At 36.4% G+C, this 57,671-nt stretch carries 55 protein-coding genes (2 of these 55 only partly in view); 33 read left to right on the forward strand and 22 right to left on the reverse strand.

What is annotated here, in order from left to right; genetic code table 11:
• Positions 1 to 1,189, reverse strand: the 5' portion of a protein-coding gene (locus NG809_RS05725; RefSeq protein WP_262148836.1) for a M16 family metallopeptidase. Its footprint begins 125 nt before the window's first position; 1,189 of the gene's 1,314 nt are visible here — the first part of the coding sequence; its start codon is at positions 1,187 to 1,189; the stop codon falls past the left edge of the window.
• 285 nt (positions 1,190 to 1,474) lie between these two features.
• On the opposite strand from NG809_RS05725, the gene NG809_RS05730 reads away from it, so the two are divergent.
• The 3 genes from NG809_RS05730 (at position 1,475) to NG809_RS05740 (ending at position 5,487) form a co-directional block, all read left to right on the forward strand.
• Positions 1,475 to 3,811, forward strand: a complete 2,337-nt coding sequence (locus NG809_RS05730) for an ATP-dependent helicase (protein ID WP_262148837.1) — start codon at positions 1,475 to 1,477, stop codon at positions 3,809 to 3,811.
• Between the two features lie 465 nt (positions 3,812 to 4,276).
• Positions 4,277 to 5,104: an alpha/beta hydrolase gene (locus NG809_RS05735; protein ID WP_262148839.1), complete on the forward strand. Its 828-nt coding sequence runs from the start codon at positions 4,277 to 4,279 to the stop codon at positions 5,102 to 5,104.
• A complete protein-coding gene (locus NG809_RS05740) occupies positions 5,101 to 5,487 on the forward strand; it encodes a hypothetical protein (RefSeq protein ID WP_262148841.1) in 387 nt (128 codons plus the stop codon). The genes NG809_RS05735 and NG809_RS05740 overlap by 4 nt, the downstream gene beginning before the upstream one ends.
• Before the next feature lie 66 nt (positions 5,488 to 5,553).
• Here NG809_RS05740 and NG809_RS05745 read toward each other — a convergent pair whose 3' ends face one another.
• The 4 genes from NG809_RS05745 to NG809_RS05760 all read right to left on the reverse strand — a co-directional run bounded on the left by NG809_RS05745 (position 5,554) and on the right by NG809_RS05760 (position 9,802).
• Entirely contained in the window at positions 5,554 to 7,395 is a 1,842-nt protein-coding gene (locus tag NG809_RS05745) for a carbon starvation CstA family protein (protein ID WP_185113749.1), read from the reverse strand.
• A gap of 242 nt (positions 7,396 to 7,637) precedes the next feature.
• Complete coding sequence (locus tag NG809_RS05750; protein ID WP_262148844.1) at positions 7,638 to 8,636, reverse strand: alpha/beta hydrolase; 999 nt, start codon at positions 8,634 to 8,636, stop codon at positions 7,638 to 7,640.
• Between the two features lie 22 nt (positions 8,637 to 8,658).
• On the reverse strand, positions 8,659 to 9,042 hold the full coding sequence (locus NG809_RS05755; RefSeq protein ID WP_262148845.1) for a DUF3037 domain-containing protein: 384 nt from the start codon (positions 9,040 to 9,042) through the stop codon (positions 8,659 to 8,661).
• Positions 9,029 to 9,802 carry a HipA family kinase gene (locus NG809_RS05760; protein WP_262148846.1) on the reverse strand — a complete coding sequence of 258 codons (774 nt, stop codon included), beginning with the start codon at positions 9,800 to 9,802 and terminating at the stop codon, positions 9,029 to 9,031. Before NG809_RS05760 ends, NG809_RS05755 begins: the two co-directional genes overlap by 14 nt.
• A gap of 162 nt (positions 9,803 to 9,964) precedes the next feature.
• Between NG809_RS05760 and NG809_RS05765 the strand changes: the two genes are divergently transcribed.
• On the forward strand, positions 9,965 to 10,822 hold the full coding sequence (locus NG809_RS05765) for an alpha/beta hydrolase family protein (RefSeq protein ID WP_262148847.1): 858 nt from the start codon (positions 9,965 to 9,967) through the stop codon (positions 10,820 to 10,822).
• A gap of 186 nt (positions 10,823 to 11,008) precedes the next feature.
• Here NG809_RS05765 and NG809_RS05770 read toward each other — a convergent pair whose 3' ends face one another.
• Together NG809_RS05770 and NG809_RS05775 are read right to left on the reverse strand one after the other, a co-directional pair.
• On the reverse strand, positions 11,009 to 11,338 hold the full coding sequence (locus tag NG809_RS05770; protein ID WP_262148848.1) for a 2Fe-2S iron-sulfur cluster-binding family protein: 330 nt from the start codon (positions 11,336 to 11,338) through the stop codon (positions 11,009 to 11,011).
• A gap of 12 nt (positions 11,339 to 11,350) precedes the next feature.
• Complete coding sequence (locus NG809_RS05775) at positions 11,351 to 12,406, reverse strand: NAD(P)/FAD-dependent oxidoreductase (RefSeq protein ID WP_262148850.1); 1,056 nt, start codon at positions 12,404 to 12,406, stop codon at positions 11,351 to 11,353.
• A gap of 151 nt (positions 12,407 to 12,557) precedes the next feature.
• Between NG809_RS05775 and NG809_RS05780 the strand changes: the two genes are divergently transcribed.
• Complete coding sequence (locus NG809_RS05780) at positions 12,558 to 13,325, forward strand: DUF3108 domain-containing protein (protein ID WP_262148852.1); 768 nt, start codon at positions 12,558 to 12,560, stop codon at positions 13,323 to 13,325.
• A gap of 743 nt (positions 13,326 to 14,068) precedes the next feature.
• Here the strand turns inward: NG809_RS05780 and NG809_RS05785 are convergent.
• The 4 genes from NG809_RS05785 to NG809_RS05800 all read right to left on the reverse strand — a co-directional run bounded on the left by NG809_RS05785 (position 14,069) and on the right by NG809_RS05800 (position 18,454).
• The gene (locus NG809_RS05785) at positions 14,069 to 14,704 is read right to left on the reverse strand and encodes a response regulator (RefSeq protein WP_262148854.1); all 636 of its coding nucleotides are present in this window, start codon (positions 14,702 to 14,704) and stop codon (positions 14,069 to 14,071) included.
• Entirely contained in the window at positions 14,691 to 16,439 is a 1,749-nt protein-coding gene (locus NG809_RS05790) for a sensor histidine kinase (RefSeq protein ID WP_262148855.1), read from the reverse strand. The genes NG809_RS05785 and NG809_RS05790 overlap by 14 nt, the downstream gene beginning before the upstream one ends.
• Before the next feature lie 223 nt (positions 16,440 to 16,662).
• Positions 16,663 to 17,673 carry a phenylalanine--tRNA ligase subunit alpha gene (pheS, locus tag NG809_RS05795; protein WP_262148857.1) on the reverse strand — a complete coding sequence of 337 codons (1,011 nt, stop codon included), beginning with the start codon at positions 17,671 to 17,673 and terminating at the stop codon, positions 16,663 to 16,665.
• 124 nt (positions 17,674 to 17,797) lie between these two features.
• Positions 17,798 to 18,454, reverse strand: coding sequence for a YceI family protein (locus NG809_RS05800; protein WP_262148859.1), 657 nt, complete (start codon positions 18,452 to 18,454; stop codon positions 17,798 to 17,800).
• 144 nt (positions 18,455 to 18,598) lie between these two features.
• Between NG809_RS05800 and NG809_RS05805 the strand changes: the two genes are divergently transcribed.
• Complete coding sequence (locus tag NG809_RS05805; RefSeq protein ID WP_262148861.1) at positions 18,599 to 19,534, forward strand: sulfate/molybdate ABC transporter ATP-binding protein; 936 nt, start codon at positions 18,599 to 18,601, stop codon at positions 19,532 to 19,534.
• A 164-nt stretch (positions 19,535 to 19,698) separates the two neighbouring features.
• Here the strand turns inward: NG809_RS05805 and NG809_RS05810 are convergent, their stop codons facing one another.
• Positions 19,699 to 20,022 carry a hypothetical protein gene (locus NG809_RS05810; RefSeq protein ID WP_262148862.1) on the reverse strand — a complete coding sequence of 108 codons (324 nt, stop codon included), beginning with the start codon at positions 20,020 to 20,022 and terminating at the stop codon, positions 19,699 to 19,701.
• Between the two features lie 119 nt (positions 20,023 to 20,141).
• Positions 20,142 to 20,474 carry a zinc ribbon domain-containing protein YjdM gene (locus NG809_RS05815; protein ID WP_262148864.1) on the reverse strand — a complete coding sequence of 111 codons (333 nt, stop codon included), beginning with the start codon at positions 20,472 to 20,474 and terminating at the stop codon, positions 20,142 to 20,144.
• Positions 20,475 to 20,902: 428 nt separating this feature from the next.
• Here NG809_RS05815 and NG809_RS05820 point away from each other — a divergent pair, with 428 nt between their 5' ends.
• Entirely contained in the window at positions 20,903 to 22,108 is a 1,206-nt protein-coding gene (locus NG809_RS05820) for an RsmB/NOP family class I SAM-dependent RNA methyltransferase (RefSeq protein WP_262148866.1), read from the forward strand.
• Positions 22,109 to 22,240: 132 nt separating this feature from the next.
• Here the strand turns inward: NG809_RS05820 and NG809_RS05825 are convergent, their stop codons facing one another.
• The gene (locus NG809_RS05825; protein WP_262148868.1) at positions 22,241 to 24,610 is read right to left on the reverse strand and encodes a TonB-dependent receptor domain-containing protein; all 2,370 of its coding nucleotides are present in this window, start codon (positions 24,608 to 24,610) and stop codon (positions 22,241 to 22,243) included.
• Between the two features lie 332 nt (positions 24,611 to 24,942).
• Here NG809_RS05825 and NG809_RS05830 point away from each other — a divergent pair, with 332 nt between their 5' ends.
• The 9 genes from NG809_RS05830 (at position 24,943) to NG809_RS05870 (ending at position 35,617) form a co-directional block, all read left to right on the forward strand.
• The gene (locus NG809_RS05830) at positions 24,943 to 26,607 is read left to right on the forward strand and encodes a GLPGLI family protein (protein WP_262148870.1); all 1,665 of its coding nucleotides are present in this window, start codon (positions 24,943 to 24,945) and stop codon (positions 26,605 to 26,607) included.
• A 323-nt stretch (positions 26,608 to 26,930) separates the two neighbouring features.
• Positions 26,931 to 28,601, forward strand: coding sequence for an asparagine synthase B (asnB, locus tag NG809_RS05835; RefSeq protein WP_262148872.1), 1,671 nt, complete (start codon positions 26,931 to 26,933; stop codon positions 28,599 to 28,601).
• 138 nt (positions 28,602 to 28,739) lie between these two features.
• Entirely contained in the window at positions 28,740 to 29,615 is an 876-nt protein-coding gene (locus NG809_RS05840; RefSeq protein WP_262148874.1) for a carbon-nitrogen hydrolase, read from the forward strand.
• 22 nt (positions 29,616 to 29,637) lie between these two features.
• Complete coding sequence (locus tag NG809_RS05845) at positions 29,638 to 30,651, forward strand: PDDEXK nuclease domain-containing protein (protein ID WP_262148875.1); 1,014 nt, start codon at positions 29,638 to 29,640, stop codon at positions 30,649 to 30,651.
• 27 nt (positions 30,652 to 30,678) lie between these two features.
• The gene (locus NG809_RS05850; protein WP_262148877.1) at positions 30,679 to 31,740 is read left to right on the forward strand and encodes an agmatine deiminase family protein; all 1,062 of its coding nucleotides are present in this window, start codon (positions 30,679 to 30,681) and stop codon (positions 31,738 to 31,740) included.
• A 165-nt stretch (positions 31,741 to 31,905) separates the two neighbouring features.
• The gene (locus tag NG809_RS05855; protein ID WP_262148879.1) at positions 31,906 to 32,721 is read left to right on the forward strand and encodes a hypothetical protein; all 816 of its coding nucleotides are present in this window, start codon (positions 31,906 to 31,908) and stop codon (positions 32,719 to 32,721) included.
• A gap of 88 nt (positions 32,722 to 32,809) precedes the next feature.
• On the forward strand, positions 32,810 to 34,213 hold the full coding sequence (locus NG809_RS05860) for an MFS transporter (RefSeq protein WP_262148880.1): 1,404 nt from the start codon (positions 32,810 to 32,812) through the stop codon (positions 34,211 to 34,213).
• A gap of 86 nt (positions 34,214 to 34,299) precedes the next feature.
• The gene (locus tag NG809_RS05865) at positions 34,300 to 34,617 is read left to right on the forward strand and encodes a GNAT family N-acetyltransferase (RefSeq protein WP_262148881.1); all 318 of its coding nucleotides are present in this window, start codon (positions 34,300 to 34,302) and stop codon (positions 34,615 to 34,617) included.
• A 100-nt stretch (positions 34,618 to 34,717) separates the two neighbouring features.
• Entirely contained in the window at positions 34,718 to 35,617 is a 900-nt protein-coding gene (locus NG809_RS05870) for a pirin family protein (protein ID WP_262152559.1), read from the forward strand.
• A gap of 58 nt (positions 35,618 to 35,675) precedes the next feature.
• Here the strand turns inward: NG809_RS05870 and NG809_RS05875 are convergent, their stop codons facing one another.
• Complete coding sequence (locus tag NG809_RS05875) at positions 35,676 to 35,843, reverse strand: hypothetical protein (protein WP_262148883.1); 168 nt, start codon at positions 35,841 to 35,843, stop codon at positions 35,676 to 35,678.
• Entirely contained in the window at positions 35,840 to 36,088 is a 249-nt protein-coding gene (locus NG809_RS05880) for a hypothetical protein (RefSeq protein ID WP_262148884.1), read from the reverse strand. The genes NG809_RS05875 and NG809_RS05880 overlap by 4 nt, the downstream gene beginning before the upstream one ends.
• Before the next feature lie 305 nt (positions 36,089 to 36,393).
• Between NG809_RS05880 and NG809_RS05885 the strand changes: the two genes are divergently transcribed.
• The 7 genes from NG809_RS05885 (at position 36,394) to NG809_RS05915 (ending at position 42,533) form a co-directional block, all read left to right on the forward strand.
• Positions 36,394 to 36,924, forward strand: coding sequence for an NADPH-dependent FMN reductase (locus tag NG809_RS05885; RefSeq protein WP_262148885.1), 531 nt, complete (start codon positions 36,394 to 36,396; stop codon positions 36,922 to 36,924).
• A gap of 214 nt (positions 36,925 to 37,138) precedes the next feature.
• Entirely contained in the window at positions 37,139 to 37,537 is a 399-nt protein-coding gene (locus NG809_RS05890) for an OsmC family protein (RefSeq protein WP_262148887.1), read from the forward strand.
• A gap of 1 nt (position 37,538) precedes the next feature.
• A complete protein-coding gene (locus NG809_RS05895; protein ID WP_262148889.1) occupies positions 37,539 to 37,820 on the forward strand; it encodes a GNAT family N-acetyltransferase in 282 nt (93 codons plus the stop codon).
• Between the two features lie 358 nt (positions 37,821 to 38,178).
• On the forward strand, positions 38,179 to 39,753 hold the full coding sequence (locus tag NG809_RS05900; protein ID WP_262148891.1) for a sodium:solute symporter: 1,575 nt from the start codon (positions 38,179 to 38,181) through the stop codon (positions 39,751 to 39,753).
• A gap of 138 nt (positions 39,754 to 39,891) precedes the next feature.
• The gene (locus NG809_RS05905; protein WP_262148893.1) at positions 39,892 to 40,329 is read left to right on the forward strand and encodes a hypothetical protein; all 438 of its coding nucleotides are present in this window, start codon (positions 39,892 to 39,894) and stop codon (positions 40,327 to 40,329) included.
• A gap of 320 nt (positions 40,330 to 40,649) precedes the next feature.
• Positions 40,650 to 41,501 (forward strand): transketolase, encoded by an 852-nt coding sequence (locus NG809_RS05910; RefSeq protein WP_262148895.1) that lies wholly within the window; start codon positions 40,650 to 40,652, stop codon positions 41,499 to 41,501.
• 87 nt (positions 41,502 to 41,588) lie between these two features.
• Positions 41,589 to 42,533 carry a transketolase family protein gene (locus NG809_RS05915; RefSeq protein ID WP_262148897.1) on the forward strand — a complete coding sequence of 315 codons (945 nt, stop codon included), beginning with the start codon at positions 41,589 to 41,591 and terminating at the stop codon, positions 42,531 to 42,533.
• Positions 42,534 to 42,599: 66 nt separating this feature from the next.
• Here NG809_RS05915 and NG809_RS05920 read toward each other — a convergent pair whose 3' ends face one another.
• Complete coding sequence (locus tag NG809_RS05920) at positions 42,600 to 43,016, reverse strand: DUF2147 domain-containing protein (RefSeq protein WP_262148899.1); 417 nt, start codon at positions 43,014 to 43,016, stop codon at positions 42,600 to 42,602.
• Positions 43,017 to 43,163: 147 nt separating this feature from the next.
• Positions 43,164 to 45,092 (reverse strand): LTA synthase family protein, encoded by a 1,929-nt coding sequence (locus NG809_RS05925; protein ID WP_262148901.1) that lies wholly within the window; start codon positions 45,090 to 45,092, stop codon positions 43,164 to 43,166.
• 128 nt (positions 45,093 to 45,220) lie between these two features.
• Here NG809_RS05925 and NG809_RS05930 point away from each other — a divergent pair, with 128 nt between their 5' ends.
• The 7 genes from NG809_RS05930 to NG809_RS05960 all read left to right on the forward strand — a co-directional run bounded on the left by NG809_RS05930 (position 45,221) and on the right by NG809_RS05960 (position 49,829).
• Positions 45,221 to 45,973, forward strand: coding sequence for a CDP-alcohol phosphatidyltransferase family protein (locus NG809_RS05930; protein ID WP_262148903.1), 753 nt, complete (start codon positions 45,221 to 45,223; stop codon positions 45,971 to 45,973).
• Between the two features lie 51 nt (positions 45,974 to 46,024).
• A complete protein-coding gene (locus NG809_RS05935) occupies positions 46,025 to 46,789 on the forward strand; it encodes a 3'-5' exonuclease (RefSeq protein WP_262148905.1) in 765 nt (254 codons plus the stop codon).
• A 514-nt stretch (positions 46,790 to 47,303) separates the two neighbouring features.
• Positions 47,304 to 47,702, forward strand: coding sequence for a DUF2007 domain-containing protein (locus NG809_RS05940; protein WP_262148907.1), 399 nt, complete (start codon positions 47,304 to 47,306; stop codon positions 47,700 to 47,702).
• 474 nt (positions 47,703 to 48,176) lie between these two features.
• On the forward strand, positions 48,177 to 48,782 hold the full coding sequence (locus NG809_RS05945) for a fumarylacetoacetate hydrolase family protein (protein WP_262148910.1): 606 nt from the start codon (positions 48,177 to 48,179) through the stop codon (positions 48,780 to 48,782).
• A 63-nt stretch (positions 48,783 to 48,845) separates the two neighbouring features.
• Entirely contained in the window at positions 48,846 to 49,283 is a 438-nt protein-coding gene (locus NG809_RS05950) for a universal stress protein (protein ID WP_262148912.1), read from the forward strand.
• 23 nt (positions 49,284 to 49,306) lie between these two features.
• Positions 49,307 to 49,468 carry a hypothetical protein gene (locus tag NG809_RS05955; RefSeq protein WP_262148913.1) on the forward strand — a complete coding sequence of 54 codons (162 nt, stop codon included), beginning with the start codon at positions 49,307 to 49,309 and terminating at the stop codon, positions 49,466 to 49,468.
• A 10-nt stretch (positions 49,469 to 49,478) separates the two neighbouring features.
• A complete protein-coding gene (locus NG809_RS05960; RefSeq protein ID WP_262152560.1) occupies positions 49,479 to 49,829 on the forward strand; it encodes a type II toxin-antitoxin system VapC family toxin in 351 nt (116 codons plus the stop codon).
• Between the two features lie 88 nt (positions 49,830 to 49,917).
• On the opposite strand, the gene NG809_RS05965 is transcribed toward NG809_RS05960, so the two are convergent.
• A complete protein-coding gene (locus NG809_RS05965; protein ID WP_262148915.1) occupies positions 49,918 to 50,151 on the reverse strand; it encodes a DUF6341 family protein in 234 nt (77 codons plus the stop codon).
• 42 nt (positions 50,152 to 50,193) lie between these two features.
• On the opposite strand from NG809_RS05965, the gene NG809_RS05970 reads away from it, so the two are divergent.
• Positions 50,194 to 51,099: a DUF6427 family protein gene (locus tag NG809_RS05970; protein WP_262148917.1), complete on the forward strand. Its 906-nt coding sequence runs from the start codon at positions 50,194 to 50,196 to the stop codon at positions 51,097 to 51,099.
• Between the two features lie 143 nt (positions 51,100 to 51,242).
• Positions 51,243 to 51,827, forward strand: a complete 585-nt coding sequence (locus NG809_RS05975) for a DUF3109 family protein (protein ID WP_262148919.1) — start codon at positions 51,243 to 51,245, stop codon at positions 51,825 to 51,827.
• A 291-nt stretch (positions 51,828 to 52,118) separates the two neighbouring features.
• On the opposite strand, the gene NG809_RS05980 is transcribed toward NG809_RS05975, so the two are convergent.
• The 3 genes from NG809_RS05980 to NG809_RS05990 all read right to left on the reverse strand — a co-directional run bounded on the left by NG809_RS05980 (position 52,119) and on the right by NG809_RS05990 (position 57,029).
• Complete coding sequence (locus NG809_RS05980) at positions 52,119 to 54,971, reverse strand: M16 family metallopeptidase (protein WP_262148921.1); 2,853 nt, start codon at positions 54,969 to 54,971, stop codon at positions 52,119 to 52,121.
• Between the two features lie 149 nt (positions 54,972 to 55,120).
• Positions 55,121 to 55,807 (reverse strand): hypothetical protein, encoded by a 687-nt coding sequence (locus tag NG809_RS05985; protein ID WP_262148923.1) that lies wholly within the window; start codon positions 55,805 to 55,807, stop codon positions 55,121 to 55,123.
• Between the two features lie 259 nt (positions 55,808 to 56,066).
• Positions 56,067 to 57,029, reverse strand: a complete 963-nt coding sequence (locus NG809_RS05990; protein WP_262148925.1) for a T9SS type A sorting domain-containing protein — start codon at positions 57,027 to 57,029, stop codon at positions 56,067 to 56,069.
• 297 nt (positions 57,030 to 57,326) lie between these two features.
• Here NG809_RS05990 and NG809_RS05995 point away from each other — a divergent pair, with 297 nt between their 5' ends.
• Positions 57,327 to 57,671: the 5' portion of a hypothetical protein gene (locus tag NG809_RS05995; protein ID WP_262148927.1), read on the forward strand. 399 nt of this gene lie beyond the right edge of the window; 345 of the gene's 744 nt are visible here — the first part of the coding sequence; the start codon lies at positions 57,327 to 57,329; its stop codon lies beyond the right edge, outside the window.

The following is a 57,671-nucleotide window of genomic DNA, read 5'->3' on the forward strand; positions in this document are numbered from 1 at the left end:
TAGTATCTCCCATCAAGACGTGGTTTGTAGCCAATGAAGCCGCAATCCCCTGAATGCTTGAATTTGAATTTACAAACTGATTTTCAAATTTATTCTGAAGTTTTTGGTAATCTTCCTGAGAAATCAGAGTCGTCTGAAGCTTCTTGATTTCAGCATCGATGTCTGTCTGCAAGGTTTTTCTTTCTGTAGCTCCCATCGGAATTGCAAAAAATCCAAAAACACCATAATCTTCCATTCCAAGGTTGAATGCCTGTACTTCCAGTGCTTTTTTCTCTTTATCTACAAGTTTTTTGTAAAGTACAGAAGATTTTCCGCTGCTCAAATAAGACGAAAGCATATTCAAAATGTAAGAATCTCTATCTTTGTTTGAAGGGCTTCTGTACGCAAAAATATATGCCGGTAGCTGAATATTCGGGTCAGTAACAGTTTTTTCCGCCTCCTGGGTTATTGGAGATTCTTTTGGGAAGTTTTTGGGAGTTACAGTTCCTTTAGGTATGCTTCCATAGTATTCAGAAATCCATTTTTTAGTCTGCTCAGGCTTGATATCTCCGGCAACAACCAAAGTAGCATTGTTCGGAACATAGAATTTTTTATAGAAATCTCTGAATTCCTGCAATTTAGCAGCATTAAGATCGTCAATCGAGCCAATTACAGATCCGCTGTACGGATGATTTGTGAAAAGATTCTGCTGAATAGCATTCATCAGATTTCCGTAAGGCTGGTTATCCATTCTCAATCTTTTTTCTTCCTTCACAACTTCTCTCTGAGTGTCTACACCAATCTGGTTGATCTCAGCGTGACGAAGTCTTTCAGCTTCCATCCAAAGACCCAACTGCTCGTTGTTTGATGGGAAAGTTTCGTAGTAATACGTTCTGTCCATCGTAGTATTGGCGTTATTCTGACCTCCGTTTGAAGATACAATTTTAAACCAGTCTCCTCTCTTGATATTGGGAGTTCCCTCAAACAAAAGGTGTTCGAAAAAGTGAGCAAAACCTGTTCTGCCTTTTACCTCATCTTTCGCACCCACATGGTACATTACAGCCGTGGTAACCACCGGTGCAGTATTATCCTGATGAAGGATTACGTGCATACCGTTTGGTAAATCATACTCTTCGAATTTGATTTGTTGTGCATTCAGCATTACTCCAAAAAAGGCAGCCGCTGCAGCACTAAGAAGTCGTTTTTTCATATAGATCTTATTGTTTTTTAAATTTTAATTTAAAATCACTGGATTTGTCGCCTCCAAATCATAGTAATTTCATCAAAAAAAATTGCTTTGTCAATTGGTGGCAAATTTAATTGAAATGTTACACTAGTTTTAATATTTTTTTAAGAAATAAGGAAGAGGTTTCAATTTTATCTGATGATTTTGAAACCGAAAAAATTTAATATAAATTCAAAATTATTGAACCAAATACAAATTTGAATTGTCCTTATAATAGCTTAATTTTGTGATCCCAAAATTTTTTGCAGTATGGAGGATTATTTGAAAGGACTGAATGAATCACAATTTGAAGCCGTTACCACACTCGACGGACCGCTGATGGTGCTTGCCGGAGCCGGTTCGGGAAAGACGCGTGTACTTACCATGCGTATCGCCCATCTGATCACAAACGGCGTTGATCCTTTCAATATTCTTGCGTTGACCTTTACCAACAAAGCAGCGAAAGAAATGAAGGAGCGTATCGCAAAAGTGGTCGGACAAAGCAATGCGAGAAGCCTTTGGATGGGAACTTTTCACTCTGTTTTTGCCAGAATTCTGAGAAGTGAAGCGCATTATCTGGGCTATCCTTCCAACTTCACGATTTATGATCAGCAGGATGCCCTGAATGTCATCAGAAAAGTGTTGAAAGACATGAATATCGATGCAGATTTATACAAACCCAAAAAAGTTCAGGCAAGAATATCCAATTACAAAAACAACCTCATCACCGTAAAAGCCTATTTCAACAATCCTGAACTGATGGAGGCTGATGAAAAGGCAAACATGAAACACATCGGGCAGATCTACCAACGCTACGTGGAGCAATGTTACAAAAACGGCTCGATGGATTTTGATGATTTATTGTTGAAAACCAATGAATTGTTAACAAGATTCCCCGAGGTTTTAGCGAAATATCAGGACAGATTCAGATATATTCTGGTGGATGAGTACCAGGATACGAACCACTCTCAGTATTTGATTGTAAAAGCGTTGGCCTCAAAATTTGAAAACATTTGTGTGGTGGGAGACGATGCACAGTCGATTTACTCTTTCCGTGGTGCGAATATTTACAATATTTTAAATTTCAAAAAAGATTATCCCGAAGCCGTAACCGTTTCTCTGGAACAAAATTACCGTTCCACCCAAAACATCGTGAACGCGGCCAATGTGGTAATTTCTAAAAACCTTCAGCAGTTTAAGAAAAATGTTTTCAGTGAGAATGAAGAGGGAGAAAAAATAAAAATCTACCGTTCTCTTTCCGATGCCGATGAAGCCAATTTCGTTGCCGGAAATATCTGGGAACTGCGCAACCGTGAGCAGAAAATGTTCAGCGATTTTGCAATTCTGTACAGAACCAACTCGCAGACCAGAGCGTTTGAAGATGCTTTAAGAAGAAAAAACATTCCTTACAAGGTGTATGGCGGACTTTCGTTTTATCAACGAAAAGAGGTTAAAGATTTAATTGGATACCTGCGTCTTTTGGTGAACGAAAATGATTCCGAAGCGTTGATGAGAGTCATTAATTATCCTACCAGAGGAATTGGTGAAACGACTCAGAACAGATTAATTGTCTTCGCAGATGCTCAAAACATTCCTGTTTCAGCAGTTTTAGACAATCTCGGAATGTATGCACCGCAGTTGAAATTTAACAACGGAGTTTTAACCAAATTGAGCGACTTTTGGGCGATGATTAAAGCATTTCAGGTTTTGCTTAAAACAGAAACAGCATACAGTGTTGCGATGGAAGTGGCGAAACGAAGTGGTTTGATTAAATTTTTAAAAGACGATCAGACTCCCGAAGGCATTTCCCGCGTAGAAAACGTTCAGGAATTGATGAACTCGATGCAGGGTTTCATTGAAGAGCAACAGCAGATTGAAGACGGCGACCCAAGTTTGCCAAATTTCCTTGAGAACATCGCACTTTCCGCAGATACTCAGAAAAAAGACAATGATGAAGATGACATGGTTTCTTTAATGACCATTCACCTTTCAAAAGGTCTTGAATTTCCGGTTGTGCACTTGGTTGGTCTGGAAGAAAACCTTTTCCCGAGTTTTATGAGTTCGGCAACCAGAGAAGATTTGGAGGAAGAAAGACGTTTGTTCTACGTTGCCCTTACCAGAGCCGAAAAGCAGGCATTTTTCTCTTACGCCATCTCAAGATTTCAGTGGGGAAAAATTACCGATGCCGAACCTTCACGATTTTTGAGTGAGATTGACGGCACCTATCTGGAATACCTCAATCCGGCTATCGAAAAGCGATTTATCAATAATTCCGGTGTGACTTCCAATATTTTTGATGAGCATCCTTCGGAAATCAGAAGCTTTAAAAAAATTGAAAAGAAAACCATTTCAAAGTCTGAAAACGACAAACCGATTCCTGAAACTAAAAAACTTAGACCTGTAGCCACCGCCAAAATCATCAATCCAAGCGGCGCTTCTTCGCAGGATATTGAAGTGGGCGACAAAGTGAGACACGACCGTTTCGGCATCGGCGAAGTGAAATTCCTTGATGGTACCGACCCTCAGAATATCAAAGCAAAAGTGGTTTTCCTGCACGAAGGCGAAAAGAATTTGATTTTGAAATATGCTAAGCTGACGAAGATTTAAATATTAATTCCTTCAAGATTACGAGGATTTTCACGGATTATTTTTAAAAAAAGATCTCTGAAAATCCTTTTTTTTAGCATAAACCTGATTCACTTTGCCAAAAGCCACAAAGTGGCGACATCTACCAGCACAAAGTGAAACCTTCTGAAATAAAACACACAAATCAGCGCCCTTGAAAGGGCGACATCAATTTGATTGCACATAGATCTCACGGATTTTTACAGATTTCAATTTTGATAATCAACACCTTTACTTTATATTTCTAAAATCACAGAGAAATTGAATCTCATCATGAAAATCTTCGATTTTCAATCTAATGTGTTCTCTTCAACGCGAATTTTAATCTAAATCTTGTATGACTCATGTGTCAAAATCTTTTAGAGTAATATCAACATCTCATCTTTAGCTGCGATCCAAAATTGGTAAAAATCACAATTCGTATATTTAAAGTTCAAAATTTTAAAAATGAAAAAAATTCTCATTCTTACCTTCGTAATTTTCAATTCCATATTATTATATTCTCAGGAATATCAAACGATCAACAACGTTCATTACTACGACGAAAAAATAAATAAATCTGATGATTACATCAATGAAAGATGTGTTCTCGATGTTTATGTTCCGAAAGATGTAAAGAATTTTTCAACCATCATCTGGTTTCACGGTGGCGGAATTACGGGTGGCGAAAAACACATTCCGGATGAACTGAAAAATAAAGGAGTTGCCATCATTGCGGTCAATTACAGACTTTCACCAAAAGTAAAAGCTCCGAAATATATTGAAGACGCAGCTGCTGCCACGGCTTGGGTTTTCAACAATATTAAAAAATACGGAGGAAGTGAAGATTTGATTTTTATAACAGGACATTCGGCGGGCGGATATCTCGCAACGATGGTTGGTCTGGATAAATCTTATCTGAATAAATATAAAATCGATGCTAACAGGCTAGCCGGAATTATCCCATTCAGCGGACAGATGATTTCCCATTTTACGACAAGAAAAGAAAAAGGAATTGAGGAACTGGATGCAAGAATCGATGAAATGGCACCGCTGCATTTTATCCGCGCTGATGCTCCACCTCTTCTTTTAATTACCGGCGACCGCGAAAAAGAACTGATGGGAAGATACGAGGAAAACGCCTACATGTGGCGAATGATGAAGCTGAAAGGTCACAAAGAAACGGTTTTATACGAACTCGACGGTTTCGATCATGGTGCGATGGCTCATCCTGCTTTTCCTTTGCTTTTGAATGAAATTAAAAGGATAGAGAAAATTAAAAATATCAGAAGATGAAAAGGGGGTTAATTGTAATTTTAATCTCGCTGTTGTCTTGTCAGAGTAATGACAACACGACAATTATCGGCAGTTGGCAACTCAGCGGATCCAAATATGGAACCGGAGCAGACATAATTTCACGTGAAATTGATTCGGAAATTGTAATTAAGTTTGAGAAAAACGGAAATTACAGAGAGTACACAAATGGGAAGCAGATTTCTGATCGATATTTTATTAGCAAAAAAGACTTTCTGGTTTTGCTTAATTCCAAAACGAATGACAGTACCTATTACTCATATTATTTTAAAGGAAGTCAATTAATTTTAGATGAGGTAGACAAAAATGGCAGTTTTATGTGTGACGAAGGATGCTCATCATTCTATAAAAGACTCGAAGAATAAAAACGACTAAAATAAAAGAGACGCAGTAAAACCACGCCCCTCATTCATATATTTTAAGTAAGAAATTTATCTTTCCACCAATTCCTTCACATTTTCTCCATAGAAATCAGTATGTGAAGTTTTTACCTGAAGCAGCTGGTACCATTTTCTGAATGCACCCACAAAAACCACAAGCATTAAAACCATCGCGACAATCGCCAAAGTAGCGAGTAAATATTGTTGTTTTGGAATATAAATATCCATCACCTGAATGTAACCTGCCCAAAATGTAATAATCGCCATGAAAACTCCAGGAATTGCCGAACATAATGCATATTTCCCACGGTTTAATCTAATCAGCATTGTTGTACAGACAATCAATCCACAAGCTGCGAGCAATTGATTACTGATTCCAAAGAGTGGCCAGATGCTGCTTACGTTTCCTGTAAAAACCAGATATCCCCAGGCAAAAGTGAACAATAAACTGCTGATGATAATTCCAGGCGTCCAGTTTTTATCATTGAATTTTGGAATTACGGAGCCCAGCATTTCCTGTAAAAAGAATCTTCCCACCCTGGTTCCTGCGTCAATTGCGGTTAAAATAAATACTGCTTCAAACATAATTGCAAAGTTGTACCAGTATGCCATCAGCTGATCCATGTAAGGGATTTTGTTGAAAATATGCGCCATTCCAACCGCCAGCGAAACCGCACCACCCGTTCTTCCATGGAGATCAATACCGATTCTTTCTGAAAAATAATCAATATCGACACCATGCAAAGCTGGATTCGCAGCCAAGAAAGCATCGTAAGTATCTTTGGGCGTATTGATGGCGAAATAATCTCCCGGCATCAAAGTACAGGCGGCAATTAATGCCATCAATGCTACGAAACCTTCTACCAGCATTGCTCCATAGCCCACAAACAGAATTTCTTTCTCTCTGTTCAGCATTTTTGGAGTCGTTCCTGTTGCAATTACCGCGTGAAATCCTGAAATAGCTCCACAAGCGATGACGATAAAGATAAAAGGTAAAACAGGACCACCGATTACCGGACCGCCACCATTGATAAACTGGCTGAGAGCAGGCATTTGAATCGTCGGATGAATCACAATTACTCCGATCGCCAACATAATAATCGTTCCGATTTTAAGATAGGTTGAAAGGTAATCTCTCGGAACCAAAAGCAACCAAACCGGAAGCACTGACGCTAAAAATCCGTACAATGGAATTGCAATTGAAATTGTTGTAATATCCCATGTGAACATATTGTTCATGGTTTCGTTCTGCATCAAACTGTGTCCACCGATAATTCCTGCAATCAACAGAACTCCACCCAAAATACTGGCGAAAGTCACTGAATTTTTTCTGTAACGCATAATCAATCCCATGATAATCGCAATAGGCATCGTGATCACTACAGTAAATAATGACCAAGAAGCTTCGTGCATCGCATTGATGCAGGCAAGAGAAAGTCCGGCAAGCGTTAAAATTAAAATGAATAAAATCGCAAAACCTGCAACTGTTCCGGTGGTTTTGCCAATTTCTTTGGATGCGATGGTTGCCAAACTCTGGCCTTTATGTCTTACCGATGCGAAAAGCACGACCATATCGTGAACTCCACCTCCCAAAACACAGCCGATCAAAATCCAGATGGCACCGGGAAGATAACCAAACTGAGCTGCCAAAACAGGTCCCACCAATGGTCCGGCCGCTGCAATAGCCGCAAAGTGATGTCCAAATAAAACATTTTTATTGGTGGCAACGTAATCTTTGCCATCAGCAAATTCTACTGCCGGAGTTGTATTTTTGTCATTTAAGCGAAGAACTTTATTAGCTAGGAAAATTCCGTAAAAACGGTAGGCAATTGCAAAAATGAGCAGGGAGGTGAACACCAAAGTAAGTGCATTAATTCCATTTAGAAATTCCATATCATTTCGATTTTATATGAATAAATATTTTAGGGTTTCCGCTTATTCATTAATGATAATGTAAGCATTCAGCCAAGATACTTATTTTCTATATAAAATAAATCAATATGTATATCAATTTAGCAAAGTTATAGATTATACTAAATTAATTTTAATTTAAATAATTGATTTACAGATATTTAAATTATTGCTTCATTTTGAAAAATACTTCTTATAACAGATAGAAATTTTTAGTAAAAAACCTACCTTTTTTGTGAAACAATATAGTCGACCATGGTATTGTTCAGCTCGTCCTGATAGGCTTTGTCGGTATCTTTAAAACCGTGATTTCCCTTTTTAACGATAACCAACTGATGTGGAGTTTGCGTTTTGTTCAACATCTTATTTAACCTTTTTGAATGTCTCACAGGTGCAATTTTATCTTTATTCCCATGTAAAATCAATGTGGGAATGGTATTTTGAGTGTAATAAAGCGGTGAAATGGTTTTGCAGGCTTGAATGACTTTTCTTCTTTCGGTATTTACGTCGTAACCAGTCATTCCTTTCGCAATATTGGTTCTGATATCTATGATTTTTTTTGAGATTAAACCCACAATAAAAAGCAATGGTTTTGGAGCTCTGGTATGCAAAAGCCTGTTCATATCAGTGGGACCGAAATTATCAACAACATAATTCACCCTCCCTGAATACTTCGAAAGTTCCTGATCTCCCACAAATTCATTATCAGGCGTATAAGCAGCCAGAAGCGACAGATGAGCTCCTGCCGAAACACCCCAATAACCAATATTTTCCGCATCAAAACCATATTGGCCGGCATTCTTTCTTACCCATCTCACTGCATCTTTGGAATCCTCAACCGGACCCGGAAAATGAACATCATCACTCACCAAACGGTAATTGACACTTAAAACGGCAAAGTTTTTCTCTGTCAGTTTTAAAATCATCTGTTCGACATAATTGTCCGGAGCTATGACTTTATCTCCCAGCGCCCATGCGCCGCCGTGGAGAAAAATAACCACCGGCAATTTATCCTGACCTGAATTTTTTGGTTTATAGATATCCAACTTTAAATCCTTGCCCTGACCGTCTTTTTTGTAGGTAATATTTTCAGTAACTACAGTCTTCTCCTGAAGCAAAACGCTTTTTTTTGTCTGCGAAATAAGGGATGCCGAAAAAAAGAAAATAAAAAACAGGTTTAGAAAAAACCTGCTCATATTTGTATTATTGATGGAAAAATTCATAAAGTAAATTTGATGAGGTGTATTATTTTACCAACTCCTCAAAAAGTTTACCAAAAGTCTTCTCCAGATCCGCAGATTTTCCGGGATGTGGTCTTGAAGTCTGTACTACAGCACTTCTCACGGCAGTCAGCCATCGGAATCTGTCGGGAATTTCAAGCATAGCAATCGGGCCGCCATCCTTTTTTCCCTCTGCAATGTTTTTAAAGCTTTCCAGATTTTTGATGATATCATCATAGTCCAACTTGCTTCTGATCAGTTTAAACTTATCCGGACAGAGATAAAATTCAACCCTGATAAATTTTTCTCTTTTCGAAAACATGACCAGTCCGATATTGAAAAATTCTTCTCTTTCAACCTTTGGTACCAGACGTATTACGGCATATTCGTATATTTTATCCTCTTGCATTTTTGGCTTCGTTTACAAAGATTTGAGAATTTTCCAGACGTGTTTTCAGGAAGTTAAAATATACATCGCGTATTTCATCCGGACTTTCTTCGGCATCATTCCAGTGAAGCCAGTCCTGAGGAATCAGATCTACAATTTCTCTGAAAAGAGTATCATTTAAAACACTGTGTGCAAACTGATCAGCTTCATCCAATTTTGAAGCCTGCGGAAGCAGAACGTGATCTTTCACATATTTAAAAGGAGTTTTCGCTGCCGTATCAAAATTCTGCCATGAATGATGGAAATAAAATGAAGCTCCGTTATCGATGACCCACAGTTCTTTATGCCACATCAGAAGGTTGGTATTCTTAAAAGTACGGTCGATATTGGTAATAAATGCATCCAGCCAGACAATTTTTGAAGCTAAAAGCGGATCAACTTTTATGCTCGAATCAAATGCGATTGATTCTGATAAATAATGTAATCCTAAATTCAGACCTTCAGAATTTTTCAGCAAATCCTGAATTTCTTCATCGGCCTCCGTTCTTCCGAAATCCACATCAAGATTTGCGAAAACCATTTCGGGAATCGGCAAGCCCAAAGCTTCTGTAATTTTTCCGCCCAGCAGTTCGGAAATCAACATTTTGACACCGTGACCCGCACCACGGAATTTTAAGACATACTTAAAATCATCATCAGCCTCAGCCAAAGCCGGCAGTGAGCCTCCCTCCCGAAGCGGAAGAATGTAACGCATCACCGTGACAGTTCGTAAATTCAACATACGCAAAAATAAGGTTTTCCTTTGTGTTTAAATCTATTTGTGCTATTTTTAGGTTTAAAATTTGTTTAATCATCCTTATTTCGAATCAAGATTATAGTGATTTCTCCTGATCTTTTTTGAATTTAAAATAAATCCGCAACATCTTCTTTAAAAAACAATACTATGAAAGTTATTAAAAAAGAAAACATTCTCCTTTCCAACCCTGATACCAAAGATTTTTTAGCTGACGCGTACTTTCCGGAAACTCAGGAGAAACTTCCTCTCGTCGTTTTCGTGCATGGCTACAAGGGTTACAAAGACTGGGGCGCATGGAATCTGATGGGTGAAAGGTTTGCGGAAGCCGGATTTTATTTCGTGAAATTTAATTTTTCCCACAACGGAACAACAATCGAAAATCCTGCTGAATTTGACGATTTGGAGGCTTTTGGAAATAATAATTATTCAAAAGAACTTTCAGATTTGAGTTTTGTAATCAATCATTTTTCAAAAGAGAATGAAGTAGATGAAAACAAGATCGTACTCATAGGTCACAGCCGTGGCGGCGGAATTTCAATTATTAAAACTGCTGAAGACATTAGAATTCATGGTTTGATAACGTTGGCGAGCGTAGATTCTCTGGAAAGATTTCCTAAAGACGGCGCTTTTGACAACTGGAAAGAGGATGGTGTGTACTTTGTGGAAAACGGACGAACAAAACAGCAGATGCCGCATTACTATCAGTTTTTTGAAGATTTTGAAAGCAATTTCCACCGTTTTGATGTTGAAAGATGCATGGAAATGGCGAAAGCTCATGTTTTGGTTGTTCACGGTACAGCAGATGAATCTGTTTCCTCCAAAAACTCAGATCATCTTCATCTTTTGAATCCAAATTCCGAACTTTTTCTGGTAGAAAATGCCAATCATGTATTTGGTGCAAAAGAACCCTGGGAAGAGAATTTCCTGCCTTACGAACTTGCTTTGGTTACAGAAAAATGTATTGATTTTCTGAATGAAAAAATTGTGAATGAGCAATTTGAGTAACTGACTTAAACGCTAAGGTCGCAAGGATTAATTTTAAACTTTGAAAATATTTTTCGTTCGCAAAGCCATTCTACTCAGCAAAATCTGATATTTATTACAAAGGGTTATTAACGCTGGTAAAAATTGAGATATCAAAACTCCCAAAGAAAAAATCTTCGGGAGTTTCTGTATAATTTAAATAAAATTTTAAGGATAAGGCGCAATTGCCACTTCGAGACCTTCCATTTCCATTGACATGTGCAATTGACAACCCAATCTGCTGTTGCTTTCAACGTGATAAGCTTCACCCAGCATCGCATCTTCTTCATCACCCATGGGTTCCAGTCCAGGATCGCTGATCACGTAAACCTGACATGAAGCACACATGGCCATGCCGCCACAAACCCCGATGGTTCCCTCCTCCGCCAATTCGTAGGAACGGATGATTTCCATTAAGTTCATGGACATATCCGTTGGTGCGACTACATCGTGGGTAACACCTTCTCTGTCGGTAATTTTAATATTGATATCAGACATAATTCCGCAAAATTAGTCAATTTTTTTCACAACCGCTTTCTCTGCTTCTTTTCTTGAACCGTCGAAACCGTCTACTCCACTCACTGTTGTATATTTCAAAACGAATTTTTTACCCGGGTTCAGTCTGTTGTAAACACTCTGGCACATCAAAGTTGCCTCGTGGAAACCGCAGAGAATCAGTTTTAGCTTCCCCGGATAAGTGTTGATATCTCCAATTGCATAGATTCCATCAATATTGGTTTGATAATCCAGAGCATTGTTTACCACGATTGCATTTTTCTCGATATTTAAACCCCATTGAGCAATTTCACCCAGTTTTGGCGTCAATCCGAATAATGGAATGAAATAATCTGTTTCAATATCAAAAGGCTCCTGCCCATCAACCGCTACGGTGATTGCTTCAACTTTTCCGTCACCTTTGATCGCAGTAACTTCTGCAGGTGTGATTAATTTAATTTTACCCTGATTTTTCAGATCCTGAACTTTTTCTACAGAATCCAAAGCTCCACGGAATTCATTTCTTCTGTGAATCAAAGTCACTTCGCTGGCAACATTAGACAGGAAAACACTCCAGTCTAAAGCAGAATCCCCACCTCCGGCAATAACTACCTTTTTATTTCTGAAATGCTCGGGTTCTTTTACGAAATATTCAAGACCTTTTTCTTCATAATCCGCAACATTTTCCATCGTAGGTTTTCTTGGTTCAAAAGTACCCAAACCACCTGCAATGGCGATGGCCTTACATCTGTGAACAGTCCCTTTGTTGGTGACCACTTCAAACCATTCGTCATCTACTTTTGTGTAGGAAACTGCTGTTTCTCCCAAAGTAAAACCAGGCTGAAACTGTTTGATCTGCTCCATTAAATTATCTACCAGTTCACCGGCATTTACAGATGGATAACCCGGTATATCAAAAATCGGTTTCTTGGGATACAACTCTGCCAACTGACCTCCCGGCTGTGGAAGTGCGTCAATGATGTGGCATTTCATTTTTAGCAAACCTGCTTCAAAAACAGCAAACAGCCCTGTTGGTCCCGCTCCGATGATTAATATATCTGTCGTTATCATACGTAAAAATTTAAATGAAAATAATAATACGCAAAAATACAAATTTTAATGCGAAGCATATTTAATTAAGTCTAAATAAAAAACTGAGATTTATCAAACCAAAAAAAGGAAAGATGGTATATTTGGCAATGTTTTTGAACCATAAAACTTTATGAAAAAATTATTCAGCATTATTTCACTTTTTGTTCTGAGTTTTACACAGGCTCAGCTCAGCAATATTGCAGACGGTGAATCCATTACCCTCCGAATTCATTACGGATTTCTGACCGCCGGAAACGCTACACTGACTACGAAAAAAGGCAATTTCCGCGGAGTTCCCCATATGTATGTAAAAGGGGTTGGCTCTACGACGGGAGCTGTAAAGGCATTTTTTAAAGTTGACGATTTATATGAAAGCTACATCAACCTTCAGACAGAATTGCCGACATTTTATGTGAGGAATGTAAAAGAAGGCAGCTACAGACAGCATTTTGAAACCAATTTTAACCATTCCAACAATACCTTACTTTTAACTGATAAAAAAAATCCGGCCAACGGAACAAAAACCATAAAATCTGTAAAGGGCGTTCAGGATATGTTGTCGTGCTTTTATTATCTGAGAAGCAGGTCTGCCAATGATCTTCGTACAGGAGCTGTAATCAATATGAATGTATGGATTGATGACGAAATGTTTGCTTTCCAGCTGAAGGTGATGGGCACAGAGACACTCAGCACCAAATTTGGAAAGATCAATTGCCTGAAAATTATCCCATCTGTGAAAAGCGGAAGAGTGTTTAAAGCTAAAGAAGGCGTAACCATGTGGGTGACCAATGATGCCAATCATATCCCTGTTCTTCTTAAAGCTGAGCTTGCTGTAGGATCTTTAAAAGCGAGTCTGGACAGCTACAAAAATGTGAAATATCCTTTAAAATTTGATTAAACTTCAGGTCAATAAAGTACAAAAGCCTTCAGGAAATTCCTGAGGGCTTTTGATTTATAAAAACTAAACTAAACTGTCGTTGTAATGAAAATAAAAACTAAAAATCGAATATAAAAATTTGATTCCTTTCCTTTTAAAGCACCTATTTACAGAGATAAACTCTGCAAATAGACTACTTTATTAGGTTAATCAATTGTGTTTTTTTATTTATATAAGTTTGTGTTTTTTTATTTTCTAAAAATAGTATCAAACGCAGAGCCTTGTCGGCTCTGCTGGTATGATACTAGGTGTTTCATCATTTGTGTCTATTCACACCAAATCAAAAATTAATATAATGAAATAATTTTCGTTACTCCCGTACTCACCGATAAGATGTGTTTTTAAAACCGAAGTTTTGTAATCACTTAATCTTATCAGGAAACCTTATGTTTACCTTGTTTGTATGAGCAATTTTCTTATGACAAAGATATGGCGGAAAGAGAGTTGTAATCAAAAAAAAGTTGTAGATATTTATCGCAGTACTTGTAGATTTTTTTCTACAAAACGTTCCGTATTTTCACGGTAATTAATGATAAGGGGTAACAAAAAATAATTTACGAGCACACAGGGCGCTAAAAAATCAATCAACTCAGCAAAATAATTATATAGCCACAACGTAAATTACAAATGCAAATTAATGATAAGAAAATGAAATTTCCTAATCAATCCAAGAAGCGATATCAAAATAAAGTGAATAAAAAATTCTAGTATTTTTTGAGCAGCGCTGCCAACTCCACCAAACTGTCGATTCCGAGTTTTTCGAAGACTCTTTTTTTCATTGTACTTACGCTGTTTTGCTTCAGACCAAGCTCATTAGCAATCTCAAGATTTCCCATACCGTCTACATACATTTTCACCACTTCAAGTTCTCTTTTAGTAAGCTTATCCAATGGATTCTGCTGATTGCTTTTCTGTAAAGAGTTCAGCAGTAAACCCTGCGTAACAGATGAGATATACCTTCCTTCCTCAACCACCTTCGTCACTGCACTTTTTATTTCTTCCTCTTCGCTTACTTTGGTCAGGAAACCGTTGGCTCCGGCGTTCAGGAAACGTAAAGCGTAATCACTTTCTTCCAAACCTGAAAAAACCAAAATTTTCAAATCGGGATTATTCAATTTAAGTTTGGGAATAATTTCCAGACTGTTGCCATCCGGAAATGCAGCATCAATTACCAACATTTCAATATTATTCTCTTCGACACAGTCCAAAACCTTCTGCAAAGTTGAGGCATGGAAAACATCACCTTCAAAACCTAAATCCTCAATAAGAATTTCAATACCCTGCCTTATAAGACTGTGATCGTCTGCCAAAAGAAAAGTTATATTTTTATGATCTGTCATTTTTCAATTCTAAATTTAAAGAGAATTCCACTCTGGTTCCTACATTTTTCTCACTTTCTACTTTAATATCACCAGAATACAGCTGGGCAAGCTCTCTGCAGAGACTCAGACCGAGACCTGCGCCCAGATTTTCAACTTTATCTGAAATCACTCCCTGATAGTACGGTTCAAATATTTTCTCCAAATCGGCTGAGGAAATCCCTACTCCTGTGTCTGTAATTACAGTTTTTAAATTCACTGTATTTCCATCTGTCTTCGAAGCTTTCGTTACTACTTTAATTTCGCCATTCTCTGTGAACTTGTTGGCATTCCCCAAAATGTTCATGAAAATCTGGTTGATTTTATTATTATCTGAATACACCTGCAGATTAGGATCAATGTCCTGTTCCACAACAAAACGGTTGTCACGTGTTTCAATATAAGGCTGCACAGAATTTAAAATAGCATCAATCTCATTCTTTAAATTAAACTCCACAGGAATCAATTTATTTTCCGCCTGCTGATTTTTTGTGTAATCTAAAATCTGATTGGCCTGAATCAACAAAGTATTATTGGTAAAACTGATCGATTTTAAGTATTCCTGAATGCTTTCATCGGTAGTTTTCTTTTTGATTCTTTTAATGAAAATATCCATAATTTTTAGTGGTGAACGCAATTCGTGGCTCAGCATTCCTAAAATTCTGTTTCTAAAGTTGAGATTTTCTGTAATCTGAAGATTAGCTTTATTCAGTTTTCTCTCATAAACAAAGGCAATTCTTGTAAGAATCATAATCAGAATTGAAACAATAAACATCAAAATCATCGACCCGAAGACAAGATATTTTCTGATTTCGTTATTTTTAGATTTCTGTTTTTCGTATTCTTTCTCCAAATCAGATTTTGAAGATTTTACAGCAGCCTCATACACATTCATCAGGCCATTGCTGTACACAAACAGATCGTTAAACACACCGTAAAAACTGTCGTTTCCTACCTGATTGTCTTTTACCCTTATTTTTACTTTATTATTTTCTACAGTATAATGATGATTGACCTCTTTAATGATGCGGTCAAAATCAGCTTTAATGCTTTTGGCAGTAGGCATTACTCCTTCTTTTACTGTGATGACAACACTGTCTTTTTCACGTTGACCCTTCCCTGAAATCGCCTCACCAAGCCTACCAAACAGTCCTTTCCTTTTAATTGTATCACTGTAAATTTTAGTATCTAAAACCACATTGAATTTTTCAAAATCATAATTCAGTTTATATTTTTGAAAATCCGGTAATTCATTCAGTTGACTGCGATCTACCTCAGAAGTATATTTTTGAGTTGAGTCAATCATTTTCTTTAAATCTTTCTCGGTAGTAATGCTGGCTTTAGGAGCAGCAATCAACTCTTTTATCTTTGGAAATTTGTTTTCGTAGCGGTTGATGTTGGCTAAATTATCATCAAGAGACTTTAAAGATGCAAAATAAGACTGCAGAAAATTTTCATCTTTTGTAGCCATAAATTTCTGAAGAAATCCCTGTGCATTCAGAATTTCTTTTCGGGACTGGTCTGTGAGATTCTCAAGAGCATGAATTTCATCAAGTTGTTTTTGTACGAAAGTGAGCTTTTTATCTTTTACAAATTCGTTGTAGAAAAATGCAGCAATAATTAACTGTATAAAAAGAATGCAAAAAATTAAGGAATAATGTACGAGTTTTCTGTATCGGAAACCATAAGGTTCTGAAATAACAATATCATTTTTCATACTCAGTCAGATAGCGTTTAGTTTAATGTGTTTTTGGTGTAAACGAAATAAAAGACCGCAAATTTACACTTATTTGTAAAACCTCACTATGGTTTGACCTAAATAAGCGAATTTTATTCTATGTCTAAATAGAACATCATTTCTTAGGTTTACATTTTCACAGAAGTAATTTACAAAAAAAATCCTATGAAAATCATAGGATTCGATATTATTTATGTTAAAATTACAAAGTTTTGAACTGTTCCAGCGTTCTAATGTCGTTTTCGAAGAACATCCTGATGTCGCTCATTTGGTAGAGAAGCATCACGATTCTTTCAATTCCCATTCCGAATGCATAGCCGGAATACTTCTCAGAATCAATGTTCACATTCTTCAGAACTGCAGGATCTACCATTCCGCAACCCATAATTTCAAGCCATCCTGTACCCTTTGTGATTCTGTAATCTGTTTCAGAATTTAAACCCCAGTACACATCAATTTCTGCACTTGGCTCGGTAAAAGGAAAGTATGAAGGCCTTAATCTGATCTTGGATTTTCCGAAAAGTTCTGTTGTAAAGAATTGAATCGTCTGTTTCAGGTCTGCAAAACTTACATTCTCATCTATATATAAACCTTCAATCTGATGGAAAATACAGTGCGAACGTGAAGAAACTGCTTCATTTCTGAACACTCTTCCCGGAGAAAGAATTCTGATCGGCGGCTGATTTTCTTCCATATATCTGATCTGAACCGATGAAGTATGCGTTCTCAATAGAATATCGGGATTCTGCTCGATGAAGAAAGTATCCTGCATATCTCTTGCCGGATGGTATTCAGGAAGATTTAACGCCGTAAAATTGTGCCAGTCGTCTTCAATTTCAGGACCGTCTGCCACGGCAAAACCAATCGATTTAAAGATTTCGATAATTCTGTGTTTCACGATATTGATAGGATGTCTTGAACCTAAATCCAACGGAAAGGCAGGCTTCGTTAAATCATCTTTCTCAAGAATAAGCGAAGATGAAGAAGCATTTTTAAGATCTTCAAGCTTTACAGCAACTGCATTTTTAAGAGTATTGATCTTTTGTCCGAATTCTTTTTTCTGATCATTGGGAACTTCTTTGAATTTTTCAAAAAAATCATTTAAAATTCCTTTTTTTCCACTGTATCTGATACGGAAGTTCTCGATTTCATCCTTCGAAGTCGAATTGAAATCGTTTACTTCCACCAAAAGCTCTTCTATCTTTTCTATCATTATATTACCCTTTCAAAAAATGTTTGTGCAAAAATACGATTTTCAGTTTAAAAAACGTTTTCAATTTATCATAAAAAAATCTGTTTCGGCTGAAACAGATTGGTATATTTTAAACAGGTGAAAATTATTTCTGTTCATTGCCTTTCACTCGAATCTGCAGTGTAACTTCGTTTTTAATCACCCCGTTGGCTGCCGGCGACTGAAATTTCACTCCGTATTCTTCTCTCATAATATCCTTTGGTTCTGTCGCAATGTTGACCTCACTTCCGTTTACAGAAACATTTGCTTTAAACTGCACAGGTTTAGAAATTCCCTTTATCACCAAATTTCCATCAAGTAAAGTATTGTAATCACCATCAGCAGTCGGAGTTACTTTTGTAATTTCGTATGAAGCGGTAGGAAATTTTTCAACCTCAAAAAAATCTGCACTTTTCAGATGACTGTTGAGTTTTTGCTGATCTTCTTTTTTATCTTTTAAATCTTCCGAGCTCAAAGTCGACATATCTGCAACGAATTTCCCGCTTTCCAGTTCGCCATCTTTTATGGTCACGTCGCCGCTTTCAAATTTGATATTTCCAAAATGACTTGTATTTTCAGATTTGAAAATCTTGTAACCCTTCCACTCCACTCTGCTGTTGAGGGTATCTAAAACGAATTTTGCACCGTCTTTGGTTGTGATCACGTCATTGGATTCGCTGTTGAGCGGCTTTTCTTTTCCACATGAAACCGCCAATCCACCAACGGTAAGAGACATCATTAAAGGTAAAAGTATTTTTTTCATCGGTTTAGATATTATTAAGATAAGAATCAACATTAAAATCAATCACCATCAAGGCTGGACGTTAATGTGTCTTCATTTTTAAATTTTAAAAGGCAAAATTACTAAAAAAACACAATTTTTTGGCAAAAACCTTACATTTGTGTTATGCTTTTGGAAATTAACAACCTCTATTTTTCATATTCTGAAGACCAGCCGCTTTTTCAGAATCTCAATCTGAAATTCGATGCCGGAAAAATTATCGCGCTTGCAGGCGAGAGCGGTTGCGGAAAATCTACACTTTTAAGCCTGATTTACGGCCTTCTCAACTGGCAAAGCGGGGAAATTATTTTTGATGGCAAGAAAACTTTCGGACCAAAAGCCAACCTCGTTCCCGGCGAACCTGAAATGAAATATGTTGCTCAGAATTTTGATTTGATGCCTTACGCAACGGTTGCTGAGAACGTAGGAAAATTCCTTTCAAACATCAATCTTTCAAAAAAGAAAGAAACAGTAAATGAACTATTAGAAGTTGTCGGATTGACAGAATTTGCCAATATTTTACCGAAATATCTGAGTGGCGGACAGCAGCAAAGAGTTGCCATTGCGAGAGCACTTTCAGTTTTGCCTAAACTACTGGTTTTGGATGAACCGTTTTCCAATCTTGATTTTTCCCGAAAAATTGAGTTGAGAGAAAGGCTTTTTAAATATGTAAAACAAAATAATATTTCGCTGATTATTTCTACACATGAAATTCAGGATGTGTTGCCGTGGCTGGATCAGATGGTGGTTTTGCAGAAAGGAAGATTGATTCAAAATGAAAGTCCGGAGGAAATTTTTAATAATCCTTACAATGAATATGTTGCTAAACTTTTCGGAGAGGTGAATATTTTTGGTGAAAAAGAACGTGAAGAATTTAAACTGAAAAAATTCTCATACGACCCACGGGCAATAAAAATTTCTGAGGAAGGCTGGGATGCTGAAGTGGTGGAAAGCCGTTTCGCAGGCAGCTATTACTGGAACAAAGTCATTTCAAAAAACAAAGAAATTATTGTTTACACGGATGAAAAAACAGAGGGATCTGTTAATATAAATTTTATTTAAACCTCAGTAAAGCAATAACTTAATGTTAATATGTGGATAAATAAAAATGATGCGGGATTGTAATTTCGTTATCTTCGCAGTCCACAACATAAGGAAATTCTTGGTTAATTCTCTTTCTGCCTTCCAGACCAAAGTTAGCAATCAGCAATCAGGTCTTTGAAAGATTACACTGTCCAATTCTTTCCTTTTTTTATTTGTCGAAGATTCTGATATTTAAATCCGAGAATTTGAGCTGAAATAAATACGATTAATAAACAAACTATTTCCATAGAAAACTCTCTTTCCAAAGAAGCATAGATGAGTATCATCAAAAAAAACAATGTAGCATTTGTAATTACAACCGGTAACAGACCTTTTCTTTTCATTATAAAAAAAAGAATATTTTCTAAAACAGCAGTGTAAAAGAATAACCCTGCAAAAATCATAAAGATGCCAAAACCTGCCAGCAGGATTTCTTCACCCGTTTCAGTATTAAATGCGCTGAACATGATCCAGCAAAATAAAAATCCGGCTCCGGAAGCCAGTATATTTCTCAGAATATTATTTAAATAGATTCTGTTTGAAAGCCCATCTGTTTTTTCCATCTCTACAATTCCGACTCCAAAAATCAGGCCTTCTTTACAAATTCAGATTTTAAAGCCATTGAGCCAAAACCATCAATTTTACAGTCGATATTGTGGTCACTGTCTGGTCTAAGGCGAATATTTTTCACTTTCGTACCGGCCTTCACAGGTTTCGGAGCACCTTTTACAGGTAAGTCTTTTACCACGACTACAGAATCGCCATCTTTCAGTTCATTTCCGTTGGCATCAAGAATTTTATCTGAATCATCAGTTTCCGCAGGATTCCACTCGTTGAAACACTGCGAACAAACCATCAGATCATCCTGTGCATAAGTAAATTCAGACTGACATTTCGGACAAATCACTGCGTCGCTCATTTTTTTAAGTTTTTGCAAAGGTAGGGTTTTGAGATGGAAGATGGAAGAGTGAAGTTGGAAGAGTGTAGTTGGGAGATGGAAGATGGGAGATGGAAATTGGAAGTTATAAAGATTTCGCTCCTACAGAGCTTTTTGAGAATTCTGCATTTCAACTACAAAGGTTTTGCTCCGCTGGTGCATTATTCAGAATGCGATAAATTTAATCTTATGATAAGGATATCTGAATTAGACAATCGTTAAGAAGAATTAAATAAAAACATTGAATTTTAAACATTGAATCTTGAATTAAAAATATTGAATCTTGAATTTCAAACATTGAATCCTGAATTTTGAACCTTAAATATTAAATTTTCAATCTCAAATCTCAAACTTCAAATCTCAAATTTAAAAATTGTATTTTTGCAGATTCAAACAGCTTACAGCAATTTATGGAATTAATTCACAGAAACCTCGCCATCGGTATTCACGATGCTTTGCAGGAAACTTTTTTCGAGAAAAACAAATATGCAGACAAAGTAATAGAAAGACTTCTGAAATCCCACAGACAATGGGGAAGTCAGGATAGAGCTGTTGTTTCTGAGATTTTCTATAATATCATCCGCTGGAAAAAACGCCTTGAATATTATATGGGCGAAGGTGTGAAGCCCAATAATATTTACAAGTTGATCATCGCTTATCTGCTGTGGAGCAAAACCAATTATAAGAGATTTGAAGAATTTGAAGGCATCAAAATAGCCGACATCACTACAAAACTTAAAAAAGGAACTGTTCCTACCAAAGCCATCGAACATTCAATTCCGGAATGGTTAGTTGAAACTCTGGAAAGAGAATTAGGTGAAAAATGGGAAAAGGAAATGATTGCCCTGAACGAAAAAGCACCTACTGTTTTGCGTGCCAATTCGTTGAGAACAACACCGAGAGAACTTATTTCTGATCTTTCAGACGAAAATGTAAATGCCTTTACCGTAAGAAATTATCCTGATGCGGTACAGCTTGAAGAGAAAAAGAATGTATTTCTTACCACAGCTTTCAAAGAAGGTCTGTTTGAAGTACAGGATGCCTCTTCACAAAAAATCGGCTATTTTCTTGATGTAAAAGAAGGCCAGAGAGTGGTTGATGCATGCGCTGGTGCAGGTGGAAAAACCCTTCACTTAGCTGCTTTGATGGGAAATAAAGGACAAATAATCGCTCTTGATATTTTCGAATGGAAATTAGCCGAACTGAAACGCCGTGCGAAAAGAGCCGGAGCCCACAACATCGAAACGAGAGTGATCACCGATACCAAAGTCATCAAAAGACTTCACGATAAAGTAGACAGACTTTTGATTGATGCGCCATGCTCAGGTTTGGGTGTTTTGAAAAGAAACCCCGACAGCAAATGGAAAATCGATCAGGATTTTATCAACAGAATCAAAAAGGAGCAACAGCAGATCATGCAGGATTACTCTAAAATGCTCAAAGTAAACGGCAAAATGGTGTACGCAACCTGTTCGATCTTACCTTCAGAAAACAATTTACAGGTGGAAGAGTTTGTGAAAAACAATCCGAATTTTAAATTAATCAAAGACGAAAAAGTAATGCCAAGCGAAGGCTATGACGGTTTTTATATGGCTTTGATTGAACGAGTTTCGTAAAAAAAATATATTTAAAAGTAAAAAATCCGCTTCACTTTATTTTGAAGCGGATTTTTTATAAAGTTCTACCCACGCTGATCTTTTCTCATTTAAATCTGTTCAATCAGCAAACTCAGCGGGAAATCATTTCAATTACTTCGCCCTGTTCTGATCATCAAATTTCAGTTCTTTCGTGGCGCCTTTCACATCGTTATTTCCGAATTTATACGTCACAGACAAGCTTAAATTCCGGCTGATTCCCTTAAAATAATATTGTGTACTGAAATCCTGATAAAACTCTGTCCCTTTTTCTCTTTCTGTATTTAAAACATCATTCATCAAGAGATTCATGGTGAGTTTCTTATCCATTAAATTTAATTTTAAACCTGAATACACAGAAGTAACACCTTTGAAAGACGTATTTCCTTCTTTGTAAGGAATATTTCCCCACGCACCCAGCATGAACGAAACAGTTTTGGATTTATTCAGGAAAAAAGTATTGTCAAAGTTAAAATCAGAACCATAACTTCCCGGCATCTGAACCGCATCTTCGACAAATGTTTTTGAAGTTACGTAATAGGCATTCACAAAAATATTAGACTCAAGCCAGCTTTTTTTGGTATAATTATAACTTAAACTTATTCCGGTTTGGTTTTGATTATAAAAATTGAAGATGATGGTGTACTTCAATCCATCATTGATACGTTGCAGTCTGTCCCAGTCATTTTTACTGTAGTTATGAAAGGCTGTAAGCGTAAAATTATTCTTTAAAACATAACTGAATTCCACGTTATCTGTAAATGAAGGTCTTAAAAGAGGGTTTCCACTTGAATATTCAAAAGCCGAACTGATGTATCGGAAAGGATTTAAATCTCTGAACGACGGCCGGTTAATTCTCTTTGAATAATTGATCGAAAAAGCATTATTTTCATTCGGTTTATAGCTGATGTAAGCCGTTGGGAAAAATTTTCCATAATGATTTTTGGTGGTTAAATTTTCATTGGGCGAAATTCCTGTAAGCTCTGTAAATTCATATCTCAAACCTGCTTTAGCACTCCATTTATCAGAAATTTCGTAGTTCCCTGAAATATAAGCTGCGTAATTATTTTCGTCATAGAAAAAATTATTGCTTTGGTTGAAATTCATGGTCGGAATTCCGTTATTCAAATCATAATAATTAAAGAAAGAATCATTTTTAATTTTGGTAAATTTTAAGCCGGATTCTGTTTTAAATTTCCTGAAGTTTTTCTCTAAATCTGCCTGTCCTGAATAAATCCGGTACTGATTGATTGGATTGATGTAAGTAGAAATCAGCTGATCAGTTTGTGTATTGTAATAATCGTCTGCATTGGCATTATTTGAAATTAGATTCCCTGAAACACTGAGCTTGCTGCCCAAACTGTCTATTTTAACATCATAAAACAGGGTCGCATAATGATTATTTCTGTGATTAAAAGCCAACGCATCTGAAGAAAAAGACCGCTCACCCGCTTCATCTTTTATAGCGGAAGTATTTTTCACAGTCTCAACAGGATTGGCAAAAAAATAATTATAGCTCCCGCCAATAGTGCTTTTGTCTGATAATTTATATTCCAGTTTCAGGTTGGTGCTTTTGTTGCGGAGATTATTAAAAAAATAGCTGTCTGTATTCCAATAGCTGTCATTTCCGGAGCTGTATTCATATCCTTTCATTCGCCAGTAGAAATTTCCGTCGGTGAAACCTGCAGATGCAGAGAGTTTTTTGCCCTGATAATTCAACGTTGCGCCATATCTTGTAGAAACTGAAGGCACATTCCAATACAGATTTTTAAGACTTGATTGCAGCGAAACATTCCATCCTAAACCAGTATTTTTTTTGAGGACAATATTGATCAGACCGCTTTTTCCCTGAGCTTCATATTTTGCTGGTGGCGTTGTGATGACTTCAATTTTCTGAATATCATCCGACCTTAAATTTTTAAGATAATTGATGAGTTCTTCTCCCGAAATATTCAACAATCTGTCGTTGATCATCACAGCGACACCACTTTTTCCGGCAATGCTGATGCTTTTATCGGTGGCGCGAAGCATTGGCGTTTTTGCTAAAGCTTCCACCGCATCTAAACCTTGTGAGGCGATCGAATTTTCTACATTGAAGACCAGTCTGTCTACTCTTCTTTCAATAATTTTATTTTTTGCAGTAACCACAACACCTTCAATCTTCTTCTCCTGAATTTTAGACTTGTTTTGATTATTATCAATTTCAAAATTTTTAAAAACATCATCTTCAATTTTTAAAACTTCGGAAAGAACAAGCTCGCCCTCATTAAAAATTTCGAAATTATAATCGCCTTTTTCTTTTACCTGAATTTTAAAATGACCTTTTTCATCAGTGATCGCTGAAAATTTTAACTGATTTTTTTTAAGAATAATTTCGGCATAAGAAACAGGTTTTTTGTCTTTTAGAATAACATTTCCTTCAACAGTTTGTGAAAAAATAAACGATTCGCAAAGCATCATCAACAGTACAAAAAATCTTTGCATTAAATTTGAGTTTGAAAGTAAGACAACAGTATACTAAGTTTTATTACATCTGATAATTTAAATTCAAAATAACTGCTCAGATTATCATAATAGCTATTTTTATAAAATTAATATGATGTAGGTAATTAGTTTTTAACGGTTTGTTTGTCATTCCGTAGGAATCTCAATACACTAAAAATAAAACAGTTTAGATTCCTACGGAACGACAAAATAACTAATGATTTTATTGTCATGAGTGAAAACGGACATTCATAAAATTTAAAAGCAAATCTACTGAAGTGAACTGAAATATTAGACTTAAAAATTATCTTTGTAAAAACCATCTTTACATCATGCAAAAATCAATTCTCCTATTTTGTTTTTTAGTTTTATCCATTTTAAATCATGCTCAGATTTACGAGATCGAATACGAAAGTTCCTACAACGGAAAAGTACAATCTGATCAGTCCAAAACGATAGCCTGGGTGAGTGAAACAGAAAATTATATTTTAAACACAAATATTAAAAATCAAAAGACAGAATTTCCCTTTGAGATAAGTAAAATCGAAAAACCAAGCAACACGATTGTCTCTTTCGGATTTTTAAATTCAAATAAAATCGTTTCAACTTCTGATTCTGAATCTATTGCTAAACAGGAATTTGAAATGACTTCAGAAACCAAAAAAATCCTTGGTTACAACTGTAAAAAAGCAGTCACAAAAATCAATTCAAACACCATCGAAGTTTGGTACACCAATGATTTAAAAATGAAAGGCGGACCATCAAGTCTTGGACAGAATTTGGGATTGGTTCTTCAAATTGAAAGAAACGGAAACTCAGCAACAACTGCAGTTTCCATTAAAAAAATAAAGAAAACAGGCATTGAAAAAATTATTAATAAAGAACCAGCGAAAACCGACCTTTTAAGTTACAGAGATTTGCTGTGGAGAAGTAAATTTACCACAATAAAAGTTTTTGAAAATGAAATAATCAATTTTTCGGAAGAATCAAAATCAAACGACAGTATAAAAAGATTTGCCAATGGAACAATCATTTTAAAGAAAGTAAAGTTCCCTAAAATTTCCGCAGGAGAAAACATCTTTGTGGAGGTAAAACAGCAGTCCAACGGCGATGCTTATGACAGAACCGGAACCGTTTTCTACATTCCTGAAGATAAAAAACAAAGTTTTTTCGACGGTCTTCAAAATGGCGTAAAAACACTTCCGCTTTTTGAGAACGGCAACGGGAAACAATATTACGGCGTAACAGCTACAGAAAATTATCTTCCGGCAGTTGAAATGATGCGTTTTTTCACCTCTTTCGGGATAAATAAATTTAATCATATCCAATTGAAAGATAAGGTTTGGCAAACAGTAAGCCCGTTTCGGCAGGATATCACTGAGTTAAAACCTGCACTTTCCGAAAAAGAAATCTGGATTGGAACATTCATCGGAAATTATGACAAAGGTGGTCATAAAGTAAGTTTAGACATTACAATTCACAAAAGCTCGCAGCAGGTTCACAAAAACAATATGGTAATTCCTGTTTTCAGCACCATCAATATTATGGAAATGGCAGGTCAGGATTATTCGACCATGTTCAGCAGCGAAAAAGGTCTTGAAGTGGAATTCACCCTTGATAGAGAAATTAAAAATATTACCATGCGATACATAACAACCGGACACGGCGGCTGGGAAAACGGCGACGAATTTATCCAAAAATCCAACACGATTCTGGTTGACGGTAAACAGATTTTCTCATTCATTCCCTGGAGGTCAGAATGTGGTTCTTACCGACTTTTCAATCCCGCTTCAGGCAATTTTGCTGATGGACTTTCTTCTTCAGATTTGAGTCGCTCAAACTGGTGTCCCGGAACTGTTACCAATCCTCAGTTTATAGAAATGGGAAATTTAAAAGCAGGGAAACACCGCATTCAGGTTAAGATTCCTCAGGGTGCTTCAGAAGGAAGCAGTTTCAGCGCATGGAATGTTTCGGCTGTTCTTTTGGGTGAGGGCTAAAAAAACAAAACCTCCTTGCAATTGACTTGCAAGAAGGTAAAAACACAAATGATGAAAAAAAATTATTTCGGTTCAAAGTACGGGAATTTTTTTCATATCACCAATACCTAATTACCATTATTTTATAAAAAATTTCAATTTTCCTGATTTTTAAAGCTTTCAATGCTTCTAAGTGAAAAATTTTAACCAAATCAATAAATCCTTATTGATAAAATTAATTTAATTAATCAGATAGAACTATTTAGTTAAAAATATTAGGCAATCTACAAATTAATTTGATAAAATTTAATTATAATTTTACTTTTGTCTTAAATAAATAAAATATGTGCGGAATTGTATGCCTGTTTGATGCTAAACAAAACACAGAAATCCTCAGACCTCAGGTTCTGGAGATGTCAAAAAAAATTCGTCACCGTGGCCCGGACTGGAGCGGAGTCTTTCAAAGCGAAAAAGTAGTTTTCTCTCACGAAAGACTGGCAATTGTAGATCCTACTTCAGGAAAACAACCTTTATTTTCCAAAGACACAAATATTGTGTTGGCAGTCAACGGTGAAATTTACAACCACAGAGAGCTGAAAACAGAATTTCCCGATTACGAATTCCAAACTGAATCAGATTGTGAAGTCATCATCGCTTTATACGAAAAATACGGCAAAGATTTCATCGAAAAACTAAACGGAATTTTCGCTTTCTCTTTATATGATATCAAAAACGACGTTTATCTCATCGCGAGAGACCACATGGGTATCTGCCCGCTCTATCAGGGTTGGGACAAAAACGGAAACTATTATGTAGCTTCCGAACTCAAAGCTTTGGAAGGGGTCTGCAAATCCATCGAAACTTTTTTGCCCGGTCATTATGTTTTCAGCCCTGAAGGTTCAGAACTTCAGCAGTGGTACACAAGAGATTGGGTAGATTTTGATGCAGTAAAAGATAATGAGACAGACATTGCTGCAATCAGAAAAAGCCTTGAAGAGGCGGTTCACAGACAATTAATGAGTAATGTTCCTTATGGCGTTTTGCTTTCCGGCGGTTTAGATTCATCCATTATTTCGGCAGTTACGGCAAAATATGCCAGACAAAGAGTTGAAAGCGGCGATACTCAGGAAGCATGGTACCCGAGATTGCACAGTTTTGCAGTTGGATTGGTTGGCTCACCTGATCTTGAAGCTGCCAGAAAAGCTGCAGATCACATTGGAAGTGTGCATCACGAAGTTCATTTTACTGTTCAAGAAGGAATTGATGCTGTAAGAGACGTTATTTATCATTTGGAAACTTACGATGTGACAACGATCAGAGCTTCTACCCCAATGTATTTGCTTGCAAGAGTGATTAAATCGATGGGAATTAAAATGGTTTTATCAGGCGAAGGTTCTGACGAATTGTTTGGCGGATATTTATACTTCCACAAAGCTCCAAATGCAAAGGAATTCCATGATGAGACGGTGAGAAAATTAGGAAAACTTCATTTATATGACTGTTTGAGAGCGAATAAAGCTTTGATGAGCTGGGGAATTGAAGGAAGAGTTCCGTTTTTGGACAAGGAATTTATGGATGTTGCCATGAATGTAAATCCTGCAGATAAAATGATTAAAAAATCTGAAGGAAAAATCGAAAAATGGGTTCTCAGAAAAGCATTTGAAGATCTTTTACCAGAATCTATCGCATGGAGACAGAAAGAACAGTTCTCAGATGGAGTTGGATATTCATGGATCGACAGTCTGAAAGAAATTGCTGAAAAATATGTGACGGATGAAATGATGACCAATGCGAAATTCAGGTTTCCTCTGAACACTCCGCAAAATAAGGAAGAATACCGTTACAGAACCATTTTTGAAGAACAGTTCCCAAGCGAAACGGCTGCGGCAACTGTCCCGTCTGTTCCTTCAGTGGCTTGCTCCACTCCTATTGCTTTGGAATGGGATGAAGCATTCAAAAAGATGAATGATCCGAGCGGAAGAGCTGTGGTTTCGGTACACGAAGATTCTTATTAATGTTAGATGTTAGATGTTAGATGATGGGCGCTAGATGATGGGTGATGGATGTCTTATAAATATTAAAATCCTGCGAAGTTTTTTCGTGGGATTTTTCTATTGTCTTTTTTTAATCTTAATTTTGTAAAAAAGTTTAAAATGTCAAATATAAAAATAGGCACTGTACAGATGTCCTGCGTTGCAGACAAGCAGGCCAACCTCGATAAAGCCATAGAAAAAGTACGTGAAGCAGCAGCAAAAGGAGCTCAGATTGTTTGCCTTCAGGAATTATTCACCTCACTATACTTTTGCGATGTGGAAGATTACGATAATTTTGATCTTGCCGAAGCTATTCCCGGACCGTCAACAGATGCACTTTCGCAGGTTGCAAAAGAATTAGGCGTAGTAATCATCGCTTCTCTGTTTGAAAAAAGAACTCAGGGATTATACCACAACACAACCGCTGTCATCGACGCAGACGGAACTTACCTTGGCAAATACCGAAAAATGCACATTCCTGATGATCCTGCGTATTATGAAAAATTTTATTTCACGCCTGGAGATTTAGGTTATAAAGTTTTCCAGACCAAATTTGCTAAAATCGGAATTCTGATTTGCTGGGATCAATGGTATCCTGAAGCTTCAAGAATTACTGCTCTGATGGGAGCTGAAATTATGTTTTACCCTACAGCTATCGGCTGGGCAACGGATCAGGATGATGAAACCAATGCAGATCAATACAATTCATGGCAGACAATACAGCGTTCGCACTCGGTAGCCAATGGACTTCCCGTGGTTTCAGTAAACAGGGTTGGTTTTGAGCAGGATGGCGCAATGAAGTTTTGGGGCGGAAGTTTCGTCACAAACGCTCAGGGTAAACTTTTATATCTCGGTTCTCACGATAAGGAAGAGGTTGAAGTTACGGAAGTTGATCTGTCACAAACCGATTACATCCGAAAACACTGGCCTTTCTTAAGAGACAGAAGAATCGACAGCTATCAACCGATTACGAAGAGATTTATTGACGAAGATTAAACTAAATTTTCATCCAATATAAATGATCAACAGCGTTTACCCTCATTTACTGACAGAGATTAAGCAGAGAATTTTAAGTTCTCAGCTAAAGGCTGCCTTATCTGTAAACGCTGAAATGATCACGCTTTACTGGAACATCGGTAATGATATTGCTAAAAAACAGAGCGAAAAGGGCTGGTCAGCAGGAGTAATCCCACAACTTGCTAAAGATCTGAAATCTGAATTTCCAAACCTAAAAGGATTCTCTGAGAGAAATCTCAGTTACATGCTTAAATTTGCCAATGAATACCAAGACGTTACAATTTTGCAACAGCTTGTTGCAAAATTACCATGGGGACATAATATTTTGCTCATTGAGAAAATAAAAGATCAGAATTTAAGATTTTGGTATGCCGAAAAATGTATCGAAAACAACTGGAGCCGTGACGTTCTGGATGTTCAGATTAAAACGAAATTATTAGAAAGACAGGGAAAATCTATTAATAATTTTGAAAATACTTTACCAAAACCTCTATCAGATTTAGCCAATCAAACTTTAAAAGATCCTTATATTTTCAGCTTTTTGAGTTTCGACCAAAATATCAAAGAAAGAGACATTGAAAACCAACTCATACAGCATATTGCCAAATTTCTTCTTGAGCTGGGAAAAGGTTTTGCATTTATTGGTTCGCAATATCATCTGGAAGTTTCAAAAAAAGACTATTATCTCGATCTGCTTTTTTATCATACAAAATTAAAATGCTACATCGTTATCGAGTTGAAAAACACAGCATTTAAACCTGAATTTACGGGAAAGCTCAATTTCTATCTTTCCGCTGTAGACAGCATGGTAAAAGAAACTGAAGACAACCCCACAATCGGAATTCTTCTTTGCAAAGACAAAGATAATATTGAAGCTGAATTTGCTTTGAGAGGAATCACAAATCCCATCGGCATCAGTGAAATAAGTTTTGTAGAAAAACTTCCAGACAATCTGAAAAGCAGTCTTCCAACAATCGAAGAAATTGAAAATGAAATGAAAAAATTTCAGAATTAATAAATTTTCCGCTCAAATAATCAAAAAATGAACAACGAAAACAATCATACAAACACTCCCAAAAATTTAGGCTACAGATTCCCTGCAGAATGGGAGCCACATGAAGCAACCTGGCTGAGCTGGCCTCACAAAGAAGAATCGTGGCCCGGAAAACTGGATGAAATTTATCCTAAATATTCTGAATTCATCAAAATATTATCTCAGGATGAGTTTGTAAGGATCAACGTGAAGGGTGATGAAATGCAGAAATTTGCGATGGACTGTATCATGCAGGCCGGAGCAAATATTGAAAATATTGAGTTTTATCAAAATGAAACCAACGATGCATGGTGCAGAGATCACGGTCCGGCTTTTTTAGTGAATCCAAATGCGGAAGAGCAAAAAGTGATTGTGGACTGGGGTTACAATGCGTGGGGAAACAAGTATCCGCCGTTTGATCTTGATGATGTCATTCCGACCAAAATCGGGGAGGAATTTGAAATTCCTGTTTTTCATCCCGGAATCGTTATGGAAGGCGGAAGCGTGGAATTTAATGGAAAAGGAACTGTTTTGACTTCAAAATCATGTCTTTTAAATAAAAACCGAAATCCTCATCTTTCTCAGGAAGAGATTGAAGAATATCTGAAAAACTATTACGGACAGGAACAAATTCTGTGGGTAGAAGACGGAATTGTAGGCGACGACACCGACGGACACATCGACGATACCATCAGATTCGTTAACGAAAACACTGTTCTAACCGTTGTGGAAGACAATCCTGAAGATGACAATTATGAAATTCTTCAAACCAACCTTCGTCAGCTTAAAGAAATGAAGCTTCCGGACGGAACTCCTTTGAATATTATTGAACTTCCTATGCCTGATCCTGTAATTTGGGAAGATCAGAGACTTCCTGCTTCATATGCTAATTTTTATATTTCAAATCATCACGTGATTGTTCCAACTTACCGTTGCGATAAAGATCCTGTGGCTTTGGAGATTATTCAAAAATGTTTTCCGGAAAGAAAAGTGGTGGGAATAGATTCTACAGAGATAATTTGGGGATTAGGAAGCTTTCATTGTTTGAGCCAACAGGAACCGGCAGTATAATTTGTTTTAATTTTATTTAAAATATTTCAGTTTATATTCTTTCTAAAGTTTTTTTGAATGAAATGAAGAATATTTTGATAATTTAACTAAATATTAAACTTATTATCTAATAAATAATTATATTTGAAAAGTAAAAAATATTTATATCTATAATCTGTGTTTGTAATGAAAAGAAAAGTAAGTGTTTTGTTTGCTTTGTTGGCTGTGGGTATGGCTTTCGGACAGGGTAAATTTGGAAAATTCCTGAATTCAAAGAAACTCGCTCTCCAGTATAAAACTGTAAAAGATAAGGAAAAAGAAGACTATTATCAGCAGTATTACTGGCTGGTAAAGGCAGAGCAGCTTAAAACTTATCCTCACCTTAAAGATGTAAAACCTGTGGTTTTATATGAATTTGTAAAAAAGGTAAATCCTCAGAATCCTACAAAGAAAATCGGTGATCAGGGCAAAGAAATCAGAGATAAGGCAGAACTTTCTTTGGATCAGTACTTCAAAAACAAAAATTTTCAGAACAATCAGGTTTTACTGTATAACCTCGAAAGCTACGTAGACCCTTCAAAAGGAGAATACTGGACTAAAGTTGATCCTGAAAGAATCAAGGAACTTGTACCTAAAGAATTCTTCGGATTTACTTCACTGAACAGAAAAACCGGAGAAGAAAAAAACTACTATTTGTGGATTGACAAGAAGAAAGATGATTTCAAAATTGTTGACATTATCCCGAATGAAAAAGGTAACAAAACATTCTACGCTTCATTAAAACAGTATCTTCCAAAGTATAAATTTGAAACCAAGTTTATGCCGACGATGAAGAAGGGAACAAAATCTGATAAAACAGATAAAGACTTCTACTACATCATGCCGTTTGAGCAAAACAAAGATAATATCGAGTACAAAACCGACGACTTCGAAAACTACACCCTGAGTCAGGTAAAAAGAGAAGGCGAAGACTGGATCGGCGTTGAAAAGGTTAGAAAATAAAATTTAAAAGTCCTGTGAGAAATCGCAGGACTTTTTGCATCTGACAAGTGGATGGTTTTAAAATTGCATCTACAATCATTTTCGAAATATGTCAACAACCACCTCTCCCCGCCAAACCGTAAAAAAAGTTCTTCCCTTAATTTTAGCAACTGCGATTTTCATGCAGATGCTGGATTCTACCATTCTCAACACCTCATTACCATCCATTGCCAGAGATTTAAACGAATCTCCGTTGAATATGCAGAATGCAATTATAAGTTACGTCTTAACACTTGCGGTTTTCATGCCTGCAAGTGGATTTTTGGCAGACCATTTTGGGACGAGAAGAGTTTTTATTTTTGCTTTGGTACTTTTTAGTTTGGGTTCAGTTTTTTGTGCTCTTTCGCAGAATCTTACGCATTTGGTTATTTCAAGAGTGATTCAGGGTGTTGGAGGAAGCCTGATGACACCAGTTGGAAAATTAGCTTTAATTAAAACTTTCAACCGCAATGAATTGCTCAAAGCCATGAATTTTGCAATTGTTCCCGCATTAATCGGTCCGGTTTTAGGTCCGCTGGTTGGTGGTTACATGGTCGATTACCTTTCCTGGCACTGGATTTTTCTCATCAACATTCCGATTGGGGCTTTAGGAATTGTTTTAGGTTTAAAATATATGCCGAATTACAATTCAAGAGATACCGATTTTGATTTAAAAGGTTTTATGATTTTTGCGGCAGCCTCTCTCCTGCTCTCAGTTTCACTGGAATTATTTGGTGATATGCAGAACATCACGCCTGTTCTGCTGGTGTTCATTTTAGGATTTTTATTCCTCTACTATTATTACCGCCACGCAAAAAGAGGGAACAACCCTATTTTCCCTCTGAGTTTATTTCAGGTTCGGACATTTCGTGTTGGAATTATAGGAAATCTTGCCACAAGATTGGGAATCAGCTCGGTTCCTTTGTTACTTCCTTTGATGATTCAGATTGCGTACGGTCAGTCTGCCGTTATTTCCGGCTGGATTATCGCTCCGATGGCACTCACAGCTATGTTTGGTAAATCTTCGGTTATTAAAATTTTAAACAAATTCGGATATAAACGAACTTTAATGGTCAATACTTTCATCATCGGAATGCTGATCTGTTTTCTTGCCATTCCGGATATTCATACTTCAATTTACTGGTTTGTTCCGGTGATCGCCATTTTAGGATTTTTCAATTCGATACAGTTTACATCGATGAATACAATTTCCATTGCAGATTTACGGAATTTCCAGACCAGCAGCGGGAATTCTTTGATTTCGGTAAATCAGCAGCTGGCCATCGGATTTGGGATTGCGTTTGGACTTATTGTTTTAAAGATTTTTGAAAACAGCACTGAACTTATTCGCCACGAAACCCACAACGCTTTCCGCTACACTTTCCTTACTGTGGGAGCTTTAACAATTCTCTCAAGTTTAGTTTTCAGACGACTTCACGTCTCGGATGGCAGAAATATGAATTCAAAAGAGTAAAATTTTATTTAAATTTAAAACTTATCACACATCAACGCCAGATTTCTGAGCAATTCTTAGCTTTGTTTTAATCAAAAATAAAATTTATGAAAGCAGAATTTGAAAACATTGATCTGGTAAAAAATGAAAACAAGAAGAGATTCGAAATCGAATTTAACGGTCACTTCGCATTTATCGATTACAAAGAAACGAGTCATCAAATCGCCCTAATCCACACAGAATCCGAACCCGAACTGGCCGGAACCGGAGCTGCCGCCGCCGTTGTTGAAAAAACATTGATTTACATAGAAGAAAGTGGTAAAAAATTGCTTCCTTTTTGCCCGTACGTTTTTGCTTTCATTAAAAAAAATAATGATTGGAAACGTATTGTGGATGAAAGATTTGAGAGCTACAACAAGCTTTAATTTTTAATTACAATAACAGACTTTTTGTAATGTATGTTGAAAAACAACTATATTTATTTTCAAAACTTCAGTTAAATTTAAACTAAACTCAAATAATATGATGTCAAATATAGGCCTGATTGTAGAAGAAAGAGCTGCAGACATAGGCAATTTTTTAGTAGGCAGACTTTTGCCTTTTCGTGAAAAAAGAGCCGTTGGACCTTTTGTTTTTATTGATCACATGGGACCGGCAGAACTCAAAGATTACCAAAATCTTGACGTTCCTCCACATCCGCACATCGGACTTTCTACATTGACTTATCTTTTCGAAGGTTCGATTTTTCACCGCGACAGCCTTGGTTCTGCAACTGAAATAAAGCCCGGAGCCGTCAACTGGATGACTTCAGGAAAAGGCGTTGTTCATTCAGAAAGAACTCCTGAATATCTGAGAAATTCACCACAGTTTCTACACGGTTTCCAGATCTGGATTGGATTACCTAAAGAAATGGAAGACACCGAACCCTCATTTTTCCACATCGAAGCAGATGAAATACCATCATGGACGGAAGGAGATACAGATTACAAACTGATTGCCGGCGAGGCTTTCGGTAAAAAATCGGCAGTTCCTGTTCACAGTCCGCTCTACTTTGTTGAAATTAAAAGCAAAACAAAACAAAAACTCAATATCGGACAGCATCTTTTCGGCGAAGTCGGAATGTATGTTTTGGAAGGCACTGTGAATATTGAAGGACAGGAATATGGAACAAAGCAGTTGTTAATCGCCAAAAATGCTTCGCTGTGTGAATTTGAAATTAATGAAAATACCACTATTTATCTTTTTGGAGGAGAACCATTTCCTGAAGAAAGACATATTTTCTGGAACTTTGTGCATTCAGACAGGGAAAAAATTGAAGAGGCAAAAGTGAACTGGCAAGATCAGAATTACGATGCATTTCCTTTGGTTCCGGGAGACGACAAGGAATTTGTGCCGCTGCCTAAGGCTATTCTGAACAGAAAATAAAGTTAAAAAAAGCCACTTTTCTGCAAAGTGGCTCAGGATTTTGTTTTGAAATCAAAAGTTATTTTGGCATTTGAGCCTGAGATAGTTTCATTGCGAAATCAGACCATAGCTTTGCATCTTCAGGAGTCATTTTTGACGCCATTTCCGCCTGCTTTGTAGCCCACTCCTGAGTTTTTTTTACTGAATTCCTGCATTTTTGCAGCATCTCCGGATTTAGAAACTTCATGCTTCAGCCATAAATGTAGCATATTCGTCCGCAAATTTTTGTGCCTCAGGATTGCTGAATTTTGGAACCTCAACTCCCATCACAGTTTTTGGAGCATCTGTTGATGCAGTGTTGTCAGTCGCAGTGTCGTTTGTAGAAGCTGTATTTTCTGTCGGTGTGGTGTCCGTTTTTGTAGCTTCTTTCTTTTCACATGATGTCATGCTGATTAGCGCAACAGCACCTAATGATAAAATAATTTTTTTCATAAAATATATTATTTAAAATCGACACAAATATAGAATTAATTATGAATAATTTAATAAAAATGAACAAAAACTATAATAATAGATAATATTTGTATTTATTTTAAATAAAATTGATAATTTATTAATCTTGCATAATTGTATATTATTTTCGAAATTTCAATGAATTATATTTATCACTAATCAGAATTTAAAAATAATGAATTATGGAAATATTTCTTAAAAGCGTAATATTCGTTGGCAGACAACTTTAAATCAATTTTTCTATATTTACGTAATTCAAACAAAAGAATCAAATAAAATAACCAATGAAAATATTAGCATTCGCCGGAAGCAATTCTTCCACATCGATTAACAGGGAGCTTGTGAAGTTTGTTCTGAAAAGTTTTCCTGAGGATGAAATCAATTTAATAGATCTTAATGATTTCGACATGCCCGTTTTTTCGGTAGACCGTGAGAAAAATGGTTTTCCTGAAGAAGCACACAATTTTTTAAAGCAAATTGAAAACTGTGATGTCATAATCTGTTCTCTTGCAGAACACAACCGTTCTTACTCAGCGGCATTTAAAAATATTTTTGACTGGGCTTCGAGAATTAATGTAAAAGTTTTCCAGAATAAACCAATGTTTTTGATGTCAACATCTCCCGGTGGTTATGGTGGTGGAAATGTGATGAATACAGCAAAAACGTTCTTCCCTCAGTTTGCTGCAGACGTGAAAGAAACGTTTTCTCTCCCTAAATTTTACGAAAATTTTGATCTGGAAAGCGGTGTTATCAATCCCGAAATGCTCAAAGATTTGAATGAAAAAATTGAAAGTTTTAAAACGCAGATTGCTTAAAATTTAGACCACAAAAATTTTTGACACATCAGTCACATTAGTTTTAGTTAAAATTCTTTGCGTTAAAAAGACCACATAAGATTGAAAATCAGAGATTTTCCTAAAGAGAGTGAAATTTGTGAAATAATTGTTCTCTGCAGGAAATTTTCATCAATTATCAATCATCATTCATCAATCATAATTACTCATTACCCATAACTCATTACTCATAAACATGTCTGTAACCGTTAAAGCAAGCTTAGGCAAAACAAAATACTACACACAAGTAATTGCGGGTGAAAATACCCTGATCACTGACGAACCCATCGACAAGGGCGGACAAAATAAAGGTTTTAATCCTTTTGAAATTCTCGCAACCTCTTTGGCGAGCTGTACCGCAGCGACTTTGAGAATGTACATCGACAGAAAAGAATGGGACATCGAAAACATAGACGTAGAAGTAGAACTGGAAAATTTTCCGCTTACAAAATTGGCAGTTTTTAAAAGAAACATTAGTTTTGAAGGTAGCAATGTAAACGAAGATCAACTGAAAAGACTTCATGCCATCGCAGATGCCTGTCCGGTACACAAAATATTACTCAACGAAATAGAAATTCAAACCAAATTTTCATAATATGATAGAAGTAAAACAAAACGACGACAAAAAACACGGAAGCTTTGAAGCTTCAATAGATGGACAAAAAGCCGGATTAATGACCTATACATGGGCTGGTGAAGACCGCTTCATCATCGATCATACTGAGGTGGAAGAAGCCTACAATGGAAAAGGCGTTGGAAAGGAAATGCTTATCAAAGCAGTTAAATTCGCAAGAGAAAACAATAAAAAAATCATTCCCCTCTGCCCGTTTGCAAAAGCCACGTTCCAGAAGAATGAGGATTTGCAGGATGTCTTGTAAAGCGGGGTGATGGATGTTGGATGATGGATGTTTTTTGCCCATAGATCACAATGATTTTCACAGATGATTAAGAATAAAAATCTGAGAAAATAAAGTTGAGGCCACGAATGCACGAATTTACTTTCTTAATTCCAGTAAATATTCATGTATTAGTGGCTTTATCAAATGCTCAAAAAAAATCCGCGTGCATCTGTGAAATCTGTGCGAAACCACACACGGTACTCAGCATCATTCGACCTTTTAAACATCTATAAATCCATTAAAACTGTACAGAATAATAAACAACATCCATCATCCATCATCCCACATCCCGCAACATCCCAAAAAAAACTATATTTGCTGAAATTTAATTGTAAGCATGAATCCGGAAACTGTACTTTTACTGTTTGTATTTGTCTATTTTGTAGGGCTTTTGGTGATTTCCTACTTCACCAGCCGTAACTCTGATAACCAGTCTTTTTTCATCGGTAATAAAAAAAGCAAGTGGTGGCTCGTTGCCTTCGGAATGATTGGAACCAGCTTAAGCGGAGTAACATTCATTTCTGTGCCGGGAACAGTCGGAAAAATGAACGGAAGCGAATATATTTTCGGCGGGTTTGAATATTACATGATGGTGATTGGCTTTTTCATAGGGTATTTTATCGTTGCTGCGATTCTTCTCCCACTTTATTATAAAATGAATCTGACCTCGATCTACACTTATTTAGGAAGAAGATTCAATGTGGAAGCACACAAAATCGGTTCGGTATTCTTCATTGTTTCAAGAGCGATTGGGGCAACTGCAAGATTGTATTTAGTGGTAAATGTCTTACAGATATTTTTGCTTGAAGGCCTTGGCGTCCCGTTTTGGGTCACGGCTTTGGTGCTTTTATTAATGGTACTTTTATATACTTTTGAAGGAGGCGTAAAAACCATTGTGATTACAGACACGCTGCAGACTTCGTTTATGATCATCAGTCTGATTGCGTGCATCGTTTATATTTTATCCAATTTAAATCTATCTTTTGGCGAAGCTTACACTATTTTAGAGCAGAAAAATTACACCCATTTCATCAATTTTGATCCCAATTCCAAAACATTCTTCCTGAAAACCATTCTCGGCGGAATCTTCATTACCATCGCTATGACAGGTTTGGATCAGGAAATGATGCAGAAAAACATCTCCGTAGACAACCTGAAAAACTCCAAGAAAAACATGCTGACGTTCGCAGGGACTTTGCTTTTTGTGAATTTGGCGTTCTTATTTTTGGGTGGTTTACTCTACCTTTTCGCTTTGCAGAACGGCGCGGGATATTCTGAAGTTACAAACATTGTCGACGGAAAAGAAGTTGTTTCCAATGTTTTCGGGTTCAAAGATACTGCTGGAAATGTGAAAAACATAATGGGCGACGATCTGTTTCCCGCTCTGTCACTCAACGGATATTTCCCGATGACGATTGCAGTCATTTTCATCATCGGTTTGATTTCAGCTTTATTTCCTTCTGCGGATGGAGCTTTAACTGCAGTAACAAGTTCATATTGTGTTGATTTGCTGAATCTAAATGAAGACAAAACCAGAACCGAAAAACAGAAAAAACACCTCCGCATGAAGATCCATTTGACATTTACGGTGGTTTTCTTTATTCTGATTATGGTTTTCAAGGCTATGAATGACAAGTCGATTGTCTATTTAATCATGGAAATCGCAGGTTACACATACGGACCACTTTTAGGACTATTCGCCTTCGGAATTTTCACTAAATTTAAAATTTCAAGAAAATATTCTATTCTTGCGGTTACCCTTTTAGCACCGGTAATCACCTATCTCATCAACTATTTCGTCACTGAAAATACCGATTACAGAATTGGTGTGGAATTGATTATTTTGAATGGATTGCTGACGTTTATTGGGCTGTGGTTGGTGAAGAATAAGAATTATTTGAAGGTGGTTTAATTATTTGGACAGCTATTTCCGTCCTCCATTCCCGCTTTTTGTGCCTTGGCTTTCTCCCTAGCTTACAAAAAGAGCTACATTCAGGCCGGGCTGCGAAGAAAAATTTAACCCAAATCAATTTGATATAACAAAAACACTATGGGATTATTTAATTTTTTTAAAAAAGAACCGGAAAAAACATTTCAATCAAACATTGGAATATTTAAACTTGTAAAAGGAAAATCTTCAAAAAGAATTTGGCTTAACAATCAAAATCTCATCCTCTTTTCTGTTAACGGAAATGAAAATAATCCAGATTTGAATCACATTAATTTTTTGGATAGTTACTCTACTGAATTAGATAAGATTGATGATAAAATAACAACGAAGTTTATAAATTTATTAAAAGAAGCTGAACTGGAATCTGACTTTAATCATTGGAAAGAAAGATTTAAAATAAATGCAATAACAACTTTCATCATTGAAAGAGAAAACAAATTTTTGGAAATATCATTTCAAGATTTAAAATCTCCTTTTTATCATTTTAATCTTACTGTTGAAAATGAAAATTTAACTGATTTTTCTATTGATTCATAAATACAGTTTTTCATATTCCGGGCTCTGTTTAATTTTTTAAATTTAAATAAACCACCTTACAGCGATCATAGAGAGATCATAGAGCGATGATAGAGCGATGATACATAAAAACAGACAGGGAAAAGTAGTAAAAAACGGAAAAATATTCTTACTGTTTAACTTTTTTCTTCAAAAAAACTAAAAATACTAAATCTAAACAAGGGTAATTTCAAAAGTAAGAATAAACAAAACTTCCTCATTTCACTCAACCTTCAATTTCCGTAAGCCGGCAAAAAATTGTAAATTCGCATACAATCAATTCTAATAATAAATCCTAATATATGAGTAAAAGTATTGAAGAGCTGAAATCTCTTACAACACAAATCAGAAGAGACATTTTGAGAATGGTTCACGCTGTAAATTCAGGACATCCAGGCGGAAGTTTAGGCTGTACAGAATATTTTACGGCACTTTACGGTAAAATTCTGAACTACAAATTACCATTCACAATGGAAGGAAAAAATGAAGACCACTTCTACCTTTCAAACGGACATATTTCTCCGGTTTTCTATTCAACTTTGGCAAGATTTGGCTTCTTTCCGGTTGCAGAGCTGAAGACTTTCAGAAAATTAGATTCGAGATTACAGGGTCACCCAACTACTCATGAAGGTCTGGAAGGAATTAGAATTGCTTCAGGATCTTTGGGACAGGGACTTTCTGTAGCTTTAGGTGTTGCTCAGGGTAAAAAATTAGACGGTGATTCTTCTTTGGTCTACACCCTTCACGGTGACGGTGAATTGCAGGAAGGTCAGGTTTGGGAAGCTCTTATGTATGCTGCTGCCAAAAAAGTAGACAATATCATTTCTACTATTGATTATAACGGACAGCAGATTGACGGAAGCACAGACAATGTCCTTTCTTTAGGAAATCTTCACGCAAAATTAGAAGCTTTCGGCTGGACAGTTCTGGAAGAGAAAAACGGTAACGATTTAGAAACAGTGATCGCCATTCTTGAAAGAGCAAAAACCGAAACAGGAAAAGGAAAACCAGTGGCAATCATCCTTCACACTCAGATGGGTAACGGAGTTGATTACATGATGGGAACTCACGCATGGCACGGTAAAGCTCCGAATGATGAGCAGTTGGATACAGCATTCAAACAATTATATTTAGAGGCTCCGGCGGATTACTAACATGAATGATCAGTGATAATTGATAAATGATTTTTCACTTGTATCAATTATCAGACATCATTTATCAATCATAAATTTAAACTTCACATGAAATATACATATACAGAAAAAAAAGATACACGTTCAGGATTCGGAGCAGGATTGGCTGAATTGGCTGATAAAAACCCGAATGTTGTTGCCCTTTGCGCAGACCTTATTGGTTCGTTGAAAATGGAAAAATTCATCGAAAAAGCTCCTGAAAGATTCTATCAGGTAGGTATCGCTGAAGCAAACATGATGGGCCTTGCTGCAGGATTGAGCATCACCGGAAAAATTCCTTTTACAGGAACTTTTGCCAACTTCTCTACTTCAAGAGTGTACGACCAGATTCGTCAATCGATCGCTTATTCCAATAAAAACGTAAAAATATGTGCTTCTCACGCAGGTCTTACTTTAGGGGAAGACGGAGCAACGCACCAGGTTTTGGAAGACATCGGAATGATGAAAATGCTTCCGGGAATGACCGTTATCAACACTTGTGACTACAACCAGACGAAAGCGGCAACTTTAGCGATTGCTGATTTTGAAGGTCCGGTTTATTTAAGATTCGGAAGACCGGTAGTTCCTGTTTTTATTCCTGAAGACATGCCTTTCGAAATCGGAAAAGGAATTCTTTTGCAGGAAGGAACTGATGTAACAATCGTTGCAACAGGTCACCTGGTTTGGGAATCTCTACTTGCCGCTGAAGAGCTGGAAAAAGAGGGAATTTCTTGCGAGGTAATCAACATCCACACAATCAAACCTTTGGACGAAGAAATCATCTTAAAATCAGTTGAAAAAACTGGTAAGATTGTAACTGCTGAAGAGCACAACTATCTTGGCGGTTTAGGTGAATCTGTAGCCGGAATGCTGGCCAGGAAAAGACCTACAAGACAGGAATTTGTAGCTGTAAACGATACTTTCGGAGAATCTGCAACTCCAGCTGAATTAATGAAAAAATACAAAATCGATTCTGCTGCTGTTATTGAAGCAGTGAAGAGAATTTTAGCTTAATCAAATTTTTGAGCATAATAAAAGGAGGTCATTTTTTTGACCTCCTTTTTGTTTTATTGAAACTTCTTAGTTTACTTTATGCCAGGTCTGCGTTTTCACTGCAATACCCATAATTAAAGCTTTCACTTTCAAAGTGTTACCATCTTTTTCGATTTCAGTTTTGTAGCTTTTACCGTCTTTAGGATTGGTAATCGTTCCGCCTACAAATTCATCATCGTCTTTAGACAGTCCTCTGATGATTTCTAAGCCTAACAACGGCTTATTCTTACGGTCGTCTTTACATTTTACGCAGTTATTGTTTTCAGGTTTAATGAGAAGCTGAACAATTTTCCCGTAATATTTACCGTCATTCTTCTTGAAAATTTCTACGATAGATTTTGGCTTTCCGGTTTCGTCGTCAATGGTTTTCCACTTTCCTTCGATTTGTGCAAAAGACATTACTCCGATAAGAGAAAACGCCAGTGTTAAAAATAATTTTTTCATATTATAAAGTTTAATTTTATTTATAGATTACCGAATTGTTAATTAGTTAAAAATATAAATTAATTTTAAACACACCAACTTTTTTGCTATCCAAAGCATAAATAGTAATATTTTACAGAATTTTCATTTTTAAACACCTCTAAGAAATCAATTGAGTTTACGGTGAATTACCCTATCCATATAATCCTGATACCAGGCTTTTGCGACAAGTTTTCCTTTTTCAACCTCGGGAGTTTTCAGTTGAGCGATTTGGTTGTTTTCAAAACCTAAATCATCTTTAAAGTAAACACCTGTAATATTTTTGCCATCAAATCTGTACATAAAGTTTCCGTAAATAAACTGCTCCGAACTTCCGTCTGAATTTACTATCAAAGGCTGGTATTGCTTTTCGCTCAACAGACTTCTTCCCCAGCTTCTTATTTTTTTATTGTAACCTATCAAATCTGCTAAAGTTGGATAAATATCAATCTGCTGAGCCAATTCATTATTCACACCTTTCAGCTGGTAAGCCGGATTTGGAGAATAAAACAGCAGCGGAACAGCAAAACGGTTCATTAATTTTTCATACTCCGGATAAGCGATCTGATTGGTGTGATCGCCCGTAAACACAAAGATTGTATTGTTAAACCAAGGAAGCTTTCGGGCAGTTTCAAAGTACTTTCTAATCGCATAATCGGTGTACTGCATCGGCTCGTGCATTTCAATTTTTCCTCTTTTAAATTTCCCTTTGTATTTCTCAGGAATTTTAAAAGGATGGTGTGAAGAAGCCGTGAAAACCGTCGACATAAAAGGTTGCTTTCTGCCTGAATTTTTAGCAAAATACTGTAAAAACGGTTCATCCCAAATCGCCCACATGCCGTCGAAATGCTGCTGGTTATTATATTCGTTCAGTCCGTAATAATTTTTAAAGCCTAAAATATTTCCAAAGCCTAAAAATCCCATAGAACCGTTCGGAGCCCCGTGATAGAAGGAAGTTTCGTAACCCAAATCATTGCAGACCGAAACAATGGACTGAATTTTCTGGTTCGAATAGGGCGAACTTGTAAAAGCATCCGTCAGACTCGGAATTCCCGCCAGAATACTGCTCATCCCGTGAATCGACTGCCGTCCGTTGGCAAAAGTATTCGGAAAAATCAGACTTTCATTTGCCAGACTGTCGATAAACGGCGTGTACGAAACGAAATCTTTAATGTTTTTATCTTTATTAAAAGCTCCCGAATATTCCCTTCCAAAAGATTCTACAATGAAAATAACGACGTTTGGTCGATCGGCAACCTTTCTTTCATAAGTTTTGTATGGAAAAATATTATCATCAATAAATTTCTCATCCACGAAATGAACTTCTTTAAAATTATTGCTTCCCAGAGTTCTGAAAAATGAAAAAGTAGAATTCAAGACCAGATTTCCCTGAATCGGAATTTTGACAAATTTATTGGCATCCACAAGATTGATCGGCCGTGTACTATGTTTAAAATCGCCTCTGATTCCGCCAACAATTAATACTGATGAAAGACATAATATTAAAATTGACCATAAAAAATAAGGTATGAGTTTAACAGGTTTTCTGTAATTAACTTTAAATCTTTTGTAAAGAAAAACCCACAGAATCATTAAAATCACAAACCAAACAATCACAAAAGGATGTTCTTTGCTGGAAGTTGTGAAGACTTTGAGAATATTGGTTTCATGCTGAGCCACCTGGAAAGCAGCAACCGTAAGCCTTGTCTGCGAAAATTTATAGTAAATAAAATCACCGAAATTCATCACATACGCAATGCCGTTGGTGATAAAATACAACCAGAAAAGAAACTTCTGATACCCACTTTTTGTATTAATGACAATCGGAATGAGGCTTAAAAAAATAAAAAGCATATTCACATACAGAATCGCTGTGAGATCAAATGCAATCCCATGGAAAGCAAGACTCAGGTAGTCTGAAACGCTGTCTACTTTGATTAAATCTTTATTGAAAAACCAAAACAGAAGCCTTGCGATCTGATAAAAAACAAAGGCCAAAAAAATTCTGTAGCAGAGCACAAGAACCTCATCCTTTCTGAATTCTTTGAAAAATTTCATCTTTAAATAAAACTGTTTTTAAGAGTCAAATATTTTACGGGCGTAAATTTACATTAAATTCACACTATTGTCATTTTTAGTTTACATTAATGAAGTCTGAAATCTTTAAAAAATGTAATTTTGCTGACATGAATTTCATTAAAAACAATCTGGCCAACGCCATCACGCTGGGAAACCTTTTTTCGGGCTGTGTGGGTGCTGTGCATTTGATTTTAGGCGACTACCAAACAACGGCAATCTGCATTATTTTATCCCTCGTTTTAGACTTTTTCGACGGATTTGTGGCAAGAGCTTTAAAGGCTAATTCTAATCTCGGAACGCAGCTTGATTCTTTGGCGGATATGGTAAGCTTTGGCTTAATTCCTGGCTTGGCGATGTTTAAAATGCTGGAGCCTTTCGGCAATGAATTTTTTGGAATGCAGTTGCCTTTTGCCATTAAATATTTTGGATTTCTAATCACTCTTTTTTCATGTCTGAGATTAGCCATTTTCAATCTGGATGAAGACCAGAAATATTATTTTAAGGGTTTGAATACGCCATCAAATACGATTTTGATTTTTGGAATTTATCTTCTCACACAAATTTTATTTTCTAAAAACACATTCATTCCACAGATTATAACGACGGGGGAAATGTATACAATTTATTTTTCTGTTGAAGTTTTGCTCATAATAACAATTTTGAGCTCTTGGCTTTTAATTTCACCCATTAAAATGATCGCAATGAAATTTAAATCGATGAAACTAAAGGATAATTATCCAAAAGTAGCCTTACTGATTGGGGCAATTTTAATTTTAATTATTTTTAAAACAGTCGGAATTCCATTAGTGATTCTCTATTATATTTTCATTTCTTTAGTATTTCAAAAGCAATTGAAATAGCATCAAATCCATTTTCAAATTAACTTATTTTCAAATTTTCAAATTAACATCATGAACCTAAAATTACATAAGCCCCTTTGCGTTTTCGACCTTGAAACTACCGGAACCAATGTTGGAAAAGACCGCATCGTTGAAATCTGCATCCTGAAAGTCAATCCAGATTCCTCAAGAGAAAGCAAAACATGGAAAGTCAATCCTGAAATGCCCATCCCCGCAGAATCGAGTGCTGTACACGGAATTTATGATGAAGATGTAAAGGATGCACCAACTTTCAGAGAAATCGCCTCAAAAGTAGTTGAAATGATTACCGGTGCTGATTTGGGAGGATTTAATTCTAACCGTTTCGACGTTCCTTTATTGGCGGAAGAACTGCTGCGTGCTGATTATGATTTTGATTTAAGCAAATTCAAATTAGTGGATGCACAAACCATTTACCACAAAAAAGAGCCCCGAAATCTAGGTGCAGCCTATCAGTTTTACTGCGGGAAAGTTCTGGAAAATGCCCATTCAGCAGAAGCCGATGTTTTAGCAACGTTTGAAGTTCTGGATGCTCAGGTTGGAAAATATGATGACATTCCAAATGAAATCAATGCGTTGAGTGAATTTACTTTCCACAATAAAAACGCTGACCTCGCCGGTTTTATCGGAATCAATGATAAAGATATTCCTGTTTTCAACTTTGGAAAATACAAGGGTCAGGCGGTGAAAGATGTTTTCAATAAAGATTTAGGATATTACGGATGGCTGCAGAATGCAGATTTCCCTTTGTATACGAAGAAGGTTTTTACTAAAATTCAGCTGACGGGGAAGGTTTGATTTGACCACAAAAGTCACAAAAGTTTTTAAGTTTTAATTTTCCTGCTTTAAAGTTCAAATAAGGTTTGAAAATATTTTGACACATCAGTCACATTAGTTTTAGTTTTAAAGCTTTTTGAAGAATTAGAACACATGAGATTGAAAATCAAAGATTTTCTTTGGGGGGCGAAAACTTTGGATAAGAGTTTTTATATATACTAAAAATTTTGAATCTGTCTCTTTAAAGAGCAAATAAAATTTGAAAATATTTTGACACATGAGTCACATTAGTTTTTTTTAAAATCTTTGTGAAGAATTAGAACACATAAGATTGAAAATCAGAGATTTTCTTTTTGGGAAAAAACTTTGGATACCTGCTTTAAAAGTTCATAGCCACGAATGCACGAATTTTAGTGTAAAGCGTTAAGTAAAGTTATTCGTGCATTCGTGGCAAAGAAATCTGTATAATTCGTGTGAGCAAATTATTCTTGGCATAGAAATCTATCTATTTTCTGAGAAACCTAAAATTCAAAAAATGAGTGATCTAGTTAAATTCAAATTCTACGAAACTGCGTTGGAAGCCAACCGTGATAAGCAGATTCTTGCTGAAAGCGGCATCAACAGTTTTATTGCCAACGAACAGCTGATTCAGTCGGATTGGTTGCTGTCGCAGGCTGTTGGCGGAATTCAGCTGCAGGTTTTTGAAGAAGATCTGGAAAAAGCCGAACAGGTCTTGAAAGACTACAAAGAAAATGATGAATTTGCACTCGAAGTAGATCACACCATCGATAATCCAACTTTCGATTTTGTGTGTCCGGAATGTGGCTCAAATCACCTCTACAAAGACGACAGCTCGACGAGTTTCTTCGGAATATCTGTTTTGTCGAGCGAAAATTATGTTTGCTACCACAGTGGGAATAAGTTTAAGCATTGAGAAGATGGAAGCGGGAAGATAGAAGATGGGAGATGGAAGTTGGAAGTTGGAAGATGGGAGATTAAAAGAGTGAAGATGACAGGCTGTTCTAAAATGGGAAAATTACCCTCCTCTGGAAATTGAGGAACGAGATTCGCCGAAACAAAAAATAAATAAAAAATAATGAGGCGCTGGTGGCGAAAAATCTTTGATTTTTTGACGGGGTGGTTTCTCACGTTTTTTGCTAACATGGCTTGGAATTTCAATTCAAAAAAAAAAATTGAAAAGAATATCCCATCGTAACTAGCCCCGATTGCAGCGGCATCCTTTTGTGTTATTGCGATGGCGGAAAAGTTCAACAGATTGCTTCACTTTGTTCGCAATGACACAAAAGATACAGCGGAAAGCGGGAAATAGCTCCTAAAAAATATAAGTAATGAGCAATTGGTAATAAGTAATTGAAGCAGAATTTGCTTCTTGTAATAACAATAATTTATGAAAATAATCTGCATAGGAAGAAATTACAGCGAGCACGCTAAAGAACTGGGAAATGCAATTCCGGATAAACCTGTAATTTTTATGAAACCCGATACGGCGGTTTTGAAAGGAAATGATTTTTATATTCCCGAGTTTTCGAATGATGTACATTACGAATTGGAAGTAGTGGTGAAAATCTCAAAAGGCGGGAAATACATTCAGAAAGAAGTCGCGCATAAACATTATGAGGACATCAGTTTGGGAATTGATTTTACTGCCAGGGATTTGCAAAGCGACCTGAAATCCAAAGGCCTTCCGTGGGAACTGGCGAAAGGGTTTGATGGCTCTGCTGTGGTTGGAAATTTCTTCAAAAAGGAAAATTACAATCTTGAATCTTTGAATTTTTCACTTTTAAAAAACAAAGAGAAAGTTCAGAATGGAAATTCAAAAGATATGATTTTTACGGTTGATGATATCATTGCATTTGTTTCTCAATATTTCACACTGAGAGTCGGAGACTTGATTTTTACAGGAACTCCGGCTGGCGTGGGTAAGGTTTCTGAGAACGATATTCTGGAAGCTTTTATGGAAGATGAGAAAGTTTTAGATCTCAGAATCCTCTAAAATTTCGTCTTCGGCATTATTTTTTGTATCTTTATAATAACCAAAACCTCAAAATTTAAAGTTATGATCAATATTGTATTGCCGGTAGATTTCGGAGATAAAACAGAACAGTTGGTAGAAGGAGCCATAAAATTTGCCAAACAGATGGGTGCAAAAATCAATCTGATACACGTTGCCCCGATGGAAATTGGTTTTGCAATCGGCGATATGGGCTACCAGTATTTTCCGGAGATTGAAGAAAATGAAATAAGAGAAGAACTGGTACTGCTGAACAAAATAAATCAGAGAATTCTTTCTCAGGATGTGGAATGCGAGCATTTATTAAAACAGGGAGTTGCGAAAGACATTATTCTGGAATATGCTGACAATAAAAACGCCGACTACATTGTAATGGGCTCTCACGGCAGAAGCGGAATCTATGATGTTTTCGTAGGAAGTTTAACCAAAGGGATTACGAGAGATTCTAAAATTCCTGTTTTGGTTCTGCCAATACATGAATAATTATTAATTGTAAAAATGAAGAGATGACTGTGTTAATAGATAAAAATAGTTCTAAGAATATTGCAAAAATACTTTCAGATAAGCTTAAAAAGAGCAAGCAGAAAGGAAATCTTGCAAAGCATTTTGGAAAATTAAAAAGAGATTTGGATGGTTTAAAATATCAAACTGATTTGAGAGAAAATTAAGATTGATTTTATTGCTGATACAAATTTTCTGATTTATATTCACGAAGGACACAAAATGATAGAACCATTTTTAGAGTATAATTTTGGAATTTCATTTATTTCAGAAGTAGAATTGTTAGGCTTCAAAGGAATTTCAAAATCTGAAGAAATGAAACTTAAAAATCTTATCGCTGACTGTTATCTGATTGATTGGAACAGCATAATTAAAGAAAAAACAATCGAACTGAGAAAAAATTACAATATAAAACTACCTGATGCCATCGTTGCGGCAACTTCTTTAAATAACAATACACCACTTGTTACTGCCAACAGAGGATTTGCGAAAATAACAGAACTTGATCTGATTTTAATTGAAATTTAATCTAAGAATGCCATCAATTGTAAAAGTATAAACGTAAAAAGACCGATCAAATAAAATTTGACCGGTCTTTTTCTATATAACCAATTAATTAACCTTCTTTTTTGTAGATCGTAGGATCGTAGTAAGGATGCTTTCCTTCTGTAGGAGAATAATATTCTTTGTCTTTATCGCCACCCAAGGTTACTACCAAAACGTAGCACCAGTACGTGAAAAGCACGCAGCAAACGAAGAACAGAACCCAGTTTAAAACATTTCCGAAGGTGTCGTAAAAACCGAAAGATCCTCTGAAAACTTTACTTAAGAATAGAAAGAAAGACGTCATTATTTTCCTTTTTTAAATTAACTTTGCACAAATTTATAAAAAATGTTTAGATTACTTTCAAAAGAAAGCAATATTTTTTCAATTCCTGTTTACATTGGCTTTCTTCTTTTAATCGTAATCATATTCAATATTCTTGATTTCAGTACTTTAGGTGCTGTCACAACGGCAATTACTTTTTTAGGCGTTGCACTTGCTTATTTCTGCTTCAACAGTATTGCGCTCAATTATCAGACGCATCTGCCCCTTTTGCTGTATACCTTTTTTATTTTCGGACTTTATCCCGATCGTGTGGATCTTGGCGTTGCCGTTGCTTTGCTCACCAATTCCTTCCTTTTGCTGCTGCTGACGAGTACTAATGAAGATCTGAGAAAAAAATCCTACGTGCTGGTAGGCGCCATTATTTCGCTGAACTTTATTTTTCTTCCCACCACGTGGCCAATGGCTGTTTTTGTCCTGATTCACGTTGTTGCAACTTCTGAGCGGATAGGTTTAAATATCTTCAGATTTCTGCTCGGTGTTTTACTGATTTCTTTGAGCTACTTTTCGGTGGCCTATTTCCTAAATATGAGAGAGTGGAATCCTGTTTATTTTCCGTTTGGTAAATTATGGGTGATCAAAAATTTTAAAATACTGATTCCACTGATTCCAATTGCTGTGATGTTGATCTACGCAGTGTATGATCATTTTAAATATTACAATCAGAAGAGCCCGATAAGCCGTTATAAATATACTTTCCTGCTGGTATTTTCACTGGCACAGCTCGTTACTGTAATTCTTTACATGAATAAGAATTATGAATATCTTTTGCTGCTGGCATTTCCGGTAACGATTATTCTGAGCAGAATGCTGAGATTTATGCCTAAATACTGGATGAAAGAAGTGAGTTTGTGGATTATTATTGTCAGTCTCGTTTCATACAGAGCTTTGCTTCATTTTGATTTAATTTAATTTTAAATCTTTAGCGAAAACATCATTTCTGAATAACAAGACTGGTTCTAAACTAGTCAGTCTTCTTTTTTTCAAACGTTTCTTTTGATACTTTTGCAGTAGAAAAGAGCTTTGACTTTTTCACATATACCTAATAAATGATTATGATTCAAATAGATGACAAACTGATTTCTGAAGATATTTTTTCTGAAGAATTCGTCTGCAACCTGAGCAAATGCAAAGGCGCATGTTGTGTGGAAGGCGATGTAGGAGCTCCTTTAGACAAAGATGAGCTTGAGATTTTAGACCGTATTTATGATAAAGTAAAACCCTACCTCACCGCTGAAGGAGTGAAAGCTCTGGACGAACAGGGAACATGGACAACCGACCCGTTGGACGGAATGTACGTAACCCCAATGGTCGAAAACCGCGAATGCGCCTACGTAACTTTCGATGAAAAGGGCATCACCAAATGCGGAATCGAAAAAGCGTATGAGGACGGTGCCGTGGATTGGCAAAAACCTATTTCCTGTCACCTCTACCCTATCAGAATCACAGAATACTCTTCTTTCTCAGCCTTAAATTACCACGAATGGAAAGTATGCAGCGACGCCTGTACTTTGGGCAAAGAACTTCAGGTTCCTGTTTATAAATTTTTGAAAACTCCGCTGACGAGAAAGTATGGAGAAGATTTTTACACTACTTTGAGCGATGTTGCTGATGAGTGGAAAAAGGAGTATGGAGGGTGATTGTGTGGGAGCGTTTTAGGGTTGGAGAGTTTAAGTGGTTTAGTGGTTTGGTGGTAAATTACAGTATTAACCACCTTATAGAAATCTTTGTCATAGAGATGTAAGATTCAAAATCACAGCACATGAAGTCCCAAAGGGACGATTTAATAAAGAATAGGATGCAATCCTATTATCATTTATCAATACCATTACAGATACAATTAACTGTAATAATCAATAGAAAATTTAACAAAAAACAAACCCACCGCAGAAAGTTTCTGCGGTGGGTTTTAATTTAAAAATCAGCCAAAATTATTTTGCTACCGTTGCCTTTACAGCTGCTGGCGCGTCTGCTTTTGGAGCATTTTGCCATCCGTCTTCGGGCATTAGGGTTGCTACAATTCTGTTTTTAGTCAGATATTTTTTTGCAACATCCTGAAGGTCTTTTACAGTAAGTGCTTTTACTTTTTCTGTATAGTTCAGAATTTCGTATTTGTCGGTTCCGTCAAGCTGGTTTTTAGCCAGATTACTCATCCAATATCCATTATCTTTCATATTGGTTTTGTCGTCGTTGTACTCGCCTTCTTTGTATTTATCAAGATCTTTTTGCTCAGGGCCTTTATCTATAAGTTTCTGAAGTTCTGCGATTGCAATTTTAGTCAGTTTATCTGCATTCTCGGGTCCACAAGGGAAGTTTACGCTGAAAGAGTAACTGTTGAATGGCACTTTAGACATGCTTCCACGAGCACCACCACCGTAGATTCCACCTTCATCTTCTCTCAGTTTCTCCACAATTTTTATTGTTGCCACTTCACCTAATGCTTCCAAAGCAATAGCTTCTTTTTCATTGTAAGGCGTTTCACCTGCATAAGCAATCGTTACCATACTTTTAGGGTCTTTACCTTTTTTATATGTTTTAGTAAAGTCTCCGGTAGGTTGTCTGAAGCCGGTATCTTTAAAGTTGGTTTTTTTTCCTGTGGAAGGCAGACTTCCGATATACTGTAAAACTTCAGTTTTTAATTTAGCCTCGTCTACATTTCCTACAAAATAGAAATGGAAGTTTCCTGCATTGGCAAATTTTTCTTTGTAAATATCATACGCTTTCTTATAATCTGTCGCTGCCCATTCTTTCTCCATCGGAATAATTCCTACGAATCTCGGGTTCTTCTGATTCATAAACTTAGCGTGCTCACTTGAGAAATAAAACTGCGGATTAGACATCAGATTATCCAGCATTGCAGACTGTTTCATTTTGTAAGCATTGAATGCTTCCGGGCTGTAATTTAATCCCGTAAAATACGCATAAACCATTTCCATTGCGGTGCTAAGATCTTTCTGAGTGGTTCTGCCATTCACACCATCTGTCAAAGTGCTGATGTAAGGATTTACGCTCACCTGTTTTCCAGCCATATAATTGGTAAGATCAGCTTTTGAAAGTCCGTTTACTCCAGCTTCAGTCAAGGCAGGAAATGCAAATTGAGTTTTAATAAAATCTGCATCATTAACTAAAGAATTTCCGCCTAAACTTCTTGCTGTGAAAACAATTTCATCATCTTTGAAATCGGTTTTTTTGAAAGTAACTTTCGCTCCGTTGCTTAAAGTCCAGGTTGTGGTTCCTAATTTTGCATCGGTTTCAGTTTTGGCAATTTTGCCTTCAGATTTGAAAGGTTTCACTAAATTTTTAATCGCTGCTTTCTCTTCGTAAGGTTTCAGATCAGCCATTTTCACATCATCAAAAGCTTTCAAAATAGCAGCTTCTGTCGGCATTACAACATTATCCTTTTTTGGACCCGTTACTACAATCACACGGCTGTCATCTTTTACCATCTGCTTCATTACATCGTTGGTCTGTGCAAGAGTGACAGTTGGCAAAAATGTTTTGGTATCTTCATATTCCCAGGCAATTCCCGGCATCGGTTCTTTTTCAAGGAAGTTTCTTACGTACTCGTCTACCAGCACATCGCTTTCGGTTTTGTCGCGGTTATTGTACGTTCTTTCCATATTAGACATGATCTGAGCTTTTGCTCTGTCTAATTCTCCCTGAGTAAACCCGAATCTTTTTGCTCTTTCAGTTTCTTCAAGAAGTACTTTCAAAGCATTTACCTGCGTACCTTCTTTTACCATTGCAAAGCCCTGTAAAGCTTCTTTGGTTCTTGCATAAGTTCCGCCATGATAAACAGATCCGAATGTGAAAGGAGGATTATTTGAATTGATTAATTCTCTCAATCTGTTATTCAGCATTGTAGTTGCTAAATTCTCAACAAGACTCTGGTTATACTGCTCTACAGTAACATCCGGCTGATAAGCATCAGAATCTTTCATAATAAACTGAACCATTGAGTTGGTAGCATCAGGATCAGTTTCAATGGCTACCAAAGTTTCTTTATGACTTGGAAGATCAAATACTTTTCTTTCTCTCGGTTTAGAAGGATTTTTATATTTTCCGAAATTATTTTTAATCTTCTTTTCAACCTCATCTACATTGATGTCTCCAACTACAACAATCGCCATCAAATCTGGTCTGTACCAGTCTTTGTGAAACTGTCTGATCACATCCGGTTTGAAGTTTTGCAGAACATCTTTTGTACCGATTGGTAGTCTGTTGGCATACTGTGATTTGTAGAGCATCTTAGGGAGGTACTTGTCAGACATTCTTTTGTCAGCCCCTAAACCAAGTCTCAATTCTTCCAAAACAACACCTCTTTCCTTGTTGATCTGCTCATCGGTAAGCGTTGCATTGAAAGCCCAGTCTTCCATTACTTTAAGACCTGAATCAAGATTCCCTGGCTTATCTAATGGTACCGGAAGCATGTAAACCGTTTCGTCGAAACTTGTGTAAGCATTCAAATGCTGTCCGAATTTTACACCGATAGACTGTAGAAAATCTACTAATTTGTTATCCGGAAAATTTTTGGTTCCGTTGAAGTTCATGTGCTCCATAAAGTGAGCAAGACCTCTCTGGTTCTCGTCTTCAAGAATAGATCCGGCATTGATTGCCAGTCTGAAGTCTACTTTTTTCTCCGGTAACGTGTTTTTTTTGATGTAATACTTCATTCCGTTCGGAAGAGTACCAATTCTTACTGAGGGATCCGATGGGATGTTCTGAGCAAATGTCATAGAAGACATCAGAACTACCGCCGCTACTGACGATAAAATTTTTCTCATGTTTTGATTTTTTGTTTCCGTTGTATTAACGTGATAAAATTAAAAAAATTATTCACGTCGAAAAGAAATTGCATCAAAAGGGTGAGTTAAATTTTAGTTAAAAAAATAGCCGGAAAATTTCCGACTATTTTATAGGTTTTTGAATGATATTAGATTTTAAAATCTGCATCAGAAACCCCTGAGTTTAAGGTTACTTTTACAGTTTTAATGCTTACTTTCTGCCCGTTTCCTTCAGCTTCAATTAATTCAGGAAATTTTAGACCGTCTACTGTCATATAACTTTTAATAAAAGCTGATCCTTCCTTGGTTTCCGACTTATACAAAAGACCGGTAGCAGCATCGAAGGCAAATTTTCCTTTGTCAGAATTTAGAACGTGATACGTTTTTCCATCGATCTGTTCGGTAGTCACCGACGTGAAATTGGATGCCTGGTAGCTTAATGCTTCAATGGTTTTAGCCTTTTTCAGTTCAGGAATTTTATCTGCCGGAATATCCATTTTCTGACCAGCCTGCTCAAAATATCCTTTTTCACCGTCAAAATACTGAACCATTTTTTGCCCCATTACAGATTGTTCAGATTTGAATTTATTTCCCATCTTTTTTGTTGTCATGCCAATCTCCATCCCTTGTACAGACATGGTATTTTCTATCAATGTAGTTTTTACGGCTTCTAATTTTGCTTTTCCGCCCAAGGCTGCAAGATAGTTATCAATTACAGTCTGCGGAGAAATTTGTGATGCCACAGCTTTAGTTTCCGGTACAGTATCAACAGTCTTTGCCGATAATGGCGATATGAAAGTGGCTGCAATTATAAATGGAAGAATGATTTTTTTCATTTGAATTAATATTTAAGATGTAAAGATAGTGCTTTTGATGCAAATCCCTGACTGAAACATTTCTGCAAATAAATCCTAATACTAAAAACAGTTTCAACTTTCCAGCATCATTTCCATTTTCTAAATAAGTACAGCAGATTATTTCAAAAATTTTTAAGTTCCAACTATACTTTAAAGGACTTTTCCTTACAATTTATTTGAGCATCAGGTTTATTAAAAATATTATTCCGAAAAAATTAATCTTTTTAAAATGTTTAAACTATTCTTTTACAAATTTTTTCGAACTAACATTTCCCTTCTTGTCTATGATTTGTAAAATATATACCCCATTTAAAAGGAAAGAAACATTAAGTTCCACCTTCTTTTCAGCATACTTAGAAGAAAAGACTTTCTGCCCAGATAAATTGAGAACAAAAACTTCTGCAATATCATTTTGAGATGTAATGTAAAGATGATCTTTTACAGGATTTGGATAAATTTTGGAGGCTTCTGGCAATTTTACAGAATCTACACTAAGATTATCTAAAGAACTTAATTTAAGGTAAGCAAAATTTCCGTTTAAAACCGCACCAGTTCCCTGCCAACATGCAGAAAAAAGGGTTCCGTAACCCGCCGCAGTGTTTGTACTCGTCACTGAATGTGTGGAAGCTGAAGCACCATTACTTCCCGTGTGGCGTATTTCAAGTATAAGATTACCTCCGCTGTAGAGATATGGCGTATCAAACATAATGTTGTAACTGAATGCATTGGGATCTCCTCCTGAAGTTAACGACCCAGCCGGTATTACCAAGGCGCCAGACCTTACCATCGTTTGTGTACCGCTAATGTTTGCCGTAAAATTGAGCTGTCGGTTAGCTGGATCTACCCCATCACTAAGATAAATCTGATAACTGCTGAAGGTAGTATCACTAGCCGGCCAAGCCACGGTCGCTGACGCTAAAAGCCTAAATGAAATGGAACTAAGATATTTACCTACAAAGGGCGTGAGCTGCGTGTCATCAATAAGCATTTGATACGTTCTCGCCGAATTTGCCAAAGGCCCTAAAAAAGTACCTGACACATTGCTATCCGGAATCACCTGCGTGGTTTGTGCTTTTGAATAGAAATCAAAATTAAACACTACAGTAAAAATACACATCATCGAAGTCATTCTGATTCTCAAAAAACGAAAAATTTCTGGCTTTGAAAAATGACTTTTGTAAACTAATAAAATTTCTCTCATATCGTAAAAATTTAATACTGAAAAAGTTACAATTTAATTTTCAAACATCAAAATGTTCATCTACTGGCATTTATATCGCAAAAATAAACCATTCATTTGTTTGCATCTCTGCGGAGACACCAGCAAACATTCCTTTCTGCGAGACATTCGACAACGAAAACTGATTGTTATGGGTACAAGAATTTTTAGAACAAGATTCTTCAATTGTCAGTGTGAATAAAAATTTGCCACAATTGTTTATTTGAGTATTTTTATTGAAATTATAGTTTGGGTTGACGCATTGAGTGAAGCCAACGAATGTTAGCAGAAATTTTAAATAAGACTATGGGATTATTCAACATTTTTAAGAAAAAAAAATCAAGTGAAAATATTGAAAAAGCAAGCTTTATTCTGAGAGGAATAGAAGAATTGTTCAAAACGCAATTAGATGAAAGGAATGAGGCTTGGATATTTGAATTTAATTCCTCAATAAAAAATTATTCTTTTGAAGAAACAGTTCCAAACTTTTTTGAAGATAGAATGGGAATGAATTATTTAAACTTATCTATAAATAATCAAAATGGGAATACGATAGATAAATTTATTGAAAAGTGTTTAGAAAAAGGTGTAGGAATTTGCATTAATGGAGTTGATAATAAATAC

Source organism: Chryseobacterium foetidum (assembly GCF_025457425.1).
Classification (GTDB): Bacteria; Bacteroidota; Bacteroidia; order Flavobacteriales; family Weeksellaceae; genus Chryseobacterium; species Chryseobacterium foetidum.

Coding starts and splice junctions, on each gene's coding strand:
- NG809_RS05925 (WP_262148901.1), bottom strand. CDS start 45,092: ATGAAATTTTTCAAAGAATTCAGAAAGGATGAGGTTCTTGTGCTCTGC.
- NG809_RS05815 (WP_262148864.1), bottom strand. CDS start 20,474: ATGAGCGACGCAGTGATTTGTCCGAAATGTCAGTCTGAATTTACTTAT.
- NG809_RS05915 (WP_262148897.1), top strand. CDS start 41,589: ATGAAATATACATATACAGAAAAAAAAGATACACGTTCAGGATTCGGA.
- NG809_RS05900 (WP_262148891.1), top strand. CDS start 38,179: ATGAATCCGGAAACTGTACTTTTACTGTTTGTATTTGTCTATTTTGTA.
- NG809_RS05780 (WP_262148852.1), top strand. CDS start 12,558: ATGAAAAAATTATTCAGCATTATTTCACTTTTTGTTCTGAGTTTTACA.
- NG809_RS05755 (WP_262148845.1), bottom strand. CDS start 9,042: ATGCAAGAGGATAAAATATACGAATATGCCGTAATACGTCTGGTACCA.
- NG809_RS05850 (WP_262148877.1), top strand. CDS start 30,679: ATGAACAACGAAAACAATCATACAAACACTCCCAAAAATTTAGGCTAC.
- NG809_RS05785 (WP_262148854.1), bottom strand. CDS start 14,704: ATGACAGATCATAAAAATATAACTTTTCTTTTGGCAGACGATCACAGT.
- NG809_RS05910 (WP_262148895.1), top strand. CDS start 40,650: ATGAGTAAAAGTATTGAAGAGCTGAAATCTCTTACAACACAAATCAGA.
- NG809_RS05745 (WP_185113749.1), bottom strand. CDS start 7,395: ATGGAATTTCTAAATGGAATTAATGCACTTACTTTGGTGTTCACCTCC.
- asnB (WP_262148872.1), top strand. CDS start 26,931: ATGTGCGGAATTGTATGCCTGTTTGATGCTAAACAAAACACAGAAATC.
- NG809_RS05760 (WP_262148846.1), bottom strand. CDS start 9,802: ATGTTGAATTTACGAACTGTCACGGTGATGCGTTACATTCTTCCGCTT.
- NG809_RS05950 (WP_262148912.1), top strand. CDS start 48,846: ATGATCAATATTGTATTGCCGGTAGATTTCGGAGATAAAACAGAACAG.
- NG809_RS05875 (WP_262148883.1), bottom strand. CDS start 35,843: ATGAAGTTTCTAAATCCGGAGATGCTGCAAAAATGCAGGAATTCAGTA.
- NG809_RS05830 (WP_262148870.1), top strand. CDS start 24,943: ATGCAAAAATCAATTCTCCTATTTTGTTTTTTAGTTTTATCCATTTTA.
- NG809_RS05860 (WP_262148880.1), top strand. CDS start 32,810: ATGTCAACAACCACCTCTCCCCGCCAAACCGTAAAAAAAGTTCTTCCC.
- NG809_RS05890 (WP_262148887.1), top strand. CDS start 37,139: ATGTCTGTAACCGTTAAAGCAAGCTTAGGCAAAACAAAATACTACACA.
- pheS (WP_262148857.1), bottom strand. CDS start 17,673: ATGATAGAAAAGATAGAAGAGCTTTTGGTGGAAGTAAACGATTTCAAT.
- NG809_RS05770 (WP_262148848.1), bottom strand. CDS start 11,338: ATGTCTGATATCAATATTAAAATTACCGACAGAGAAGGTGTTACCCAC.
- NG809_RS05905 (WP_262148893.1), top strand. CDS start 39,892: ATGGGATTATTTAATTTTTTTAAAAAAGAACCGGAAAAAACATTTCAA.
- NG809_RS05975 (WP_262148919.1), top strand. CDS start 51,243: ATGATTCAAATAGATGACAAACTGATTTCTGAAGATATTTTTTCTGAA.
- NG809_RS05790 (WP_262148855.1), bottom strand. CDS start 16,439: ATGAAAAATGATATTGTTATTTCAGAACCTTATGGTTTCCGATACAGA.
- NG809_RS05810 (WP_262148862.1), bottom strand. CDS start 20,022: ATGTTCAGCGCATTTAATACTGAAACGGGTGAAGAAATCCTGCTGGCA.
- NG809_RS05870 (WP_262152559.1), top strand. CDS start 34,718: ATGTCAAATATAGGCCTGATTGTAGAAGAAAGAGCTGCAGACATAGGC.
- NG809_RS05985 (WP_262148923.1), bottom strand. CDS start 55,807: ATGAAAAAAATCATTCTTCCATTTATAATTGCAGCCACTTTCATATCG.
- NG809_RS05980 (WP_262148921.1), bottom strand. CDS start 54,971: ATGAGAAAAATTTTATCGTCAGTAGCGGCGGTAGTTCTGATGTCTTCT.
- NG809_RS05930 (WP_262148903.1), top strand. CDS start 45,221: ATGAATTTCATTAAAAACAATCTGGCCAACGCCATCACGCTGGGAAAC.
- NG809_RS05965 (WP_262148915.1), bottom strand. CDS start 50,151: ATGACGTCTTTCTTTCTATTCTTAAGTAAAGTTTTCAGAGGATCTTTC.
- NG809_RS05820 (WP_262148866.1), top strand. CDS start 20,903: ATGGAATTAATTCACAGAAACCTCGCCATCGGTATTCACGATGCTTTG.
- NG809_RS05800 (WP_262148859.1), bottom strand. CDS start 18,454: ATGAAAAAAATACTTTTACCTTTAATGATGTCTCTTACCGTTGGTGGA.
- NG809_RS05735 (WP_262148839.1), top strand. CDS start 4,277: ATGAAAAAAATTCTCATTCTTACCTTCGTAATTTTCAATTCCATATTA.
- NG809_RS05840 (WP_262148874.1), top strand. CDS start 28,740: ATGTCAAATATAAAAATAGGCACTGTACAGATGTCCTGCGTTGCAGAC.
- NG809_RS05845 (WP_262148875.1), top strand. CDS start 29,638: ATGATCAACAGCGTTTACCCTCATTTACTGACAGAGATTAAGCAGAGA.
- NG809_RS05990 (WP_262148925.1), bottom strand. CDS start 57,029: ATGAGAGAAATTTTATTAGTTTACAAAAGTCATTTTTCAAAGCCAGAA.
- NG809_RS05945 (WP_262148910.1), top strand. CDS start 48,177: ATGAAAATAATCTGCATAGGAAGAAATTACAGCGAGCACGCTAAAGAA.
- NG809_RS05955 (WP_262148913.1), top strand. CDS start 49,307: ATGACTGTGTTAATAGATAAAAATAGTTCTAAGAATATTGCAAAAATA.
- NG809_RS05855 (WP_262148879.1), top strand. CDS start 31,906: ATGAAAAGAAAAGTAAGTGTTTTGTTTGCTTTGTTGGCTGTGGGTATG.
- NG809_RS05940 (WP_262148907.1), top strand. CDS start 47,304: ATGAGTGATCTAGTTAAATTCAAATTCTACGAAACTGCGTTGGAAGCC.
- NG809_RS05825 (WP_262148868.1), bottom strand. CDS start 24,610: ATGCAAAGATTTTTTGTACTGTTGATGATGCTTTGCGAATCGTTTATT.
- NG809_RS05895 (WP_262148889.1), top strand. CDS start 37,539: ATGATAGAAGTAAAACAAAACGACGACAAAAAACACGGAAGCTTTGAA.
- NG809_RS05765 (WP_262148847.1), top strand. CDS start 9,965: ATGAAAGTTATTAAAAAAGAAAACATTCTCCTTTCCAACCCTGATACC.
- NG809_RS05935 (WP_262148905.1), top strand. CDS start 46,025: ATGAACCTAAAATTACATAAGCCCCTTTGCGTTTTCGACCTTGAAACT.
- NG809_RS05880 (WP_262148884.1), bottom strand. CDS start 36,088: ATGAAAAAAATTATTTTATCATTAGGTGCTGTTGCGCTAATCAGCATG.
- NG809_RS05775 (WP_262148850.1), bottom strand. CDS start 12,406: ATGATAACGACAGATATATTAATCATCGGAGCGGGACCAACAGGGCTG.
- NG809_RS05865 (WP_262148881.1), top strand. CDS start 34,300: ATGAAAGCAGAATTTGAAAACATTGATCTGGTAAAAAATGAAAACAAG.
- NG809_RS05740 (WP_262148841.1), top strand. CDS start 5,101: ATGAAAAGGGGGTTAATTGTAATTTTAATCTCGCTGTTGTCTTGTCAG.
- NG809_RS05805 (WP_262148861.1), top strand. CDS start 18,599: ATGCTTTTGGAAATTAACAACCTCTATTTTTCATATTCTGAAGACCAG.
- NG809_RS05750 (WP_262148844.1), bottom strand. CDS start 8,636: ATGAATTTTTCCATCAATAATACAAATATGAGCAGGTTTTTTCTAAAC.
- NG809_RS05885 (WP_262148885.1), top strand. CDS start 36,394: ATGAAAATATTAGCATTCGCCGGAAGCAATTCTTCCACATCGATTAAC.
- NG809_RS05920 (WP_262148899.1), bottom strand. CDS start 43,016: ATGAAAAAATTATTTTTAACACTGGCGTTTTCTCTTATCGGAGTAATG.
- NG809_RS05730 (WP_262148837.1), top strand. CDS start 1,475: ATGGAGGATTATTTGAAAGGACTGAATGAATCACAATTTGAAGCCGTT.
- NG809_RS05970 (WP_262148917.1), top strand. CDS start 50,194: ATGTTTAGATTACTTTCAAAAGAAAGCAATATTTTTTCAATTCCTGTT.